Source organism: Qipengyuania sp. 902, from assembly GCF_051195295.1.
In the GTDB taxonomy this organism is placed as follows: Bacteria; Pseudomonadota; Alphaproteobacteria; order Sphingomonadales; family Sphingomonadaceae; genus Qipengyuania.
The window spans coordinates 113,215-156,239 of sequence record NZ_JBNJLJ010000001.1 but is presented as its reverse complement, the minus strand read 5'-3'; the positions used below and the strand labels follow the sequence as shown (position 1 = coordinate 156,239).

Below are 43,025 nucleotides of genomic sequence, written 5' to 3'. Positions count from 1 at the left end.
TGTTTGATGATCACGAATTAGCGCCTAACGTGTTTCATAATCACGGAGTGAATTAAAACGCATCCTTGCCTTCCGCGATATTGAGCAACTCCGAGAATGCGAGCGTCGCGGGCCGTCTGCCAGAAGCAGGCCGAACCTCTCTCAGCATTCCGTTCTCACGCAAAACACGCACAATGCGACGAGCTGTAGGCGCTGGAATTTCAGCATCATCGATAAAATCAGGTGGCTGGAAAATAGGGCGAACAAACATCCAATCTAGCGCTCTAACCCCATACTGAGAGTGGGTTGCGTCAACGATCCAATCACGAAGCCGCGCGTGCAATTTCAGTATCAAGTCGGCCTTAATCAAATTCGATTCAGCCTGAGCTGTCACCGCACGCAGAAAAAACGAAACCCAGCCAGTCCAATCCCCATTCTCCGAAATGGCCAGCAATCTATCGTAATACTCGCCCCGGTGCTCCTCAAGGAACTCTGAAAGATAGAAGCTGGGGCGCGATAAAAGGCCATGTGAGTGCAGAAAAAGCGGGATAATAAGCCTTCCCAAGCGCCCATTTCCATCGAGGAAAGGGTGAATCGCTTCAAACTCAGCATGGACAATCGCTAACTGAATAAGGCGATCTGGCGCATCAGCGTGGATATAAGTTTCCCAATCGGCCATGCATTGAGGGAGTTGATCCGCCGCACACGGTACAAATCTGGCGCTTTCGATCGGACTGCCCTCAGGACCAATCCAATTCGGAATCTTCCTATATTCACCCGGAGATTTGTTCCGTCCTCGCACCCCATCCATCAAAACAGCATGAACACGTTTGATAAGGCGTTGAGACAAGGGCAACCCCTCAGCCATGAGCCGGACGGCCTCATTCAACGCGCGTCGATAGTTAAGTACCTCGCGAATATCCGCCTTTTTAGCCGTACTCTCGTCATCGCCTCCCTTGGAGGCTTCAAATTCCAGCACTTCTCCGAGGGTAGCTTGAGTACCTTCAATACGGCTCGAAAGAACCGCCTCTTGAGCGGTAAGAGGCGAAAGCAAAACTCCAGCGTTCGGAATGCCTGACAGCACGCCCTCATACTTCGCCACTGCGGCATTCGCCGGTCCAATCAGCGGAAACAGAACCGCCAAATCTAGATCACGAGGGGGGAAGTCTCCGAGATGATACTGAACTGCCATTAAATTCCCCTAACGGGTCATGACTCGCTTGAGAAGCGGGCGAACATCGAATCTGCTGCGATGGAGACGGGCGGCCTTCCCGAAGATTGGGACTTCACAGGCCTTCTTTGCAATCGCGCAGTCCTCAAGCAAGCTCACATCGGAAAGGTAACACACACGGCTACTAAAATCGCTCGCCGGTATATCGCTCTAGCGACGCGCTTTTCGGGGAACGTTTATGGGAACTTCCCCCTAGAAACGAAAAAAATCCAAAAAAACAAAGGTTAATGGCGGAGCAGGAGGGATTCGAACCCTCGATACGGGGTTACCGTATACACACTTTCCAGGCGTGCGCCTTCGACCACTCGGCCACTGCTCCGCATTCCCGTGCGCGCTGCCGTTTCGCTGCTTGCGCGCGGCAGGTCGTCCGGGAAGGCGCGCGTCTAGCGGTGACGGGTGGGAATCGCAAGCCGAAGTGGCGGCGGCCTATTCCGCTTTGCGAAATTAATGGTAGAGTGCTGGTCAGCGACGGTGCTGCGCGGATCAGGCATCCCCTGCGAACACCGTCTCGAAACCCCTTTCCGCCCTCGAAAACGCGCGGGAAGGGGTTTTCGATTCCCGAGGCCAGCGAAACCGAGCGCTCTTGCCTTTCGGCAGGGTCGTGGCATCGTCAATGCCATGACCAGACAGTCCATAGCTCTCGCCGCAGCCGTCGCGCTCGCTTTCCCGGTTTCGGCGCAAGAACCGTCGGGGGGCGCGGCTTCACCGAACGAGATCGTCGCCGAGGCTTCCGCGGAGGAATGGGTAACGATCGCCGCTGACGACCTGCTCGTGATGACGCTTGCCCCGGATGCCGATGGCAACGAGCGCAAGGTGACCATCCAGATGATGCCCGCGCCCTTCTCGCAAGGCTGGATGGAGAACATCCGCACGCTGGCTCGGGCGGGCTGGTACGACGGGAACAGCATAAACCGCGTGCAGGACAATTACGTCGTCCAGTGGGGCGATCCGAATTACGACAATCCCGAGGCCGACGGTGCCGCGAAGCCGCTTCCGGACTCGCTGAACGCAGTGCCGGAAACCGCCTATACCGTGGATGGCGACGCGATCGCCCTGTCGGTAAAGCTGGCGGACAGCGAGCGCGATCTCGCGCTGGAGCGCGGAGAGGCTCTGGCGGGCACGGACGAGACGACTGGCATCATCCTGGCGAACGGGTTGGTCGATTCCTATTCGCAGGCGGCGCTGTTCGACAATGGTTGGCCGCTGGCAACCAACGCCGGCGATGCGGCGGAGGGCGAACCCGCGACCATCTGGCCCGTCCATTGCTACGGCATGGTCGGTGTCGGCAGAAATTACTCCCCGGACACCGGTTCGGGCGCCGAGCTTTACACCGTGATCGGTCATGCGCCGCGCCATCTCGACCGGAACATCGCGCTCGTCGGGCGGATCGTGGAAGGGATGGAGCACCTCTCTTCGCTACCACGCGGAACGGGCGACCTCGGCTTTTATACGGCCGACGAGGCGAACATGCGAACGCCGATCCTGTCAATCCGCGTCGCCAGCGATCTGCCGCAAGCCGAGCAGCCGGCCTTCGAATACCTCTCCACCGAGGGCGAGACCTTCGCCCGCTACGCAGATGCGCGCGCCAACCGCCGCGATCCGTTCTTCATCGTGCCCGCGGGCGGGGCGGATATCTGCAATATCCCGGTGCCGGTGCGGCGCGTGGGCGGGTGAGCGAGACACTCGCCTGCACTGCCGAGATCTGGCGCTGGGTAGGCGAAAAGACAGTCTATCACATGGTCACAATCGGCGGCGACATGGCGGAGCAGATTACTATTCACGAGCGGCTGCGCCGTTTGGAACTCGGGGGCAGGCGCGGCTTCGGATCGGTCAAGGTTATGGCAGCGATCGGCAATACGCGGTGGAAGACTTCGGTGTTTCCGTCGAAGACCGGCGAGTGGTGGCTACTGGTGGGAAAGAAGGTCCTTAAGGCCGAGGATCTGCTGGCGGGCGACACGGCCGAAGTCGCGCTGGAATTGCTGTGAGGCGCGGGCAGCATCATCCGAAACTAGCATGGGCCGTCGGCGGAGGCTTGCTGGTCGCGGGCATTGCCGCGCTCGCGAGCGCAACAATACCGCATAATGAAACGCTCTGGCACTTGATCGCGGCACCGCAGGAAGACGGCCTGTGGCGCTTCGAGCGGATCGACGGGCGCGACGTGTCGGGCGTCGGTTATTCGGTTCGCGTCCACTGGGGCGAAGTGTCCGGGTGGTACAATGGCTGCAATTATTGCGGGACCAGCGGTGAGGGCATGACGATCTGCACCTTGCAGGCGTGTGTCGAACAGCCCTCCGACCGGCTCTATTTCCGCTTTTCCCGCGAAAGTCCGCAAATGCGCGTCGACGGCGACCGAATGGTTCTGACCTTACCCGGTCACCGCGCCGAATTGGTCCGCTTCACCGAACGCGTAATCTAGACCCGCTGCATCAGCTCGATGCGGTTGCCGAACGGGTCGGCGGTGTCGCCGCGGATGAAGCCGTCGAGTTTCTTGCCCTGCTTGAACGGAATGCCAGCCAGTTCCAGCCGGGCGATGAGGGCCCGCAGATCCTTCACCAGCAATGCCGGATGCGCGCGGCGGGCGGGCAGGAAACCGTCCTCCACCCCGCAATGGATCGCGACGCCGCCGCCTTCGAACCAGCAGCCGCCATTGACCGCGAGGTGTGCAGGCTTGGCGATTTCGTCCAGCTCCATGATCTCGCTCCAGAACATGCGGGCGTGAGCTTCGCCGCCATGGGGCATGGCAAGCTGGATGTGGTCGATCCCGGCAAGCTGCGTCACACGCGCTCCGCCTGGGCGATGGAGTCGCTGGCCCGCAGCGCGCTGAGGATGCGCGTGAGGTGGGCGAGATCCTGCACTTCGAGATCGATCTCGTAGGTGGTGAACGGATGGTCGAGCTGCGTCTGCTCGAGGCTTTTCACATTGACGTGGTTCTTGGCGAAGATGCCCGCCATCTCGGCCAGCGTGCCGGGCCGGTCGTACAGCGTCACCCGCATCCGCCCGACCGCCCCGCGCGAGCGCTTGTTCCACGAGAGGTCCAGCCAGTCGGTATCGATCCCGCTGGCAAGCTGCGCGCAGTCGATCGCGTGGACCTCCACGCCTTCGCCCGGTTTGCGGATGCCGACGATGCGGTCGCCGGGGACGGGGTGGCAGCATTCGGCCAGCTGGAAGCCGACGCCGGGAGTCAGCCCGCGGATCGACAGCGCCTTACCCTCGCGCGCCCAATCGGGTTCCTCTTTCATGCCCTCGGTGCAGCCGGGCACCAGCGCTTCCATCACCGCGCGATCCTCGATCTTGGCGGCGCCGATGGCGTAGAAGAGGTCTTCCTCTTCCTCCAGTTCCAAACGCTTGAGCGCATCGCGCGTGGCCTTTTTGCCGATCTTGGCAGGCACCCGAAGGGCGATCTCGTCGAACAGTTTCTTGCCGATCTCTGCGACTTCGGCGCGTTCTTTCAGGCGCACCGCGCGGCGGATCGAGGCGCGCGCCTTGCCGGTGACGACGAAGCCCAGCCAGCTCATCTGCGGATCGGCCTGATCGCTCTTGATGATCTCCACCACGTCGCCATTGTTGAGCTGTGTGCGCAGCGGCATGTGCCGCCCGTTGATCTTCGCGCCGACGGTCTGCGCGCCGAGATCGGTATGCACGGCGAAGGCGAAATCGACCGGGGTCGAGCCCTTGGGCAGCTGGAACAGCGCGCCTTTGGGGGTGAAGGCGAAGATGCGATCCTGATAGATCGCCATGCGCGTATGCTCGAGAAGCTCCTCGGCATCGTGACTGGCATCGACGATCTCGATCAAATCGCGCAGCCAGCCGACCTGCCCGTCCGGCCGGTCGCCCTGCTTGTAGGCCCAGTGCGCGGCATAGCCGAACTCGTTGAGCTTGTGCATCTCGCGCGTGCGGATCTGCACTTCCACGCGCATCGACTTGCCGTAGATCAGCGAAGTGTGGAGGCTGCGATAGCCATTGGTCTTGGGCGTTGAGATGTAGTCCTTGAACTTGCCCGGCAAGAACTGCCAGGTCGTGTGCAGGACGCCAAGCGCGCGATAGCAATCGGCGACATCCTCGCAGATGACGCGGAAGGCCATGATGTCGGTCACCTGCTCGAAACTGACGTGGCGCTCGGCCATCTTGCGCCAGATCGAATAGGGGTGCTTCTCGCGGCCCGAGACTTCGGTAACGATGCCGGCTTCCGAGAGCGCATGCTTCATGTCGAGCGCGATGGCATCGACCTGTCCGCCGTCCTCGCTGCGGATCTGGTCGAGGCGCTGGGTGATCGTCTCGAAGGCTTCGGGCTCGAGCTGCTCGAAGGCAAGCATCTGCATCTCGCGCATATATTCGTACATGCCCACACGCTCGGCCAGCGGGGCATAGATATCCATCGTCTCGCGCGCGATGCGCTGGCGCTTCTCCGGCTTCTTGATGAAGTGCAGCGTGCGCATGTTGTGCAGCCGGTCGCCGAGCTTCACCAGCAGCACGCGAATATCTTCGCTCATGGCGAGCAGGAACTTGCGCAGGTTCTCCGCCGCACGCTCGTTCTCGGGCATCTGCTCGATCTTGGAGAGTTTGGTGACGCCATCGACCAGCCGCGCGACGTCGGGTCCGAAATTCGCCTCGATATCGTCGATCGTCGCCAGCGTGTCCTCCACCGTATCGTGGAGCAGGGCGGTCATGATCGTTTCCTGATCGAGCTTCAGGTCGGTCATCAGCCCGGCGACTTCGACCGGATGGCTGAAATAGGGATCGCCGCTGGCGCGGGTCTGCGTGCCGTGCTTCTGCACCGTATAGACATAGGCGCGGTTCAGCAGCGCCTCGTCGGCGTCGGGGTCGTATTCTTGGACCCGTTCCACAAGTTCGTACTGGCGCAGCATCGTGGACAGGATGTGCGGATTCGCTCGCCTATTGCAACGCAAAAAAGCTGTGCGGTGTGATCGGGTTGCTCGGTGCGACCCGCATAGCTTGTTCTCGATCTATGTATGCCTAGAGTGAGCAAATGGACAATGATGAGATTTCCGCTTCAGGCTGGCGCTTTGCGATTGATCGCGGCGGTACTTTCACGGACGTCGTAGCGACGACGCCTGGCGGCAAGCTCGTCACGGACAAGCTCTTGTCAGAGAACCCCGGCTTCTATTCCGATGCAGCGAGCGAGGCGGTGCGGCGGCTCATGGCGGAGCACGGCCAAGGACCGATCGCGGAAGTCCGCATCGGCACGACGGTCGCCACCAACGCGCTTCTGGAGCGAAAGGGCGAGCGGCTCGCGCTCGCGATCACGCGCGGCTTCGGCGATGCCCTGCGCATCGGCACGCAGGCGCGGCCCGATATTTTCGCGCGGCACATCGTGCTGCCCGAGCAATTGCCCGCGCAGGTCGTGGAGATCGAAGAGCGGGTAGCTGCGACTGGCGAAGTGCTGCTCCCTCTGGACGAGGCACAGGCACGCGCGCAATTCGCAGCGCTGCGCGAGGACGGTTTCGACGCCATCGCCATAGTGCTGATGCATGGCTGGCAGCACCGCGATCATGAGGCGCGACTTGCCGCGATCGCTCGCGAGCTCGGCTTCGCGCACATCAGCGTCAGCCATGAGGTCGCGCCGCTGATCCGGCTGATCCCGCGCGGCGATACGACGGTCGTCAATGCCTATCTCTCGCCGGTCCTGCGCCGCTATACCGACAATCTCCAGGCGAGCCTCCCCGAAACCCGCACATTGCGCTTCATGCAGTCGAATGGCGGATTGGCGGAGGTCGGCGCGTTTCGCGGCAAGGATGCGATCCTTTCGGGTCCGGCCGGCGGCGTGGTCGGCATGGTCGCAGCGGGCAAGGCGCTGGGCAACGGCAAGCTGATCGGCTTCGACATGGGCGGGACCAGCACCGACGTCGCGCATTACGCGGGCGATTACGAGCTGACCGGCGACAGCGTGGTCGCGGGCGTGCGTGTCGCAGCGCCGATGATGCAGATCCATACGGTCGCGGCGGGCGGCGGCTCGGTCTGCCAGTTCGACGGTGCGCGCTTTCGCATCGGGCCGGATAGCGCGGGCGCCGATCCCGGCCCCGCCTGCTATCGCAAGGGCGGCCCGCTGACGGTGACCGACTGCAACCTGTTCCTCGGGCGGATCGACCCGGTTTTTTTTCCGAGCGTCTTCGGTCCGCGCGGTGACGAACCGCTCGATCCCGCCGCCTCGCGGGCGCGGTTGGAGGAGGTGGCAGCCGCCATGCCGGACCCGCAGCCGCTGGAGGACATCGCCGGAGGTTTCCTCGCCATCGCGGTCGACAGTATGGCCAATGCCATCCGCAAGATCAGCGTTGCGCGCGGGCACGATGTAACCGGCTATGCGCTGGCCTGTTTCGGCGGTGCGGGCGGCCAGCACGCCTGCAAGGTCGCCGATGCGCTGGGCATGGAGACGGTGCTGGTGCATCCGCTCGCCGGCATTCTGTCTGCCTATGGCATCGGCCTAGCGCCGGTGAAGGCTATTCACGAGGTCAGCCTGGTGCGGCCATTGGTCGAGAGTTTCGATGCCGAACTCGCAGCGCTGCAAGACGAAGCGCGCAACGCGCTAGTGCAGCAGGGGATCGCACCGGACGCGATTGCGCTCGAAAGCCGCGCCCGGCTGCGCTTCGAAGGGAGCGACAGCCTGCTCGCGGTCGAGTGCGAGGATCGCGATGCAATGGACACGGCCTTCCGCGCCCTGCACCGCCAGCGCTTCGGCTATTCCGATGCCTCAGCTCCCATCATTGTGGAAGCGCTAAGCGTCGAGGCAAGCGGACATGCCGGCGGCCTCGGCGAAGCGCAGGCTGCTCCTGAGGCTGTCGGCGTCCCGGCTTCGGGGACCTGGCGGACCATCGAACGCGCTTCGATGGACGAAGGCGAAGCGGTCGAGGGTCCGGTCCTGATCATCGACCCCGGATCGACCACGGTTGTCGAAGAGGAATGGCGCGCACGCCTCGCTGACGAGGGTAGCCTGGTCCTGACGCGCGCGCAGCCGATTGCGCGAGACCGGGCGGCGGGGACAGAGGCGGATCCGGTCCGGCTCGAAATCTTCAACAACCACTTCATGGCGATCGCCGAGGAAATGGGTGTCGTGCTGCAATCGACTGCGACATCGGTCAATATCAAGGAGCGGCTCGATTTTTCCTGCGCGCTGTTCGACCGGCATGGTGCGTTGATCGCCAATGCGCCGCACATCCCGGTGCACCTCGGCAGCATGGGCGACAGTATCGCCCGGGTGATCGAGACGCGCGGCGAAAAGCGCGACGGGCGCGGTTTCCGGCGCGGCGATGCCTATGTGCTGAACGATCCCTTCCGCGGCGGCACGCATTTGCCGGACATCACGGTAATCGTCCCCGTATTCTACGATGAGGGTGGCGCCGACGAACCGGACGCTTTCGTCGCCGCGCGCGGGCATCATTCCGATATTGGCGGTATCGCACCCGGTTCGATGCCGCCCGAGAGCCGCACCATCGAGCAGGAAGGCGTGCTGATCGACAATCTGCTGATGGTCGACGAGGAAAATTTTCGCGAAGCGGCGGTGCGTGAAGCTCTGGCCGATGCAAAATACCCCGCGCGCAATCCGGACCGCAATTTGTCGGACCTGCGTGCGCAGCTCGCCGCCTGTACGCGCGGTGCCGAGCTATTGCACGCGGCTGCGAAGGATCACGGGGCCGAAGTCCTGTCGGCTTACATGGGCCATGTCCTCGCCAACGCCGAAGAGAGCGTGCGGCGGCTGCTCGACCGGCTCGACGATGGCGAATTCGCCTATCCGATGGACAATGGCGCGGTGGTGAAGGTGGCGATCCGCATCGACCGCGAAGCGCGTTCGGCGGTATTCGATTTCACCGGTACCAGCGCGCAACTGCCGAACAATTTCAACGCGCCGAAGTCGATTACCCGGGCAGCGGCGCTCTATGTCGTGCGTACGCTGATCGACGATGCGATCCCGATGAACGACGGGTGCCTGCGACCGGTCGAGCTGATCGTGCCCGAAGGCTCGATGCTCAATCCGAGGCCGGGCGCAGCAGTCGTCGCCGGCAATGTGGAGACGAGCCAGGTCGTCACCGATGCGCTGTTTGCCGCAACGGGCCGCCTCGCGCCGAGCCAGGGGACCATGAACAACTTCACCTTCGGCAACGAGCGGCACCAATACTACGAGACCATCTGCGGCGGTTCCGGAGCGGGGCCGGACCATGACGGCACCAGCGCAGTGCAGACGCATATGACGAATTCGCGTCTCACGGACCCGGAAATCTTCGAAACGCGACTGCCGGTGCGGCTGGAGCGCTTTGCAATCCGTCACGGGTCGGGAGGCGACGGCGCGCATCGCGGTGGCGACGGCGTCGAGCGCTGCGTCGCGTTCCTTGAGCCGATCCGCGCGAATATCCTCGCCAATCGCAGGTCTGTGCCGCCGAATGGTATCCGTGGCGGTGGCGATGCCAAGCCCGGTGCGAACTGGGTGGACCGCGTGGACGGCACTCGGGAGTCCCTCGGAGCGACGGGAGCAGCCGACATGCAGCCGGGCGACCGGTTCACGATTCTCACGCCGGGCGGCGGTGGATTCGGAGCGGCGGCCATTCCCGACCCGACCGAGAAGCCCTAGCTGTTGGCAGCTCCCTTCAGCGGCAAGGTCGTTGCTTTGCCTGCACCGTTCATCGCATCGGCGACCGGCTGCGGCAGCGCGATTTCGCCCACCCGGACCCGGGCCGTGCTGAAGCCCAGCCGGACTTCGTAATCGCCCGCTTCCACCTTGAAACGCGCTTGCGCATCATAGTGCGCGAGAGCCTCGGCAGCGAGTTCGAAGGTCATTTGCGTGCTCCGGCCCGGTTCGAGCGCGATCCTCTGGAACCCGCGGAGAACGGCGTCCCGCGATGCAGCAGGACCGTCGAGCCTGCGAAGGTAGAGCTGCAGCATCTCTTCGCCGCGCCGCTCGCCGATATTGCGGAGGCGGGCGCTGGCAAGGATGCGATCGGCGCCCAGCTCAAGCGACAGATCGCCAAGCGTGAATTCGCCATACGACAAGCCATGGCCGAAGGGTAGGCGGACTTCTCCGCTGCGCGTCCTGATCGCATAGGGCAGACGTGCGGACGGCTCGCTTTGTCCGCTCAGTATCTCGGCGATCGCATCACCCGAATGCGTGCCCAGCGTCCCGGCATGGAGAATGCAGGGCAGCGGCTCGCCGCCGATGTCGGGATCGCAGGGCCGCGAGCCGAGCGTAACGAGGACGGTTCTCGGATTGGCGGCGCGCAAGGTCTCGAGCAGCACTGTCTGCGCTTCGCCCAGCGGCTCGCCCGGTCGCTCGCTGCCCTGCCCAAGCACGGCCACCACTACTCCCGCACGGCGCGCGGCTTCGCCGGCCATGCCTATGGCCATGCGATCGGCGTGGATCATCCTGTCGATGACCGACTGACCTTCGCGCAGGGCAAGGCCGGCCACGAACTTGTGTGCGATGCCGAGCGCCTCGAGACCATCGATGACGCTAGTCGCGTCGCCCCGGTTTCCGCCGGAAGCAAGCGAACGGTCGCGAGCTGCGCTGCCGACCACGAGGACGTCTTCGCCGCCGGGCGACAACGGGAGCAGTCCGCCCTGGTTGCGGAGCAAAACGATCGACTTGCTCGCCAGATCGTGTGCCGGGTCTCGAAGGTCATTGGGCCTTGGCGGTGCAGCGGGCGCCACATCCTCCGACGGACGGAACAGCCCGAGATCGAATTTCGCCGCGAGTACCCGGCGCACGGCTTCGTCGAGCTCGCTGGCACCGATGCGCCCGTCCTCGACGGCCGCGACCAGGCGCTCTACCGACAGGCCGACGAAGGCCGGTCCGTCGGCGTCGTGTCCGGATTTCTCTGCCAGTTGCGCCCAATCTGCCAGCAGGATGCCATCGAACCCGCCGGCGCGGCGCAAGTTTTTCAAAGCGTCGTTCGCGATCCGGGAGACGTTGCGCCGGCCTTGGCCTCTCGTATCGAGACCGATGGTCGCGGGAGCAGCCTGTTCGACCGTCTTGAGAATGGCGCGAAATTGTTCGCGCTCTCGCAGGCTGCCTTCTCCGCGGCGCCCGACCCTGTCGTTGAAAGCGAAATCGAGCGTGGCCAGAACCTGCCGCCGAAAGTCGCTGCGTTGCGCCTGCAATCCGCGCACGCGGCCAGCAGCGATCTGCTCTGCGAGCCAGGCGCTTTCGCCGTAAGACTGCTCGAAGCCGACATCGGTGAGATAGTTTGTCGTCGCGAGGACCGGTGAAAAGGCCCAGTTCAGACCAAGTGCGAGGTATTCTTCAGCAAGCGCCTCTTCGGCAGCAGCTACTGCCTCGGGGTTCCAGCTGGCGGCCATACCGACCGGGGCGGGCAAGCGACCGGGCAGCACCTGCGCCGGGTCGGCAGCGAAGAATAGCGGTATGCCGAGACGCGTTTCCTCGATCGCGATCTGTTGCAATTGGTGGGTGCGCATGGCGCCGACCGGATCGATGAACCCGCTCACCAGCCCGCGCCGCAACTGATCTATGCGCGTCGGATCGCTGCTCGCCGATCCATCCGGCAAGAGCACCAGTTGCCCCGCTTTTTCTTCCAGCGTCATGTAGTCGAGCAGGTCCTCGACGAACCTGACGCGCTCGGGAGCGGGAGTGAAGGGCGTTTGCGACATTGCCCGCCGGTGATCGCGGGGAATGGTAAATATCCGGTTTGCAATTGCCGCTTGCTGCGACAGGCCGTGCTTCGGCAGCGACCCTTCTGCAGTGATTTACAGATATAAAAATATCTTTATATCCCCTGCAGGAATGCACACCGAAACCCTCTTCCGCGCGCTGGCCGACCCTACGCGCCTCAGGATCCTGCGGCTGCTGGGGTCGATGGAACTTGCCGTGGGGGAGGTGGCGCAGGTGCTCGGCCAGAGCCAGCCGCGGGTTTCGCGCCATATCGGCATCTTGTGCGACGCCGGTCTTGCCGAGCGACGGCGGGAGGGGAGCTGGACGTTCGTCCGCGCCGGATCGGTGACGACTGCAGAGCCATCGCTTGCCGGAGGTACCATCCGATTGCTCGACGTTGCGGAACGCGCGGACAGCGAGTTTGCCGAACTATGCGCCTCCGATCGGCGCAAGCTCGCCGAAATCCGCGAAACCCGCGAAGCCGAGGCGCAGGCGTATTTTGCCCGCCATGCGCACGATTGGGATGAATTGCGCCGTCTGCACAGTTCGGACGAAGCGATCGAAAGCGCGCTGGACGCAGCCTTGGGCAATGCCCCGCTCGGGCGTTTGCTCGATATCGGTACCGGAACTGGACGCATGGCCGAAATCTTTGCCGAGCGCGCCGAGCACATCGTGGCGCTCGACAAGAGCCTTGCGATGTTGCGTGTGGCGCGAGCGAAGCTGCAGAATCTGCCTGCCCAGCGGGTCGAGCTCGTTCAGGGCGACTTCGGATCGCTTCCCTTTGCCGCGGCGAGCTTCGACACGGTGCTGTTCCATCAGGTGCTTCATTTCGCTCAGGCTCCGCGCGCCGCCCTGGCTGAGGCTGCGCGGGTCACGTCTGTGGGCGGGCGCATCGCGATCGTCGATTTCGCCGCCCACCAGCGCGAGGAGCTGCGTGAGCGCTACGCTCATGCCCGGCTCGGCTTCGGCGACGCGCAGATGCGCGGCCTGCTGCAAGACGCCGGCTTCGTTCCCGGGGAGACCGCCGCTTTGGAGGATGGCGAGCTGGTCGTGAAAATTTGGATCGCAGAGCGCGATGCCGAAGCAAGAAAGGCCGTATCGTGAGCCCAACCCTCAACCAGATGCGCGAAGCGCAGCGCGCGCTGGAAGCGCCGCTGTTCTCTGGCCTGCCCGGCGATATCGAGGTGAGCTTCGAATTCTTCCCGCCCAAGTCGGAGAAGATGGCGCAAACGCTGTGGCGGAGCGTGGAGACCCTCGCCCCGCTAGACCCGCGTTTCGTGTCGGTGACTTATGGCGCAGGCGGCTCGACTCGCGAACGCACACATGCGGCCGTGCGGCGTATCGTGAGCGAGACCGATATTCCCGCCGCTGCGCACCTCACCTGCGTGCAAGCGACCCGCGAGGAGGTGGACCAGGTCGCGCGCGAATACTGGGAAGAGGGCGTGCGACATATCGTCGCCCTGCGCGGCGATGCTCCCGACGGTGGCGGCAGTTACGCTCCGCATCCCGGCGGTTATGAAAATGCCGCAGACCTGATCGCAGGCCTCAAGCAGATCGCGGATTTCGAGATTTCGGTCGCGGCCTATCCCGAAGTCCATCCGGATTCGCCCGATCGCCAAGCCGACCTCGACAATCTGAAGCGCAAGTTCGATGCCGGGGCGACCCGCGCGATCACGCAGTTCTTCTTCGATCCCGAATGCTTTTTCGAATTTCGCGACAAGGCCGAAGCTGCCGGGATCGAGGGCGAGATCGTGCCGGGCGTCATGCCGGTGATGAGTTTCGCCGCCGTCCAGCGGATGAGCGGATTGTGCGGGACCGCCATCCCCGACTGGATGGAGGGTCTGTTCGAGGGGCTCGACGAGCGGCCCGAAGCCCGCCAGCTGGTCAGCGCCACGATCGCTGCCGAAATGTGCCGCCGCCTCTATGCCGGCGGCGTGCGCCAGTTCCACTTCTATACTCTCAACCGCGCCGAGCTGAGCTATGCAATCTGCCACATGCTCGGCCTGCGACCGAAGGCCTGACATGTCCAAGCGTACCGAGTTCGCCGAAGCCGCCAGCCAGCGCATCCTGATCAAGGATGGCCCCTACGGTACCGAGATCCAGCGCGCCAAGCTGGCACCGGAGGACTATGCGGGCGACACCGGCCTGACGGCCGACCAGAAGGGCAATAACGATCTCGTCAATCTGACGCAGCCGCAGGTGATCCGGAAAATCTGCGACAGCTATATCGATGCTGGCGCGCATATTCTTGCGACCAACACGTTCAACGCCAATCGCATCAGCCAGGCGGATTACGACGCCGAGCATCTGGTGCACGAGATCAACGTCTCCGCCGCCCGGATCATTCGCGAAGCGGTGGACGAGGCAACGGCGAAGGACGGCATCCCCCGTTTCGTCGCAGGGGCCATGGGGCCGACGAACAAGACGCTCTCGCTCTCGCCCGATGTCGAGGACCCGGGCTTTCGTGAAGTCACCTATGACGAGATCGTGGCCGTCTATGTCGAACAGGCGCGCGCCCTGATCGAGGGCGGGGCGGATTTCATCCTGATCGAGACCGTTTTCGACACGCTCAACTGCAAGGCCGCGATCATGGCGGTCAAGCAACTGGAGCGCGAGCTCGGGCAGGACATCCCGATCATGATCTCGCTCACGCTGACCGATCTGTCTGGCCGCAATCTGTCGGGCCACACGGTCGAAGCCTTCTGGTATACTGTGCGCCACGCCAAGCCGCTGACGATGGGCCTCAACTGCAGCTTCGGTGCCGAGCAGCTGCGCCCGCATGTCCAGATCCTGTCCGACATCGCCGAAACCTATCTGATGGTCTATCCCAATGCGGGCCTGCCGAACGACCTTGGCGAATATGACGAACTGCCGGAGACCACGGCGACGCTGACCAAGGTCTGGGCCGAGAATGGCCGTGTCAACGCGCTGGGCGGCTGCTGCGGTTCGACCCCCGCCCACATCGCGGCGATGGCCAAAGCGGTCGACGGCATCGCGCCGCGCAAGCTGCCCACTGTCGACCCGGACATGCGCTTGGCCGGCCTAGAACCCTTTACGATTGCTGCCTGACCCATGAGTGACCTTACGACTGCCCGCTTCGTCAATATCGGCGAACGCACGAATGTGACCGGCTCCGCCCGGTTCAAGAAACTGATCCTGGCGGACGATTACGATGCCGCCGTCGAAGTCGCGCGCCAGCAGGTCGAGAACGGCGCGCAGGTTATCGACGTCAATATGGACGAAGGCCTGCTCGACGCCGAGAAGGCGATGACCACCTTCCTCAAGCTGATCGCCGCCGAACCCGATATCGCGCGCGTGCCGGTGATGGTCGACAGTTCCAAATGGGATGTGATCGAGGCCGGTATCAAATGCGTATCCGGCAAGCCGATCGTGAATTCGATCAGCATGAAAGAGGGCGAAGACCAGTTCCTCGAGCAGGCGCGCAAGTGCATGGACTATGGCGCTGCCGTGGTGGTCATGGCCTTCGACGAGACCGGCCAGGCCGATACGAAAGACCGCAAGGTCGAAATCTGCACGCGCGCCTATGACTTGCTGACGGGAATCGATTTCCCGGCGGAAGACATCATCTTCGATCCCAATATCTTCGCCGTGGCGACGGGGATCGAGGAGCATGACCGCTACGGGCTCGACTTCATCGAAGCGGTGGCGGAGATCAAGGCGGCCTGTCCGCACGCCAAGACCAGCGGCGGCCTCTCCAACCTCTCCTTCAGTTTCCGCGGCAACGAGACCGTGCGCCGCGCGATGCATTCGGTCTTCCTCTATCACGCAATCCCCGCCGGGCTGGACATGGCGATCGTCAATGCCGGCCAGCTCGACGTCTACGATCAGATCGACCCGACCTTGCGCGAGGCCTGCGAGGACGTGATCCTCATGCGCCGTCCGGATGCTACCGAGCGGCTGATCGACCTTGCCGAAAGCTACAAGGGCAAGTCCGCCGCCGACGAGAAGGCGGCCGAGGAATGGCGCGGATGGGAGGTGAAGAAGCGGCTGGAGCACGCGCTGGTGAAGGGCATCGATGCGCATGTCGTCGCCGATACCGAGGAGGCCCGCGAGCTGGTTGCAGCGTCCGGCGGTCGCCCGATCGAGGTGATCGAAGGTCCATTGATGGACGGCATGAATGTGGTTGGCGACCTGTTCGGCAGCGGTAAGATGTTCCTGCCGCAGGTCGTGAAATCGGCCCGCGTGATGAAGAAGGCGGTCGCGCACCTCATTCCCTTCATCGAGGCGGAGAAGGATTTGCTTCCCGAAGCCGAGCGCAAGGCCAAGGGCAAGATCGTGATGGCGACCGTGAAGGGCGACGTCCACGATATCGGCAAGAACATCGTCGGCGTGGTGCTGCAGTGCAATGGCTATGAGGTGATCGACCTCGGCGTAATGGTCCCCTGGTCGAAAATCCTCCAGACGGCGCGCGAGGAAAAAGCCGATATGATCGGGCTGTCCGGGCTCATTACGCCTTCGCTCGACGAGATGGTGACAGTGGCCGAGGAGATGCAGACGGCGGGCATGGACATGCCGCTGCTGATCGGCGGGGCGACGACCAGCAAGGTGCACACCGCGCTGCGCATCGATCCGGCCTATGAGGGGCCGGTGATCCACGTCCTCGATGCCAGCCGCGCGGTCGGCGTCGCCAGCCGCCTATTGTCGGACACGCAGCGCGACGAGTTCGTGGAAACCACGGCCAGCGAATATGGCCATGTCCGCGATGCCCGGGCGGGGAAGGGGCAGAGCGTGCTGCTGAGCCTCGAGGACGCCCGCGCCAATTTTTACGATGCCTTCCTGTCGGACAAGGCCGCCCCGCCGCTGAAACCGGGCGTACATGTGTTCGAAGACTGGTCGCTCGCCGATCTGCGCGACTATATCGACTGGACGCCGTTCTTCCGCGCCTGGGAGTTGCACGGCAACTACCCGGCGATCCTCGAGGATGACGTCGTGGGCGAAACGGCGACGCAGCTGTTCGCCGACGCTAATGCCATGCTCGACCGGATCGTGGGGGAAAAGTGGCTCACCGCGAAGGGTGTCGCCGGCTTGTGGCCCTGCGCGCGCGACGGCGACGACGTGACGCTGCATCTGGACGATCGCGACGACGTCGTGCTGCCGTTCCTGCGCCAGCAGGTGAAGAAGAGCCGCGACCGGGCGAATATGTGCCTCGCCGATTTCATCGATCCGGCGGGCGACTGGATGGGCGGTTTCGCAGTCGGCATTCACGGGATCGACGAGCATTCGAAGCGCTTCCTCGAGGACAAGGACGATTATTCGGACATCCTCCTGAAAGCGCTGGCGGACCGCTTTGCCGAAGCCTTCGCCGAACGCCTGCACCAGCACGTCCGCACCGACCTTTGGGGCTATGCGCCTCACGAGCAGCTGACCAACGAGGCGCTGATCAAGGAAGAGTATCGGGGTATTCGGCCCGCCCCGGGCTATCCAGCCTGTCCCGATCACAGTCTGAAGCCGATCCTGTTCGACCTGCTCGATGTGCCCAGCAACGCCGGCCTGACGCTGACCGAGAATTTCGCCATGTGGCCGACGGCGGCGGTCAGCGGGTTCTACTTCGGGCACCCGGAAGCGCAATATTTCGGCGTCGCCCGGATTGGTCGGGACCAGCTGGAAGACTATGCGCAGCGGCGCGGGGTCGATATGGCGACGGCCGAACGATGGCTGAGGCCCAATCTCGATTGAGCACCCTGCCGAAGGGGAGGCTGGTTTGGATCGGCGGCGGCATTCTGCTGCTCGCCTTCGGCGCGCTGTTGTTCTTGGCCCCCTACGATACGCGACTTGTCTCTCGCCTATGGTTCCTCCCCGGGATCGGGGTCATCGGAGCGATCATCGCCAATACGTCCGGTACCGGCGGCGGGGTGGTCTTCGTGCCCGTCTTCAACGCCTTGCGCGAATGGCAGGTTATGGACCTCCAGCCACTGCAAGTGGTGGGGGTTTCCATGTGTATTCAGAGTTTCGGCATGACAATGGGGGCCCTGCGCTGGACCGACCGATTGTATCACCAGCCGCAACCCGAACCCTTGCACGCCGAGGTCCGTCCGAGGGATTTCTTCACCGTGGCCGGGGCGGTCCTGGCGCTGTCGCTGCCTGTCATGCTTGCAACCCAGCGCCTGACGGCTTTCGACCAGCACGCAGTCTTGATGGGCTACAAGACTTTTTCCATACTGCTCGGCATTGCGTTGATCGCCTCGACCTGGACGGTCAATCTGGAGCGTGCGGAAAAGGCTCGGCTCGAGCGTCTCGACCTCGCTGTCTTGCTGATGCTCGCAATACCGGGTGGCATGCTGACGGCTTTGTTCTCCGTCGGCATCGGCGAACTTGTCGCGCTATACTTGTTCATCCGGCGTTACCCAGTCCTGCTCTGCACAGGGGCAGCCTGCCTGATCTCCTCGGTCAGCGTGATCGTAGGCGCTCTCTGGCATGTCGAGGCGGGCACGATCCAGTGGGAGGTGGTACTGCTGGCCGGGCCTGCGGCGGCGCTGGTTGGGTTCCTTGCGCGATTGCACTCTGGCTTGGGGCGAGGCGCCTCAAAACGCTCGACGGCAGTTGGATCGTCCTGTCCGCGCTTTATCTACTATGGCTCAATTGGAGCTGATCGACATGATTTAGCTCGGCGCGGTAACTACGGGACAGGCGTGCGCACGCTCTCTCCGGCATTTGATGGTTGTGCCGACGATCTCTTCGCGGACAGTGTACGCCGTGATGGCCATGCGGGCGAAGCGTATGGCTTGCGCTCGGGCCTGTGGATCGCGGAGGACGACAGCGAATGCCTCGCCTACTTCGCCACCGCCGTGCCCGATCGCACATCGCGGGACGAAGGCGGTTCGCGCCCGCGGAAATCGACCTGGTCCGCCATGCGCTCGAGGCCGGGGAATAAGGCTTTTCGCGATTGACGCTGCGCGGGGATTGCCGCAGTGCAATAGCCGTCGGCTGCGGGAGCGATTCTGTAGCGGGCGCGCACGGGAGAGCGTGCGGGGCGGCGTCCCCGTACCGCCGAAGGAGCAACCGCCCCGGAAACTCTCAGGCCACCGGACCGTGCGGGCCATCGACACTCTGGAAAGCGCCGGTCGCCATCGCGGCCAGCCACCGAAGGGGTAAGCACGCCCATCCGCGTGTCAGTCTCTCAGGTTTCCCGACAGAGGGGGCATGGGTTGTTTTCCCGCGCCGGGATCGGCGCGCCCATGCTTTGAAGGACGGGATTTGAGCGAGACTGAAGAAAACGAACAGCAGGAAACCGGCACGCTGCCGCTAGATGCATGGCATCGCGGCAAGGGCGCTCGCATGGTCGAGTTCGCCGGTTACTGGATGCCGATCCAGTACAACAAGGAAAGCGGCGGCGGGATCGTCGCCGAACACGAATGGACGCGCAGCAGTGCCGGCCTGTTCGATGTGAGCCATATGGGCCAGCTGATGGTCACCGGCGAGAAGGCGGCTGAGGAGCTCGAGAAGCTGCTCCCCGGTGCGATCGGGACGTTGAAGCCCGGGCGGGTCCGCTATTCGCTGTTGCTCAACGACGAGGGCGGCATTCTCGACGATCTCATGGTCACCAATGCCACGCCGTGGATCGAGGGCGACGAGGAAGCGGGCACCGAAGGGCATTGGGGCGAGCCGGCCTATTACATCGTCGTCAATGGCGCGATGAAGTGGGACGACATTGCCCATTTGCGCGAACATCTCGACGACGATGTCACGCTGACCCACATGGACGATTATGCGCTGGTCGCGCTGCAGGGGCCTAATGCCGCGACTGCGCTCAACCGCATCATGCGCGGCGTGCCCGAACAGCTCGTCTTCATGCAGTCGCTGGAACATGATTTCGGCGAATGGCCGCTGCGCATCACCCGCGCCGGATACACTGGAGAAGACGGGTTCGAGATATCGGTGCCCGCCGAATTCGCGGAATCGCTGTGCGACCGGCTCTGTGCGGAGATCGAAGTGCGTCCTGCGGGACTTGGCGCGCGCGACAGCCTGCGGCTGGAGGCGGGCCTGCCGCTCTACGGCCACGACATGACCGAAACGGTCGATCCGGTCAGCGCCGATCTTGCCTTCGCGCTCACCAAGAAGCGCCGCGAGACTGGCGGCTGGATGGGCTTCGACGCGGTGAGGACGCTGATGGAGTCCGGCCCGAAGGAACGCCGCGTGGGCCTTGCCCTCGAAGGGCGCCTGCCGGCCCGCGAAGGTGCGGAAATCTACGTCGGCGACGACAAGGTCGGCCGCGTCACCAGCGGCGGTTTCTCGCCCACGCTCGGCCACCCGATCGCCATGGGCTATGTCGATGTCGCCCATGCCGAAGCGGGAACCGATCTCGAGATCATGGTTCGTAACAAGAGACTTGCGGCGAAGGTGGTGACGCTCCCCTTCGTCTCCCACAACTATTACCGAGGGAGCTGACCCGATGGCCCGTTACTTCACAGAAGAGCATGAATGGATCGACGTGGAGGGCGATAGCGCCACCGTCGGCATTACCGATTACGCGCAGGGCCAGCTGGGCGATATCGTCTTCGTCGAGCTGCCCGAAGTCGGCAGCGTGATCGACAAGGGCAAGGACGCTGCCGTGGTCGAAAGCGTGAAGGCCGCCAGCGACGTCTATGCCCCGATCAGCGGCGAAGTGATGGAATCGAACGAGGCGCTGGAGGAAGACCCGGCGCTGGTGAACACCTCGCCGGAGGAAACCGGCTGGTTCTTCAAGATGACCATCGGCGACAAGAGCGAGCTCGAAGGCCTGATGGATGCGAAAGCCTACAAGAGTTTTTGCGATTCTCTCTAGTCGTCACCCCAGCGAAGGCTGGGGTCGATTTCAGCAACGTCCGGCCTCGCGGACAGCGATCCCAGCTTTGGCTGGGATGACGGGAAATTGAAATGCGCTACCTACCCCTGACCGATACCGACCGTTCGGCGATGCTCGCCAAGATCGGCGCGAGCGACATCGATGCCCTGTTCGTCGATGTGCCGGAAGAGGCGCGGCTGAGCGGCCCGATCGAGGGGCTGCCGATGCACGCCAGCGAGATGGCGGTCGAAAAGCATATGCGGCGGCTCAGCAAGAAGAACCTCGCGGCGGCAGATGCGGCCTTCTTCCTTGGGGCGGGAGCCTACAAGCATCATGTCCCCGCCAGCGTCGATCACATCATCCAGCGCGGCGAGTTCCTCACCGCCTATACGCCCTACCAGCCGGAAATCGCGCAGGGCACCCTGCAGATGCTGTTCGAGTTCCAGACGCAGGTCGCGCGGCTCTATGGCTGCGCTGTGGCCAATGCGTCGATGTACGATGGCTCGACTGCGTGCTGGGAAGCGGTTGCCATGGCCAGCCGCATCGCCCGCGGCAAGAAGCGCAAGGTCGTGCTCTCGGGCGCGCTGCACCCGCATTACGCCGAGGTGGTGCGGACGATGGCCAAGTTCACCGACGACGAGATCGCCGGCGCTCTGCCCAGTCTGACGGCAAAGCCCGATGACGACGGCCTGATTGCGCGGATCGACGGCGATACAAGCTGCGTCGTGGTGCAATATCCCGACATCCTCGGTCGCCTCCCCGATATCGCGAAGATTGCCGAGGCAGCGCATGAGCAGGGCGCGCTGGTCATCGCAGTTAACACCGAGCCCGTGGCGCTCGGCGCGGTGAAATCGCCCGGCGAGCTGGGCGCGGACATCGTCGTTGGCGAGGGCCAGTCGATCGGCGTCGGCCTGCAGTTCGGCGGACCGTATCTCGGCCTCTTCGCCGTGCGTGACGAAAAATATGTCCGCATGATGCCGGGCCGCCTGTGCGGGGAAACGGTCGATGCGGAGGGCAAGCGCGGTTTCGTGCTTACGCTGTCGACGCGCGAGCAGCACATCCGCCGCGAAAAGGCGACCTCGAACATCTGCACCAATTCCGGCCTCTGCGCGCTGGCTTTCAGCGTTCACATGACCTTGCTGGGCGAGAAGGGATTGCGGCAGCTGGCGATGGAGAACCATCGCCTCGCCTGCATCGCTGCCGACCGGCTGGCCAAGGTGTCCGGTGTCGAGGTGCTCAACGATTCATTCTTCAACGAATTTACCGTGCTGCTGGGTGGCGATGCCCGCCAGATCGTGCGCAAGCTGACCAAGCAGGATGTCCTGGCGGGGGTGTCCCTCGGCCGCCTGTTCCCCGGCAATGAGGCGCTTGCCAATGGGCTGCTGGTCGCCGTGACCGAAACCACAACGGAGGAGGATATCGAAACCCTTGCCTCCGCGCTCGAGGAGGTGCTGGCATGAATGCGCCGACGAAAACTCCGAACGCTTCGGGCTGGAAGCCCGGCACCCCGGTCGAGGGCGACAAGGCCATGAGCGGTCCAGATACCGCAACCGGCAATCGCGCACTGATGCTCGAAGAGCCGCTGCTGTTCGAGATCGGTCACAGCGAGACCACCGGCGTCGATTTCGATTTCGCTGCCAAGCCGGACCTTGCCGGAGTGGAGCAGCCAAGCCCGCCGACGCCTGCGCCCACCAGTCGCCTGGGCAGTTTCGAACGGAGCGAGCCGATCGGGCTCGTCGGCCTGACCGAGCCGGAAACCGTGCGTCACTACACGCGCCTCAGCCGCCAGAACTATGCCATCGATCTCGGCCTGTTCCCGCTCGGCAGCTGCACGATGAAACACAACCCGCGGCTCAACGAGAAGGTCGCACGAATGCCCGGCTTTGCCGATGTCCATCCGCTGCAGCCGGTCGATACGGTGCGCGGCGCGCTGGAGGTGATCAACGAGCTCGCTTTCTGGCTGATCCACCTCACCGGCATGCACGGAGTGGCGATGAGCCCCAAGGCGGGCGCGCATGGCGAACTGTGCGGCATCCTCTGCATCCGCGCCGCACTGGAAGCGCGCGGCGATGCGCGGAAGGTCATCCTCGTGCCCGAAAGCGCGCATGGCACCAATCCCGCCACCGCCGCCTTCGCCGGTTACGAGATCGAGGACATTCCGGCCAATTCGGACGGCCGCGTCGATCTCGATGCGCTCAAGAGCCGCCTCGGCCCGGACGTGGCTGGCGTGATGATCACCAATCCCTCGACCCTCGGCCTGTTCGAGCGTGACCTGAAGGCGATCTCCGACGCAGTCCACGAGGTGGGCGGCTTCGTCTATTGCGACGGCGCAAACTTTAACGCCATCGTTGGCAAGGTCCGCCCCGGCGATCTCGGCGTCGATGCGATGCATATCAATCTGCACAAGACCTTCTCTACCCCGCATGGCGGCGGCGGCCCCGGCTCCGGCCCGGTGGTGCTTTCCGAAGCGCTCAGCCCCTTCGCACCGCTGCCCTACACCTCGCGGACAAAGGACGGCGTCGTTCACCTCGTCGAGGAAGAGGACGCCGACAGCTTCTCCGAAGAGCATTTCGGCGGGCGCATGCAGCATTTCGGGCGCATGACCGCGTTCCACGGCCAGATGGGCATGTTCACCCGCGCGCTGTCCTATATCCTCAGCCATGGGGCGGACGGCTTGCGGCAGGTGGCCGAGGATGCCGTGCTCAATGCGAATTACATCCTGCGCAGCCTGGAAGACGTGCTCGACGCGCCCTTCGCGCACAGCGGGCCCTGCATGCACGAGGCGCTGTTCAGCGACAAAGGCTTTGCCGAGGGGATGTCGACGCTCGATCTCGCCAAGGGGCTGATCGACGAAGGCTATCATCCGATGACCATGTACTTCCCGCTGGTCGTACATGGAGCCATGCTGGTCGAGCCGACCGAGACGGAAAGCAAGGCGGCGCTGGACCAGTTCATCCTGGCTCTGCGCAGCGTGGCGGAACGGGCCAAGGCTGGTGACGAGACGCTCAAGACTGCGCCCTTCTATGCCCCGCGGCGCCGCCTCGACGAAACGCAGGCCGCAAGGAAGCCGGTGCTCGCTTACAAGGAGCAAAGCGCTCCGGCCGGAACGCCGGTCGCCAGCGAAGTCGGCGGTCGCTAGTCGCGGCTGTCGGTTTTCGGTTCCACGGTGATGGTGATCTGGCTGAGCGAGATCACCGCCACCCAGAACCCGATGACGGACAGCGCGCTGGCGCCGAGGACGGTGAAGGCTGCGCCCTTCAGTCCGTTCCAGTCCATCGCGACCTGCAGCAGCGACAGGCCGATGATAGTGGGCACCGCGCGCATGATGAAGGCGGTGCCGGCCCGTCCGGCGCTGACCAGTAGCGATTCAAGGCTGGCACCGACCAGTTCGATCGCCCCGGCAATGGCGAGAATAACCATCGCCCAGTAGACGACGCGAAATTCGGGCCCGGCGATCAGGACCAGTCCCGGCCGCCCGAGGAAGATTGCGACCAGCACGGCCAGCGCGCCGCCAACGAGCGCTATGTTGGCCATGCGGCGCGCCATATCGTGGGCATTGTCGCGGGCGTGCACCAGCTCGGGATAGATCGCCTTGGAAACGGTCTGCGCCAGGCTCACCAGCGCCTGGCCGAGCTGGCTGGCGACGCGGAAGCCGCCCGCGAACGCCTCTCCGCCGATCGCGCCGACAAGCAGGATGAGCACCTGTTTGGAGCCGACGTTTAGGCTGCCGGTGAGGTTGGTCGACCAGACGAATTTCCACGCCCCGGCATGCTCGCGCGGGAGGCGGAACAGGCTGATCTGCGAGAAGTCGATCCTCTCCGTCCGGCCGGCAGCAAACCAGAGCGCGGCAGCCACGCAGACTTCGGCAGCGGCCCAGGCCAGGATGAAGCCGGTGACGTTCGGCATGAAGATCGCGGCGAGGATTGCGCCCAATGCGCGGATTATAGGCTGTACCGCCTCGGCTGCCGTCGCTCGCCCGTATTCGAACCGCAGCCGCAACAGCCCGGTCGGTGTGGTCCTGATCGCCAGCAGCGAAACCATGCAAAAGCCGAAGGCGAGCCACAGCAGGTCGGGCGGCAGCGGGAGCCAGAACTGCGCCGACCAGCACAGTGCCGCCGCCAGCACGGTCCCGAGCACGATGGACAGCAAATCGAGCGCGATGGCGAAGCCGGTCGCTTCGGCGGGGCCATCCTCGCTCGCACCCCAGCGCACGACGAATTGCCAGGTCTGGAAGTTCGCGAGGCCCGTGACGGTCTGCCCGAGCGCGACGATGAGCGCGAAATAGCCGAACCCGTCGAGGCCCAGCGTCCGCGTGGCGAGCGCCAGATAGACGAGGCTCAACACGGCATTGACGCCGCGGCCGCTGAGCAGCCAGCCGATATTGCGGAGCAGCCGTTTCATCGCCGGACTATCGCTGCCTCAGGCGGCGGAGGCGTTACGGTTGGCCAGCAGGCGTTCGGTAACTCCTAAGCTGCGCTCTTCATCGACATCGATCGCGCAATAGCCATTGCTCATCTCGATCGGGACCAGCTTGAAGCCGAAGCGGCGCGAGACCTGCGCGAACAGCTTCTCCTTCGTCCCCCAGCCGAGAAAGAAGCGGATCAGGTTCACCACGCCGAAAGCCTTGGCGATGCGGCTGGGGAATTTCACGAACTGCCCGCCGCCGCGCATGATCTCCGCTGCGCCGAGCGCCTGCTCGCTGCCGATCCAGTAGGTGTTGCAGTTGGAATAGCCGCCGTCGGAAAACTCGTAGAACTTCTTCTGGCCTACCGGGTCGGCTGCGATTACACCTTCTTTTCGCGCGAGCGCAGCGGCCGCGCCTGCCTGGTTGGCGATCGCCTTGTCGATGAATTCGGCGTAATCATGCGGCAGCCACAGGCAGTTGTCTGCCGTGGTGATCATGATCGGATAGCTTGCCCCTTCCGCGCCCGAAAAGACGCTGTCGACGAGGTTGAGCGCGCCGGGGCGGAACACCAGTCGGCCTTCCTCCATCAGCGCCTTGATCGAAGGGATCGCCGCGATCTCGTCCGGTTCATGCGCGACCACGCGGATTTCGCCCACACGGTCGCAGGCGGCGACGTTCGCAATCACCCGCTCAATCATCGGCATGCCGCCGACCGGCACGACGCATTTCTGCGCGACACCGGCACGCTCGGCCAGCGGGTCGAGGACGCCGGAGCGCTTTCCGGCCATGACGAGGGCGGTGGTCTTTGCGTGTGTCTGCGTAGCCATGCGCGCGCATTTAGGCCCGAAGTGCGGGGTTGTCACCTTGCAGCGCAGCGGGCAGCGAGTGCGCCATGCGGATTATCTTCAGTCGCAAGGGCTTCGACAGCGCATCGGGGGGCGGACCGTCGCCGATCGTCGACGGGCGTCCGGTCAGCCTGCCGATCCCGGCGGGAGCAGCATCGCGCACGAGCTATGGCGATCTCGGGCTGGGAGAATTGGCGCATGCGGCCAGCCGGGGCAAGCATGGTGCCGACGACCTCTGCCATCACGATCCGATGTTCACCGACGAGGGCACCTGCCTGTTCGGCCAGGTCGGCGCAGCGCAAACGCATCTCGCCAATCGCAGGGTCGGGGTGGGCGACGTGTTCCTGTTCTTCGGTCTCTTCCGCGCGGACGGCTGCGATCCGCATCATTGCATCTTCGGCTATCTCGAGGTGGAGGAGGTCATCGCGCTGGCCAATGGTGTGCCGGAGTGGCTCGTCGACCACCGCCACCCGCATGCGCTCGCAATGCATGGCAAAAACGACACGATTTATGCGGGGCCGGGGAGGGTGGCTGCGCGTGCAAGCGATGCCCTGCGGCTGACGGTGCCCGAAGGCCCGCCGAGCCTGTGGGGTCGCCCGGACTGGCTGCGCAAGGGCGGCCTCAGCTATCACGACCGCGCGGACCGCTGGCTGCGCGGCGGCAGGTTGCGGAGCGTGGCGCGCGGACAGGAATTCGTCGCCGAAATCGGCAAACGCAAGGCGCCACGCGACTGGCTGGCGCGGATGATCGCCGAGATCAGAGCGTCTTGATGACCGAGGAGAAGTCGAGCGCGCCGTGCTCTTCGGCCAGCTTCTCGTAGATTTCCGCCGCCTTCGCACCAAGCACGGTGGTGGCGTCGACGTCCTGCGCCGCGTCCATGGCCAACCGCAGGTCCTTGAGCATTAGCGCAGTGGCGAAACCGCCCTTGTATTCGTTGTCCGCCGGGCTCTCGACCCCCACACCGGGCAGGGGCGTGTAGGCGTTGAGCGACCAGCAGTAGCCCGATGACTGGCTGGAGATCTCGTAAAATTTCTGCGGATCGAGACCGAGCTTCTCGGCCATTTTCATCGCTTCCGCCGTGCCGATCATCGAGATCGCAAGCAGCATGTTGTTGCAGATCTTTGCGGTCTGGCCCGCACCCGCATCGCCTGCGCGGATCACCGCCTTGCCCATCGCTCGCAGCACCACTTCGGCGCGCTTGAATGCCTTCTCAGTCCCGCCAACCATAAAGGTCAGCGTGCCGCCGGTCGCCGCCGCGATTCCGCCGGAAACGGGTGCGTCGACCATGTCGTAGCCGGCAGCTTCGGCCTTGGCGATGACGTCCTTCGCGGTGGCGACATCGATGGTCGAGCAGTCGAGCAGGACCGCGCCCGCCGGAGCCTTGCCGATCACGCTGCCTTCGTAGACCGACTTCACGATCGCGCCATTGGGCAGCATCGTCACCACGCCATCGACACCCTGAGTGGCTTCGCTGGCATCAGTGAAGGTTGCACAGCCATTGTCCTTGGCCGTCGCAAGCGCCTCTTCGCTGAGGTCGAAGGCATTCACCTCGTGCCCCGCCTTTACAAGGTTCGCGGCCATTCCGCCGCCCATATTGCCGAGGCCGATAAAGGCGATTTTCATGTTTGCATCCTCTCTCGGACAGGCTGTGTCGGGTTACATCTGGGCGACAAAGGCGACAGTGCGTCGCCTTTGCGGTCTCCGACAAGCCCTTGTTAAGTCTATCATTCTTATCGGACCGGGTGACACATTCCGAAATTCAGTGCCCCCCCGGTGGCTTTCACAATGCCGGACGGGAAGGGTTCCTAGCGTCGCTTGGACCCTGTAGGAAAGCCTGCGCGGCAAGGGGCGTCAACGCCCCTTCCACTTGCCCTCGCGCTTTTCGACGAAGGCGGCCATGCCTTCCTGCTTGTCCTCGCTCGCGGTGAGAATCTGGAAGATGCGGCGCTCGATGGTCAGGCCCTGGTCGAGGCAGGTCTCGAAAGCAGCGTTGACCATTTCCTTGTTCGCGATGGCGGCCATAGGCGGCATGCTCGCGATTTGCGCGGCGGTCTTCATCGCTTCGTCCAGCAGGCTGTCATGCGGCACCACGCGCGCGACGAGATTGCTACGCTCGGCTTCCTCGGCGTCCATCATGCGGCCCGTCAGGCACATTTCCATGGCCTTGGACTTGCCGACCGCCTTGGTCAGGCGCTGCGATCCGCCCATGCCGGGCGCAACACCGAGCTTGATTTCGGGCTGGCCGAACTTGGCGTTTTCCGAAGCGATGATGAAATCCGCCATCATCGCAAGCTCGCACCCGCCGCCCAGCGCAAAGCCGTTCACGGCTGCGATCCAGGGCTTGCGGGTCTTTTTCACGATCTCGCTGGTCCAGGGCGCGAAGAAATCGTCGAGATAGAAGTCTGCCGCGTCCTTCTCGCTCATTTCCTTGATGTCGGCGCCGGCGGCGAAGGCTTTGTCGCCCGAGCCGGTTAGCACCGCGCACAGCTGGCTGCTGTCGGCCTGATAGGCGGCGAAAGCCTCGATCAGCTCTTCCAGCACCTTGCTGTTCAGCGCATTGAGCGCCTTGGGGCGGTTGAGCGTGATCAGCGTGACGGCATCGCGCTGTTCGACGGTGATGGTTTCGTAGGTCATTCTATTCTCCGTCATCCCAGCGAAAGCTGGGATCGGTCTCAGTTAAGTCCGGCCAAGCGGACAGCGATCCCAGCTATCGGGCACCCATCAAAGTAATACTTTGATGGGACCCTCGCTGGGATGACAATTACTGCAACGGCTCCCACTCCTCGCCTTCGGGAAGCGGGGCGAAGATGCTGTCGAGCAGGTCCTCGCTCACGCCCTCTGGCGTTGCCGGATCCCATTGGGGGTCGCCCGTCTTGTCGACGATCACGGCGCGCACGCCCTCGGCGAAATCGGGGCGGGTCAGGACGCGCGAGGCGATGCGATATTCCATCCGCATGTTGTCGGCGAAGCTATCCAGCTTCTCGCTTTCCTCCAATTGGCGCAGAGCGACCTTGCAGGTCTGCGGGCTCTTGGTGCGCAGCGTGGCGAGTTCCTTGGCCGCCCAGTCGCTGTCGTCGGCCTCAAGGCTGGCGAGGATGTCTTCGTAGCGGTCGGAGGCGAAGTGCCTGTTGATGCGCTCGCAATTGGCCTCGATCCGGGGTTCGGGCGGGGTGACCGACAGCTCGGACAGAATGCCCGCAATGCGGCCGGGATGCTCGGTGATCCGCGCCTTGGCCTCGGCCAGCTTCTCGGCCGGGATGTAATGCGTCGCAATCCCGGCGAAGTGGCATTCGGCCCCGTCCAGCCGCGCGCCGGTCAGCGCCAGGAACTGTCCCAGCCGTCCGCCGAGCCGCGAGAGGTGCCAGCCGCCGCCGACGTCGGGAAACAGGCCGATGCCCGTTTCTGGCATGGCGAAGCGCGTGTTCTCGGTCGCGACGCGATATTTGCAGGGCAGGGCAATGCCTACGCCGCCACCCATGGTGATGCCGTCCATGAAGGCCACGATGGGCTTCTCATAGGTCATCATGTGGTGGTTGAGCTGGTACTCGTCGTGAAAGAACTCGCGACCGCTCTTGCCGCCATCGTTCAGCGCGGAATGGCGCAGCAGATTGATGTCGCCGCCTGCGCAGAACCCGCGACCTTCGGCGTGGTCGAGGATGACTGCTTCGACCTCGTCGTCATCGGCCCACCCGGACAGTGCCGCGCTCATCGCGTGGCACATGTCGAGCGTCAGCGCATGCAGCGCCTTGGGCCGATTGAGCGAGATGTGGCCGGTGCGACCGTGGGTGTGGATGTTCACTTCGTCGGTCACTTGCGACCCCGCATTTCCTTGAGAATATTGTGACCGTAAAACACGACACTGCCGATCAGTATGAGCAAAAGAGCTGACGTTAGATCCAAAGCTGCCTCCTACTGCCTCAGCAAATCCCGGCCGACGATCATGCGCATGACCTGGTTGGTGCCTTCGAGGATCGAGTGCACCCGCAGATCGCGCCAGAAGCGCTCGATCGGATAGTCCTTGAGATAACCATAGCCACCGAACAGCTGCAGCGCGTCGTTGACGACCCTGCTGCCATTGTCGGTCGCCAGCCGCTTCGCCATGGCCGAAAAGCGCGACTTGTCCGGCGCGTTGTCGGTGACCTTGGCGGCGGCGAGGTACAGGAGGGCGCGTGCGGCCTCCAGATCGGTTGCCATATCAGCCAGCATGAACTGCGTATTCTGGAACTCCGCGATCGGCGTGTCGAACTGCTGGCGATCTTTGGTGTAGGCCACTGCCTCGTCTAGGCAGCGCTGCGCGCCGCCGAGCGAGCAGGCGCCGATGTTGAGGCGTCCCCCGTCGAGACCCATCATGGCGAAGCGGAAGCCCTCGCCTTCGTCGCCGACCCGGTTCTCCACCGGCACGCGGGCATCCTCGAAGATGACCTGCGCGGTGGGGGAAGCATTCCAGCCGAGCTTCTTTTCCGGTGCGCCGAAGGAAACGCCCGGCGTGTCCTTGTCGATCACGAGGCAGGTGATGCCCTTGGTCTTGTGGTCGGAGGTGCGGACCATGGTGACATAGACATCGTTCACGCCGCCGCCGGAGATGAACTGCTTGGTGCCGTTCAGCACATAATGGTCGCCATCCAGCACCGCGCTGGTCTTGAGGCCCGCGGCATCCGATCCGCTGCCCGGTTCGGTCAGGCAGTAGCTGGCGATCTTTTCCATGGTGACGAGGTCGGAAAGGTATTTTTCCTTCACGCCTTCGCCGCCGAAGCGGTCGATCATCCAGCTGGCCATGTTGTGGATCGAGATGAAGGCACTGGTGGTCGGGCAGCCATAGGCCATGGCTTCCATGATCAGCGCCGCCTCGAGCCGGCCGAGGCCGATGCCGCCGCTTTCTTCCGAGACGTAGATCGCGCCGAAACCGAGTTCGGCGGTCTGCTTGATCACCTCGCGCGGGAAGTGGCTTTTCTCGTCCCACTCGCCCGCATGCGGCGTGATGTTGTCGGCGGTAAAACGCTGGGCCATTTCCTGGATGGCCAGCTGGTCGTCGGTAAGCTGGAATTGTCCTGTCATGCGGTGCGCTCTAGCCCTCTGGCGGGGGCAAGGGAAGGGGCGAGGCCGGTCAGTCGCGAACGATTGCCTCGGCCTCGATTTCGACTTTCCATTCCGGTCGGCAAAGCCATGCGCAGCCTACCATTGTTGCGGCGGCGCGCGCCTCGCCGAAGTAGCGGGCGTGGACCTCCCCCACTGCGTCCTGATCGGCCGGGTCGGTCAGGAACATGCGCGTGCGGATCACGTCGCTTGCCGACCCGCCGAATTCCTCGATCGCGCGAAGGATCAGGGTGCAGCAGCGCTCCGCCTGTTCGGCAGCACCGCCTTGCGTGCTCGAACCGTCGTCTTCCACCGGGCCGGTGCCGGCAACGATGATCCGGTTGCCGTCGCGAACCGCGCGAGCGAAGCCGAACTGCGCTTCGAACGGAGAGCCGGTGAAGGCGTGGCGGCGATAGTTCACCCGCAGGTGATCTCGATGATCTTGCGGCTTTCGTCATAGCGCACGTTTACGCGATCGGTCCGGTAGTCCATCGTCCACGCAGAGTTCGGCGGGCCCCAGCGCAGCGTTTGCGCGCCACTCTCTCGCAGTATGGTGGCACCCATTTCGGTGCTCGCCTCGTGCCCGATATGATACTGGACCGGCTGGGCATCGCATTCGCCGCCGGCTTCGTTTGCCGGGACTGAGCCCGGTGCTTCTCCGTATGTTCCTGCGCACGCAGCGAGAGGCAGTGCCACAACACCTAGAAACAGACTACGCATTTCGTCCTCCTCAGTTATCGCAGCGCTTGCGCGGCAAATCGCGGCCGGCACTCGAGTCGGCCGGGTCCAGGACAAGCAGCCGCGCTCCGCCGTCTTCAAGTACCAGCTCGCGGCGCTCTTCCCACGTTTCACCTTCGCCTTCCATGGCGAGCGTGACGATCACGCTCCCGGTCCCGCTGTCCTCGATACCGGTCAACTGACCCGCGGATTCATAGAAGGTGATCGAGTCCTCGCCAACCTCGAGCCGCAGGTCGGACGCCGGGGCGCAGCTTCCTTCGACATAATCCCACACCCCGCGAAAGCGTGGCGGGATTGTGCCGATAAGCTCAGGCAAAGGCGGTCCGCCGTCGCCGATGCTGCTATCGGGCTCGACCGGGATGGCGGTCTGCTGCGGGGCGGGATCGTCCGGCGTGGTCTGGCCGGGCGAACAGGCGAGCACCGCGAACACGGCAAGCGATGCGAGGGCTAAGCGGGTCATGTATCAGCCCATGGTCGGGATAACGAAGGCGTTGGTGCCGTCGCCGCCGCCGTCGGGCCAGCGCTGGGTGACCTTCTTGGCCTTGGTCCAGAACTTCAGGCCTTCCATGCCGTACTGGTCGATGTCCCCGAAACCGGAGCGCTTCCAGCCGCCGAAGCTGTGGTAGCTGACCGGCACGGGGATCGGCACGTTGATGCCGACCATGCCCACATTCACGCGGTTCGCGAATTCGCGCGCCGCGTGGCCGTTGCGGGTGAAGATGGCGACGCCGTTGCCGTACTGGTGCTCGCTCGGCAGCTTGACCGCTTCCTCGAAATCCTTCGCGCGCACGATCTGGAGGACGGGGCCGAAGATCTCTTCCTTGTAGCTTTCCATGTCGGGCGTGACGCGATCAAGCAACGTCGGGCCGACGAAAAAGCCGTCCTCATGGCCCTGAAGGCTGAAGCCACGTCCGTCGATGACGACTTCCGCGCCTTCCTTCTCGGCCGTGTCGATCCAGCCTTCGACGCGCGCCTTGTGCTCGGGCGTGACGACGGGGCCGTAATGCGCGTCGGGATCGTTCGAGACGCCGACACGCAGACCGTTGATCGCGGGGATCAGTTTCTCGCGCAGCTTGTCGGCCGTGTCTTCGCCCACGGGGACGACGACGGGCAGCGCCATGCAGCGCTCGCCCGCCGAACCGAAGGCGGCACCGGCAAGGTCGTTCACCACTTGGTCGAGATCGGCGTCGGGCATGACGATGCCGTGGTTCTTCGCGCCGCCGAAAGCCTGAACGCGCTTCGCATTCGCCGTGCCGCGCGAGTAGATATACTGCGCGATGTCGGAGGAGCCGACGAAGCTGATCGCCGGAATGTCGGGATGGTCGAGGATCGCATCGACCATTTCCTTGTCGCCATGGACGACCTGCAGCAGCCCCTCGGGCGCGCCCGCCTCGAGGAAGAGTTCGGCGAGCCGCACCGGAACGCTCGGATCGCGTTCCGACGGCTTGAGGATGAAGGCATTGCCCGCCGCGATCGCCATGCCGAACATCCACATCGGGATCATGGCGGGGAAGTTGAACGGGGTGATGCCTGCACCGATGCCGAGCGGCTGGCGCATCGAATAGACATCGATGCCGGGGCCTGCCCCTTGCGTGTATTCGCCCTTCAGCGCCTGCGGAATGCCGCAGGCGAATTCGATCACTTCGAGCCCGCGCTGCACGTCGCCATGCGCATCCTCGACGACCTTGCCATGTTCGCTGGAGAGCAGCTCGGCCAGCTCCTGCTTGTTCGCTTCGACCAGTTGCTTGAACTCGAACATGACGCGCGCACGTCGCTGCGGATTGGTCGCCGCCCATTCGGGCTGGACCTTTTTCGCGGCAACGACGGCCTTCTGCAGCAGCGCGACATCGCCCAGCGCGACTTCGGCCTGGATCTCGCCCGTCGACGGGTTCCAGATCTTGTGCTTGCGAGTGGCGGCGGGGCTATCCCCGGCGATGAAATGGTCGACTTGGCGCATAAAAGATTCCTCTCTTTTCGTGCCAACGGCTCTGGCAAGCCAAGGTTGCGAAATCAACCGGTATCAAATGAAACCGGCATCGCTTGCGGCTAACCGACTGCCGCCATCATCTGCGCGCAAAGGATCGCGCCATAGGTGCCGAGAGCATAGCCGAGCACGGCGAGCAGCACGCCGACCGGGGCAAGCGCCGGATGAAAGGCGGCCGCCACCACCGGCGCGCTCGCCGCCCCGCCGACATTGGCCTTGCTGCCGACCGCGACGAAGAAAAACGGCGCCTTGATGATCTTGGCGACCACCAGCAGCAATACGATGTGAAACAGCATCCAGATCGCGCCGATGGCCATGAAGGCGGGGGCGTCCATGATCTTGGTCACGTCCATCCGCGTGCCGATGATCGCCACCAGCAGGAAGATGAAGAGGACACCGAACTTGCTCGCGCCGATGCCCTCCAGTTCGCGGGCGCGGGTGAAGCTGGCGGCGAGGCCGGCGGTGGTGGAGATGACGACCACCCAGAAGAACTCGCTCGCCAGCGTCGCGTCCTCGCCCTGGACGCTGGCAAACCGGCCTCCGATCCATCCGCCGAGCAGGTGCGACGCGCCGACGACGGCCATGGTTGCGCCGAACAGCAGCACGTAGTCATTGGCCTTGGCCACGCGCTCGATGCGTTCGGAATAATCCGCCATGCTGTCGCGCAGCCGGGCGATGGAGGAACTGTCCGCGCCCAGCCAGCGGTCGACTCGCTCGGTCGCTCCGGCGCCGTAGAGCAGGAAGATCATCCAGATTTCCGCGACGATGATGTCGACCGCCAGCAGCGCCGCAAAGCCCTCCAGCGGATAGCCATAGACTTCGAGCATGGCGGTCTGGTTCGCGCCGCCGCCGATCCAGCTGCCCGCCAGCGTCGCCAGCCCGCGCCAGGCCGCAGTGTCGCCCGATCCGATCACCGAAGGCTCGAACTGCGCGACGATCCATAGCGCCAGCGGCCCGCCCAGGATGATCCCGACCGTAGCAGTCAGGAACATGATGATCGCCTTGTTGCCGAGGCCGAGGATGCCCTTGATGTCGATGCTCAGCGTCATCAGGAACAAGGCGGCGGGCAGGAAGTAGTCCTTTGCGACCGGCCAGAGCTGGCTTTCGCTCGTGTCGATCAGCCCGGTGGTCACGAACAGCGACGGGACGAGGTAGCAGACGAGAATGATCGGCACGAAGACGTAAAACCGCTGCCAGCCCGGCCGGTCGCGCGTCGCGAAAACGAAGGCGAGCAAGGCGCCCAGCAGGCCGAGGATGATGCGATCGTCGCTGATCATGATGCGTTTTGTGTCCCGTCTGTTATCTTGCGCGCCTGCCTAGCGTCTTCCGCCTGCGGACGCCAAGCCGTCAGTCCGCAAGCTCCACACCGATATGATGAACGCGTTTTCTCGCGTTGACCTTGGACTCGCGCTGCGGCAAATGCCGCCGTCCGGCGCGCGGGTGTAGCTCAATGGTAGAGCAGCAGCTTCCCAAGCTATTGACTTTGTTGGGACCACGTGGGTTTGGCTGTAAAACCCCGTCAGACTGACACTCCTGAAATCAATAACTTAATTGATTGCTGTAAAATTCTCCGGACTGGATTGGCGAAAGACGGGGGTCAACCAAACGATTGTCTGATTCAGACCGTTTGGATCGGCTGACAGGTCTGCTTTGCGCCCTTATTCTGTTGAAAAACTCCCCCTTGCGGCGGGGCTAAACTATTGATTGTGCTCTGCACGCCTTCGGCTCCAGTGTTTCTGCAACCACGCGGAGACGGACTGATGATGGGCGAGCGGACGGTGATGCAGGAGGCGCTGTTTTACAGCTTCCGCATTGAGGATCATGTGCCGCAGGATCACTTGCTGCGCTCGGTTGACCGGTTCGTCGATCTGACGGAGATCCGAGAGCAGCTGAAGCCGTTCTACAGCTCGACTGGGCGACCTTCGGTTGATCCTGAACTGATGATCCGGAGGCTCCTCATTGGCTATTGCATGGGCATACGCTCGGAGCGCCGCTTGTGCGAGGAGGTGCACCTCAACCTTGCCTATCGCTGGTTCTGCCGGCTCGATCTCGAGGGGTCGGTGCCCGATCACTCCGCCTTCTCCAAGAACCGGCACGGCCGGTTCCGTGACAGCGACCTGCTGCGCAAGCTGTTCGAGATGACCGTCGAGCGCTGCATGGCCGAGGGACTGGTGGGAGCAGAAGGCTTCGCTGTCGACGCGAGCCTGATCCGCGCCGATGTTCACCGCCAGCGTTCGGTTCCGGGGGAAGAAGGTCTCCCGCCCGAAGCTGCCGGTCGTGCAGTCGCTGAGTATCTCGAGGTGCTTGATGATGCAGCCTTTGGCGGAGCCACGCCTGTCGAGCCGAAGCGGATCAACCTCACCGATCCAGCTGCGCGCTGGACTGCGGCGACGCGCGAGGCGGCCTTCTACTCCTACTCCACCAACTATCTGATCGACCTTGATCACGCGGTGATCGTCGATGTGGAGGCGACGACATCGGTGCGGCAGGCTGAGGTGCTTGCGCAGCGAAGGATGATCGAGCGAACGCAGGAACGCTTCGGCTTGTGGCCCGAGAAGCTCGTGGCCGACACTGCTTATGGCTCGGCGCCGAACCTTGCATGGCTGGTCGAGGACAAGGGTATCGAGCCCCATATCCCCGTGTTCGACAACTCTGCACGCAGCGACGGCACCCTCGCGCGGTCCGACTTTACCTATGACGCCGAGGACGACAGTTACCTCTGCCCTGGCGGAAAGCAGCTGAGACCATCCAACCGCAACTTCAAGACACGGCGCCCGCTGGCCAATGCCGATGGCTTCATCCGCTACCGTGCGAGCCAGAAGGACTGTCAGGCATGCAATCTCAAGCAGCGCTGCGCACCCCGCACGGCGACCCGCAAGATCGTGCGCTCGGTCCACGAAGGCGCACGCGATCTGGCACGCGATATCTCCAAAAGTGACGCCTATCTCGTCTCACGTCGCCAGCGAAAGAAGGTCGAGATGCTCTTTGCGCACCTCAAGAGGATCCTGAAGCTGGACCGCTTGCGTCTGCGTGGTCCCAACGGAGCAAAAGACGAGTTCCACCTCGCCGCCGCAGCCCAGAACCTACGGAAACTGGCCAAGATGCGGCCCATGCCGGGCCTCGCCACCGCCTGAGAGAGGCAGCGACCTCACTCGCTCTCGATCCAGAACCTTCCCGCGCAGCTATCGGCGACTTTTTCAACGGAATACGCCCTCATTGCGGACGTTTGGGCCCTCTTAGAGGATGCCTGAAAGCGGACTACCAGCTTTGCCTTGGTTATGGGCTTCGCCAATTTCCATGATGGATTGAATCTAGTCGATACTACTGTCGATCCAATAATGAGGAGGCATTGCGTTGATCCTGACCTAACCGGCGCTATTTATCCGGGATGAGACAAAAGTCGACGAAGCCAACGTCAAATTGGCGTCCTTGGATAGTGATCTTGACCATAATGAACGGCCTCCTTTTAGCTGCAACAGTATCGTTACTCTTCAACCAGTCGGCTCCGATGGCCGAGCCACGGATGGTCACTCCGCGTGGAGACCTAGCTGCAGATGAACGCGCCAATATCGACCTTTTCCGCAATGCCCGAGAGTCCGTCGTCTTCATATCGACACGGCAGAGAGTTGCCGATTTCTGGACACGTAATGTCTATAGCGTCCCGCGCGGGTCGGGTTCGGGCCTCGTATGGGATGAGGCGGGTCATATCCTCACCAATTATCATGTCATCGAGGGTGCATCAGAAGCGCAAATACAGCTTGCTGACGGTCGCCAGTTTTCCGCCACACTGGTGGGTACTAGCCCACAGCACGACCTTGCTGTTTTAAAGATCGGAGGTGCAGGTTTCACAGCGCCCGCTCGGGTCCCCATAGGCACGAGCAATGATCTGCAAGTCGGGCAGAATGTCTTCGCGATTGGAAACCCGTTCGGCCTAGACTGGACCCTGACTAAAGGAATCGTCTCGGCACTGGATCGCTCGCTGCCTAATGAGAACGGCCCCGACATTCGCAACCTTATCCAGACCGATGCGGCCATCAACCCAGGCAATTCGGGCGGTCCGCTGCTCGATTCAGCGGGCAGACTGATCGGGATCAATACCGCAATCTACAGTCCTTCTGGGGCATCGGCAGGCATCGGTTTTGCTGTACCGGTCGACACGGTCATGCGTGTCGTACCGCAGCTCATTTCGGAGGGACGCTATACGCGGCCCAGCATTGGCATCGAGAGTGATGATGGTATCAACGACCGGCTCAAGCGTGCTTCGGGGATCGAGGGGGTTTTCGTCCTGCGGGTTGACCCCGGCTCGGCAGCGGAGCGCGCCGGTTTGGTCGCAGCGCAGCGTACAAGCCGCGGCGTGGCTCCTGGTGACATCGTTACAGCGCTGAATGGAAAACCCGTTTCCAGAGTGGGCGACCTGCTCGGCCGACTTGACGACTTTCGCGTCGGACAAAGCGTAGAACTCACGCTGATGCGCGGCGGCGAAGAGCGAACGCTTAGGCTCAAACTCGAACCGGGAAGCTAATGCATGAAGACTGGCCGGTCCCACCGGTGAGACCAGCCGTCTCGGCCGCCATCAAACCGCCTTGATGGGGATCGTCCTTCGCCTCTTACCCACTTGGCAAACCCCATCAAGCGGGGCAGGCGCGATTGCACCCACCCCGCCGAGAATGTGCCCGGTTATTGAGGCTCAGGCCGCCTTGTCCTCAGTCAGCTGCGGCGTGTCGTCGTTGACATGCTTGCTGCTTCCGATGGCGATCTTGCGCGGCTTGAGCGATTCAGGGACGATCCGCTGGAGCGAGATCGTCAGCATGCCGTGCTCATAGTCCGCATCGCGCACTTCGACATAGTCGGCCAGCTGGAATCGACGCTCGAATGCGCGGGCAGCGATACCGCGATGCACGAAATCCACACCGTCGTCGTCTTTCTCATCTTTCTGACCGGAGATGACGAGCTGGTTCTGCTGTGCAGTGATATCTATTTCGTCCGGACGGAAGCCGGCCACCGCCAGAGTGATCCGGTAACTGTCCTCGCCGGTGCGGACGATGTCGAAGGGTGGGTAGCCATCCTGCGTCTCCGCGCGGAAGCTGTTCTCGAGCGCATCGAAAAGCCGATCGAAGCCGACCGTCGAGCGGCGATAGGGGGTCAAATCAAATGCAGTTCTCATTTCCAAATCCTCCTTGTTGAGCAATCTGGGCATGAGAGGCGCCGGGAACCAAGAGCCGACGCCCTCTGTCCAACCGGATCCGTTATGGCATCCGGTACTGAAAAAATTGGGAATCGCGCAATTGGTTTCAAGGCCCGATAAAAATTTTTTCTGAGTTTGTTGTCAGTGCTTTGCAAGAGAAAACCAGGCACACCGATAGAGGTGCGCCTGGCCTTCTTCCAGGAGAGAATATGATTGGATGCAGTCCGTCTACGCGGTCAGCCGATCGCTGCTCGCGTGATCGGAAGTCCAGCTTTGCATCTGGTCCTTGAGCGCCAGTTTGAGCTTCTTCAGGCGGGCAATCAGAATTTCGTCAGGCCGGGGTCGCCTGCTTTCCAGCCGGATTTCGTCCTCCAGCCGCGCATGTTCGCGTGCAAGATAGTCCAGAAACCTGTCGGTCATTATCTCCTCCTCTCTCATTCGACCGATTTTCCGATGTCGCCGTGTTGGGAGCCTGCCGGGTTTCGAACAGCGTGTGCAGGCATCCAAGGGGCACTGCCGTGCACGGGCGGATGGGAGAGCGCAGCTTGATGCCGCGCTCTCCACACCGGATTAGAAGTCCATCGCCGGCATCGGTGCGGGCGTGTCTTCCTTGGGCAGTTCGGCTACCAGCGCCTCGGTGGTGATCAGCAGCGAGGCGACCGAAGCCGCATCCTGCAGCGCCGTGCGCACCACCTTCGCCGGATCGATGACACCCGACTTCACCAGGTCTTCATATTCGCCGGTCGCGGCGTTGAAGCCATGGTTGTAGTCGTCGCCTTCGAGCAGCTTGCCGACGATATAAGCACCGTCCTCGCCCGCGTTTTCGGCGATCTGGCGAGCCGGGGCGCGCAGCGCGCGGCGAACGATGTCGATACCCGACTGCTGGTCGTCATTGGCGGCCTTGAGGCCCTCCAGCGACTTGAGCGCGCGCAGCAGGGCGATACCGCCACCTGGCAGGATGCCTTCCTCGACAGCAGCACGGGTTGCGTGCAGCGCGTCGTCGACACGGTCCTTGCGCTCCTTGACCTCGACTTCGGTCGCACCGCCGACGCGGATGACGGCAACGCCGCCAGCCAACTTAGCCACGCGTTCCTGCAGCTTTTCACGGTCGTAGTCGCTGGTCGTGGTCTCGATCTGGGCGCGGATCTGGTTGACCCGGGCGTCGATGTCGGCCTTGTTACCGGCACCATCGACGATGGTGGTGTTGTCCTTGTCGATGATGACCTTCTTGGCCCGGCCGAGCATGCCGATTGTGACATTTTCCAGCTTGGTGCCGAGTTCCTCGCTGACCACATTGCCGGCGGTGAGGATGGCAATATCCTCCAGCATGGCCTTGCGGCGATCGCCGAAGCCGGGTGCCTTGACCGCCGCGACCTTGAGGCCGCCGCGCAGCTTGTTGACCACTAGGGTAGCCAGGGCTTCGCCTTCGACATCCTCCGCGATGATCAGCAACGGCTTGCCCGACTGCACGACCTGTTCGAGCAGCGGGATCAGCGCCTGCAGGTTCGACAGCTTCTTCTCATGGATGAGGATGTAGGGATCCTCGAGTTCCACCTTCAGCTTTTCGGCGTTGGTCACGAAGTAGGGCGAGAGATAGCCGCGATCGAACTGCATGCCTTCGACCGTTTCGAGCTCGGTTTCGAGGCTCTTGGCTTCCTCGACCGTGATCACGCCTTCGTTGCCGACTTTGTCCATGGCTTCAGCAAGGATGCGACCGACGGTTTCGTCGCCATTGGCGGAAATGGTCGCGACCTGTGCAATTTCGCTGTTGGCGGACACCTTCTTGGCATGGCTTTCGAGGTCCTTGACCACGGTGCCGACGGCGAGGTCGATACCGCGCTTCAGGTCCATCGGATTCATGCCGGCAGCAACCGCCTTGGCACCTTCGCGCACGATGGCCTGGGCAAGAACGGTGGCGGTGGTGGTGCCATCACCCGCCTTGTCGTTCTGCTTGCTGGCGACTTCGCGCAGCATCTGTGCGCCCATGTTTTCGAACTTGTCCTTGAGTTCGATTTCCTTGGCGACAGTGACGCCATCCTTGGTGATACGAGGAGCACCGAAGCTCTTCTCGATCACCACGTTGCGGCCCTTGGGGCCGAGAGTTACCTTGACCGCATTTGCAAGCGTATCCACGCCGCGGAGCATGCGATCACGCGCATCCGACGCAAACTTTACTTCTTTCGCAGCCATCTGGCCTGCTCCTTTCTCTTCTTTCGATTGAACCGAAGATCGGGTTGGTTGCTTACGCCGCCTTTTTGAGCTCGGCGGCAGTTTCGATGATGCCGAGGATGTCGCTCTCCTTCATGATGAGCAGGTCCTCGCCGTCGATCCGCACTTCGGTGCCGGACCACTTGCCGAACAGGATGCGGTCGCCCGCCTTGACGGCGAGTTCCACCAGCTTCCCTGCATCGTCACGCGCCCCCGGGCCAATGGCGACGACTTCGCCTTCCATCGGCTTTTCCTTGGCGGTGTCAGGGATGATAATGCCGCCGGCCGTCTTTTCTTCGGCCTCGATACGGCGAACCAGCACGCGATCGTGCAAAGGTCGGAAATGCATGCATAACCTCCATTACAAAGCGAAATGACTTACAGCGCCTCCCCCGGATGATCGGCAGGAGGCATTTCGCGATCTAGTTTTGGCGAAAACGGCTTCAAGAGGTCCAAATCAAATTTTTTGGCACTCACCGATTGCGACTGCCAATGGGCGCTTTCCGGAGGCCTTATCAGGGTCTTGACGGTCTGAAATCGACTCACAAAATACGCCGAGCGGAGCAATCCGCTGTTAGTGACCAGCGGCAAGGCAGAAAGGAGGATGTTCCCATGTCGCAACCATTCGCACGATATTTGCATCCCTTCGATGTAGCGCATCATCCCTCGCTTGAGCCCGAAGTGAAGCGAGCCATCCTGGCTTCCTGGGCGTCCGATCGGCATACCGTCGAAAACCCGCCGGCGATGCGCCAGCCCCCCGAACTCAAAGGTCCGGTTTGCGTTGACGACGTATTCGCGGCGCTGCGCTCGCTCGACGGCCCGGACAGCCAGCCCACGCTGCAATGACCGATCGCGCTTTCCTGGTTCAGCTGGACGGATATGGGCTGACCACGGCAGAAATCTGCTATTTCATGCCGGATCACCCTTCGCTCCTGCAGATCTATGCTTGGCAGGAATACGATGCAGCACCGGATTTCCCGGTGCTGTTCGATTTCCTCGCACATTGGCGGCGAGAGATCGAGGCGGAGATCAGGTCAGTCCGTATCGCACACGAAAAGATGATCCGGCCAGCGCGCTGGCGTTCGGCGGATGGCGTGATCTCGTGGGACTAGCAGAGCCGTGTGATTGAGCTTGGTAACCCGGACGCGCGCCAATGGAAGCAAGCTGCTGACTGGTAAAATCTGAAACCCTTCGACCAATTGATAGGCAGCTTTTCGAGTTTCCCCCACTGAAAGCTGCCAGTCGGTTTGCGGCCCCAATCCTGCCATTCCGCAAAGCGCCCCAATTCCGGCCGTTCCGACGGCCTCGAGAATCGCCCGAGAGCGGCCGCCTACTCAGCGTCGCGTTCTGTCAGCTAGTCTCGCTAATTTGACTGACTAGCTAACGCGATAAATCTCAGAAATGGCAATCTGCGGAATAGAACGTCGCCGAGCTGATCCCATGACGACGGCATACCTCCGCCGTCGGCATGCCAGCCTCCTGCTCCTTCAAAACCGCGATGATCTGCTCTTCGTTAAACCTACTTCGCTTCATTGTCGTCCGACTCTTTTGCGTCGGACTCTACCTCTGAATGGTAACAATCAGGGGAGCACGTCAACAGGCCTGAACGACCGCTTCTAGGTTGTCTCACATAAGCGCGGATCTTCCGTGATTGGGTGGGAAGCGGACGCGCCAAATACGCTGAATTAACTTATGTGGGAAATAAAGCAGGGTTGAAGCGTCCTTTTGTCACTGGCGGGTGAAACACTCCGCGTCGATCAAGGGTCGAAGATTTGTCACAGTTTGGAGGTCGGAAAGGCTCGCATGAGGAACATCGCTATACGAACCTGCGCCCGGCAAAGGTGTTCGGGCTTGCCGCAGTAGCCGCAGGAAGCGCGCTTGCCGTCGTGTGGGGGGCGTGGTCGGCACTGGATTTCGCAACCAAAAACGAGCGGGTTGCCGATCCGCCCGATCTCAAGCGTGTTGTCGATGAGATTACCGAAAGTG

38 protein-coding genes, 1 tRNA gene, 1 pseudogene and 1 riboswitch (1 of these 41 running past the window's edge) are annotated in these 43,025 nt (G+C 63.1%); of the genes and pseudogenes, 19 read left to right on the top strand and 21 right to left on the bottom strand.

Features of this window, described 5'->3' with window-relative positions:
* Nucleotides 1–52: 52 nt before the first annotated feature.
* Nucleotides 53–1,171, bottom strand: coding sequence for a Fic family protein (locus ACSH0F_RS00705; RefSeq protein WP_435198950.1), 1,119 nt, complete (start codon nucleotides 1,169–1,171; stop codon nucleotides 53–55).
* Nucleotides 1,172–1,438: 267 nt separating this feature from the next.
* Nucleotides 1,439–1,529, bottom strand: a tRNA-Ser gene (locus ACSH0F_RS00700).
* Nucleotides 1,530–1,828: 299 nt separating this feature from the next.
* On the opposite strand from ACSH0F_RS00700, the gene ACSH0F_RS00695 reads away from it, so the two are divergent.
* From ACSH0F_RS00695 to ACSH0F_RS00685, 3 genes are all read left to right on the top strand, one after another.
* Nucleotides 1,829–2,884, top strand: a complete 1,056-nt coding sequence (locus ACSH0F_RS00695; RefSeq protein WP_435198948.1) for a peptidylprolyl isomerase — start codon at nucleotides 1,829–1,831, stop codon at nucleotides 2,882–2,884.
* The gene (locus ACSH0F_RS00690) at nucleotides 2,881–3,195 is read left to right on the top strand and encodes a DUF1905 domain-containing protein (RefSeq protein ID WP_435198946.1); all 315 of its coding nucleotides are present in this window, start codon (nucleotides 2,881–2,883) and stop codon (nucleotides 3,193–3,195) included. Before ACSH0F_RS00695 ends, ACSH0F_RS00690 begins: the two co-directional genes overlap by 4 nt.
* A gap of 113 nt (nucleotides 3,196–3,308) precedes the next feature.
* The gene (locus tag ACSH0F_RS00685) at nucleotides 3,309–3,626 is read left to right on the top strand and encodes a hypothetical protein (RefSeq protein WP_435198945.1); all 318 of its coding nucleotides are present in this window, start codon (nucleotides 3,309–3,311) and stop codon (nucleotides 3,624–3,626) included.
* On the opposite strand, the gene ACSH0F_RS00680 is transcribed toward ACSH0F_RS00685, so the two are convergent.
* Nucleotides 3,623–3,988 carry a glyoxalase gene (locus ACSH0F_RS00680; protein WP_435198943.1) on the bottom strand — a complete coding sequence of 122 codons (366 nt, stop codon included), beginning with the start codon at nucleotides 3,986–3,988 and terminating at the stop codon, nucleotides 3,623–3,625. The genes ACSH0F_RS00685 and ACSH0F_RS00680 overlap by 4 nt on opposite strands.
* Entirely contained in the window at nucleotides 3,985–6,075 is a 2,091-nt protein-coding gene (locus ACSH0F_RS00675; RefSeq protein WP_435198942.1) for a RelA/SpoT family protein, read from the bottom strand. Before ACSH0F_RS00675 ends, ACSH0F_RS00680 begins: the two co-directional genes overlap by 4 nt.
* Before the next feature lie 122 nt (nucleotides 6,076–6,197).
* On the opposite strand from ACSH0F_RS00675, the gene ACSH0F_RS00670 reads away from it, so the two are divergent.
* On the top strand, nucleotides 6,198–9,788 hold the full coding sequence (locus tag ACSH0F_RS00670) for a hydantoinase B/oxoprolinase family protein (RefSeq protein ID WP_435198941.1): 3,591 nt from the start codon (nucleotides 6,198–6,200) through the stop codon (nucleotides 9,786–9,788).
* On the opposite strand, the gene ACSH0F_RS00665 is transcribed toward ACSH0F_RS00670, so the two are convergent.
* The gene (locus ACSH0F_RS00665; RefSeq protein ID WP_435198939.1) at nucleotides 9,785–11,818 is read right to left on the bottom strand and encodes a glycoside hydrolase family 3 C-terminal domain-containing protein; all 2,034 of its coding nucleotides are present in this window, start codon (nucleotides 11,816–11,818) and stop codon (nucleotides 9,785–9,787) included. The genes ACSH0F_RS00670 and ACSH0F_RS00665 overlap by 4 nt on opposite strands.
* 133 nt (nucleotides 11,819–11,951) lie before the next feature.
* Here ACSH0F_RS00665 and ACSH0F_RS00660 point away from each other — a divergent pair, with 133 nt between their 5' ends.
* The 9 genes from ACSH0F_RS00660 (at nucleotide 11,952) to gcvPB (ending at nucleotide 23,740) form a co-directional block, all read left to right on the top strand.
* Nucleotides 11,952–12,923 (top strand): ArsR/SmtB family transcription factor, encoded by a 972-nt coding sequence (locus ACSH0F_RS00660; protein ID WP_435198937.1) that lies wholly within the window; start codon nucleotides 11,952–11,954, stop codon nucleotides 12,921–12,923.
* A 17-nt stretch (nucleotides 12,924–12,940) separates the two neighbouring features.
* Nucleotides 12,941–13,840, top strand: a complete 900-nt coding sequence (gene metF / locus ACSH0F_RS00655; protein WP_435200497.1) for a methylenetetrahydrofolate reductase — start codon at nucleotides 12,941–12,943, stop codon at nucleotides 13,838–13,840.
* 1 nt (nucleotide 13,841) lies between these two features.
* Nucleotides 13,842–14,888 (top strand): homocysteine S-methyltransferase family protein, encoded by a 1,047-nt coding sequence (locus ACSH0F_RS00650; protein WP_435198935.1) that lies wholly within the window; start codon nucleotides 13,842–13,844, stop codon nucleotides 14,886–14,888.
* A gap of 3 nt (nucleotides 14,889–14,891) precedes the next feature.
* Nucleotides 14,892–17,516, top strand: coding sequence for a methionine synthase (gene metH, locus ACSH0F_RS00645; RefSeq protein ID WP_435198933.1), 2,625 nt, complete (start codon nucleotides 14,892–14,894; stop codon nucleotides 17,514–17,516).
* Nucleotides 17,513–18,727 (top strand): sulfite exporter TauE/SafE family protein, encoded by a 1,215-nt coding sequence (locus tag ACSH0F_RS00640; protein ID WP_435198931.1) that lies wholly within the window; start codon nucleotides 17,513–17,515, stop codon nucleotides 18,725–18,727. The genes metH and ACSH0F_RS00640 overlap by 4 nt, the downstream gene beginning before the upstream one ends.
* 57 nt (nucleotides 18,728–18,784) lie before the next feature.
* Nucleotides 18,785–18,880: riboswitch (glycine riboswitch) on the top strand.
* A 154-nt stretch (nucleotides 18,881–19,034) separates the two neighbouring features.
* Nucleotides 19,035–20,225, top strand: a complete 1,191-nt coding sequence (gene gcvT / locus ACSH0F_RS00635) for a glycine cleavage system aminomethyltransferase GcvT (protein WP_435198929.1) — start codon at nucleotides 19,035–19,037, stop codon at nucleotides 20,223–20,225.
* A 4-nt stretch (nucleotides 20,226–20,229) separates the two neighbouring features.
* The gene (gene gcvH, locus ACSH0F_RS00630; protein WP_305931707.1) at nucleotides 20,230–20,601 is read left to right on the top strand and encodes a glycine cleavage system protein GcvH; all 372 of its coding nucleotides are present in this window, start codon (nucleotides 20,230–20,232) and stop codon (nucleotides 20,599–20,601) included.
* A gap of 92 nt (nucleotides 20,602–20,693) precedes the next feature.
* Nucleotides 20,694–22,061 carry an aminomethyl-transferring glycine dehydrogenase subunit GcvPA gene (gene gcvPA / locus ACSH0F_RS00625; RefSeq protein ID WP_435198927.1) on the top strand — a complete coding sequence of 456 codons (1,368 nt, stop codon included), beginning with the start codon at nucleotides 20,694–20,696 and terminating at the stop codon, nucleotides 22,059–22,061.
* On the top strand, nucleotides 22,058–23,740 hold the full coding sequence (gene gcvPB, locus ACSH0F_RS00620; RefSeq protein WP_435198925.1) for an aminomethyl-transferring glycine dehydrogenase subunit GcvPB: 1,683 nt from the start codon (nucleotides 22,058–22,060) through the stop codon (nucleotides 23,738–23,740). The genes gcvPA and gcvPB overlap by 4 nt, the downstream gene beginning before the upstream one ends.
* Here gcvPB and ACSH0F_RS00615 read toward each other — a convergent pair.
* The gene (locus tag ACSH0F_RS00615; protein WP_435198923.1) at nucleotides 23,737–25,002 is read right to left on the bottom strand and encodes a lipopolysaccharide biosynthesis protein; all 1,266 of its coding nucleotides are present in this window, start codon (nucleotides 25,000–25,002) and stop codon (nucleotides 23,737–23,739) included. The two genes, gcvPB and ACSH0F_RS00615, sit on opposite strands and share 4 nt — an antisense overlap.
* Before the next feature lie 18 nt (nucleotides 25,003–25,020).
* Nucleotides 25,021–25,833 carry an NTP transferase domain-containing protein gene (locus ACSH0F_RS00610; RefSeq protein WP_435198921.1) on the bottom strand — a complete coding sequence of 271 codons (813 nt, stop codon included), beginning with the start codon at nucleotides 25,831–25,833 and terminating at the stop codon, nucleotides 25,021–25,023.
* A 65-nt stretch (nucleotides 25,834–25,898) separates the two neighbouring features.
* Here ACSH0F_RS00610 and ACSH0F_RS00605 point away from each other — a divergent pair, with 65 nt between their 5' ends.
* Nucleotides 25,899–26,621, top strand: coding sequence for a hypothetical protein (locus ACSH0F_RS00605; protein WP_435198919.1), 723 nt, complete (start codon nucleotides 25,899–25,901; stop codon nucleotides 26,619–26,621).
* On the opposite strand, the gene mmsB is transcribed toward ACSH0F_RS00605, so the two are convergent.
* The 9 genes from mmsB to ACSH0F_RS00560 all read right to left on the bottom strand — a co-directional run bounded on the left by mmsB (nucleotide 26,608) and on the right by ACSH0F_RS00560 (nucleotide 34,923).
* On the bottom strand, nucleotides 26,608–27,474 hold the full coding sequence (gene mmsB, locus ACSH0F_RS00600; protein ID WP_435198917.1) for a 3-hydroxyisobutyrate dehydrogenase: 867 nt from the start codon (nucleotides 27,472–27,474) through the stop codon (nucleotides 26,608–26,610). The two genes, ACSH0F_RS00605 and mmsB, sit on opposite strands and share 14 nt — an antisense overlap.
* Nucleotides 27,475–27,702: 228 nt before the next feature.
* Complete coding sequence (locus ACSH0F_RS00595; RefSeq protein WP_435198915.1) at nucleotides 27,703–28,485, bottom strand: enoyl-CoA hydratase-related protein; 783 nt, start codon at nucleotides 28,483–28,485, stop codon at nucleotides 27,703–27,705.
* 127 nt (nucleotides 28,486–28,612) lie between these two features.
* Nucleotides 28,613–29,662, bottom strand: a complete 1,050-nt coding sequence (locus ACSH0F_RS00590) for an enoyl-CoA hydratase/isomerase family protein (RefSeq protein ID WP_435198913.1) — start codon at nucleotides 29,660–29,662, stop codon at nucleotides 28,613–28,615.
* A gap of 98 nt (nucleotides 29,663–29,760) precedes the next feature.
* Entirely contained in the window at nucleotides 29,761–30,906 is a 1,146-nt protein-coding gene (locus tag ACSH0F_RS00585; protein WP_435198911.1) for an acyl-CoA dehydrogenase family protein, read from the bottom strand.
* A gap of 49 nt (nucleotides 30,907–30,955) precedes the next feature.
* Entirely contained in the window at nucleotides 30,956–31,345 is a 390-nt protein-coding gene (locus ACSH0F_RS00580) for a RidA family protein (RefSeq protein WP_435198909.1), read from the bottom strand.
* The gene (locus ACSH0F_RS00575) at nucleotides 31,342–31,644 is read right to left on the bottom strand and encodes an I78 family peptidase inhibitor (RefSeq protein ID WP_435198907.1); all 303 of its coding nucleotides are present in this window, start codon (nucleotides 31,642–31,644) and stop codon (nucleotides 31,342–31,344) included. The genes ACSH0F_RS00580 and ACSH0F_RS00575 overlap by 4 nt, the downstream gene beginning before the upstream one ends.
* A gap of 10 nt (nucleotides 31,645–31,654) precedes the next feature.
* Nucleotides 31,655–32,122 carry a hypothetical protein gene (locus ACSH0F_RS00570; RefSeq protein WP_435198905.1) on the bottom strand — a complete coding sequence of 156 codons (468 nt, stop codon included), beginning with the start codon at nucleotides 32,120–32,122 and terminating at the stop codon, nucleotides 31,655–31,657.
* Nucleotides 32,123–32,125: 3 nt separating this feature from the next.
* Nucleotides 32,126–33,619 carry a CoA-acylating methylmalonate-semialdehyde dehydrogenase gene (locus tag ACSH0F_RS00565; RefSeq protein ID WP_435198903.1) on the bottom strand — a complete coding sequence of 498 codons (1,494 nt, stop codon included), beginning with the start codon at nucleotides 33,617–33,619 and terminating at the stop codon, nucleotides 32,126–32,128.
* Nucleotides 33,620–33,708: 89 nt separating this feature from the next.
* Entirely contained in the window at nucleotides 33,709–34,923 is a 1,215-nt protein-coding gene (locus ACSH0F_RS00560) for a DUF819 domain-containing protein (RefSeq protein ID WP_435198901.1), read from the bottom strand.
* A 483-nt stretch (nucleotides 34,924–35,406) separates the two neighbouring features.
* On the opposite strand from ACSH0F_RS00560, the gene ACSH0F_RS00555 reads away from it, so the two are divergent.
* On the top strand, nucleotides 35,407–36,780 hold the full coding sequence (locus ACSH0F_RS00555) for a transposase (protein ID WP_435200495.1): 1,374 nt from the start codon (nucleotides 35,407–35,409) through the stop codon (nucleotides 36,778–36,780).
* A gap of 317 nt (nucleotides 36,781–37,097) precedes the next feature.
* Nucleotides 37,098–38,168 (top strand): S1C family serine protease, encoded by a 1,071-nt coding sequence (locus tag ACSH0F_RS00550; RefSeq protein WP_435200493.1) that lies wholly within the window; start codon nucleotides 37,098–37,100, stop codon nucleotides 38,166–38,168.
* 165 nt (nucleotides 38,169–38,333) lie between these two features.
* On the opposite strand, the gene ACSH0F_RS00545 is transcribed toward ACSH0F_RS00550, so the two are convergent.
* The 4 genes from ACSH0F_RS00545 to groES form a co-directional block, all read right to left on the bottom strand.
* Nucleotides 38,334–38,810, bottom strand: a complete 477-nt coding sequence (locus ACSH0F_RS00545) for an Hsp20 family protein (RefSeq protein ID WP_435198899.1) — start codon at nucleotides 38,808–38,810, stop codon at nucleotides 38,334–38,336.
* Between the two features lie 249 nt (nucleotides 38,811–39,059).
* The gene (locus ACSH0F_RS00540; protein WP_435198897.1) at nucleotides 39,060–39,251 is read right to left on the bottom strand and encodes a DUF465 domain-containing protein; all 192 of its coding nucleotides are present in this window, start codon (nucleotides 39,249–39,251) and stop codon (nucleotides 39,060–39,062) included.
* A 150-nt stretch (nucleotides 39,252–39,401) separates the two neighbouring features.
* Entirely contained in the window at nucleotides 39,402–41,021 is a 1,620-nt protein-coding gene (gene groL, locus ACSH0F_RS00535) for a chaperonin GroEL (RefSeq protein ID WP_160607421.1), read from the bottom strand.
* Nucleotides 41,022–41,073: 52 nt separating this feature from the next.
* Nucleotides 41,074–41,388 (bottom strand): co-chaperone GroES, encoded by a 315-nt coding sequence (gene groES, locus ACSH0F_RS00530; RefSeq protein ID WP_435198895.1) that lies wholly within the window; start codon nucleotides 41,386–41,388, stop codon nucleotides 41,074–41,076.
* A 263-nt stretch (nucleotides 41,389–41,651) separates the two neighbouring features.
* Between groES and ACSH0F_RS00525 the strand changes: the two genes are divergently transcribed.
* Nucleotides 41,652–41,885 carry a hypothetical protein gene (locus ACSH0F_RS00525; RefSeq protein ID WP_435198893.1) on the top strand — a complete coding sequence of 78 codons (234 nt, stop codon included), beginning with the start codon at nucleotides 41,652–41,654 and terminating at the stop codon, nucleotides 41,883–41,885.
* Nucleotides 41,882–42,151, top strand: coding sequence for an usg protein (locus tag ACSH0F_RS00520; RefSeq protein WP_435198891.1), 270 nt, complete (start codon nucleotides 41,882–41,884; stop codon nucleotides 42,149–42,151). The genes ACSH0F_RS00525 and ACSH0F_RS00520 overlap by 4 nt, the downstream gene beginning before the upstream one ends.
* A gap of 304 nt (nucleotides 42,152–42,455) precedes the next feature.
* On the opposite strand, the pseudogene ACSH0F_RS00515 reads toward ACSH0F_RS00520, so the two are convergent.
* Nucleotides 42,456–42,572: pseudogene (locus ACSH0F_RS00515) on the bottom strand (transposase); the annotation flags it as partial.
* A gap of 239 nt (nucleotides 42,573–42,811) precedes the next feature.
* Here ACSH0F_RS00515 and ACSH0F_RS00510 point away from each other — a divergent pair.
* A protein-coding gene (locus ACSH0F_RS00510) for a hypothetical protein (RefSeq protein ID WP_435198889.1) crosses the window boundary here: on the top strand, nucleotides 42,812–43,025 show its 5' portion. Its footprint extends 113 nt past the window's final position; only the first 214 of its 327 coding nucleotides appear in the window; it begins with the start codon at nucleotides 42,812–42,814; the stop codon falls past the right edge of the window.

Coding starts and splice junctions, on each gene's coding strand:
- ACSH0F_RS00705 (WP_435198950.1), bottom strand. CDS start 1,171: ATGGCAGTTCAGTATCATCTCGGAGACTTCCCCCCTCGTGATCTAGAT.
- ACSH0F_RS00695 (WP_435198948.1), top strand. CDS start 1,829: ATGACCAGACAGTCCATAGCTCTCGCCGCAGCCGTCGCGCTCGCTTTC.
- ACSH0F_RS00675 (WP_435198942.1), bottom strand. CDS start 6,075: ATGCTGCGCCAGTACGAACTTGTGGAACGGGTCCAAGAATACGACCCC.
- ACSH0F_RS00670 (WP_435198941.1), top strand. CDS start 6,198: ATGGACAATGATGAGATTTCCGCTTCAGGCTGGCGCTTTGCGATTGAT.
- ACSH0F_RS00665 (WP_435198939.1), bottom strand. CDS start 11,818: ATGTCGCAAACGCCCTTCACTCCCGCTCCCGAGCGCGTCAGGTTCGTC.
- ACSH0F_RS00660 (WP_435198937.1), top strand. CDS start 11,952: ATGCACACCGAAACCCTCTTCCGCGCGCTGGCCGACCCTACGCGCCTC.
- metF (WP_435200497.1), top strand. CDS start 12,941: ATGCGCGAAGCGCAGCGCGCGCTGGAAGCGCCGCTGTTCTCTGGCCTG.
- ACSH0F_RS00650 (WP_435198935.1), top strand. CDS start 13,842: ATGTCCAAGCGTACCGAGTTCGCCGAAGCCGCCAGCCAGCGCATCCTG.
- metH (WP_435198933.1), top strand. CDS start 14,892: ATGAGTGACCTTACGACTGCCCGCTTCGTCAATATCGGCGAACGCACG.
- gcvH (WP_305931707.1), top strand. CDS start 20,230: ATGGCCCGTTACTTCACAGAAGAGCATGAATGGATCGACGTGGAGGGC.
- gcvPA (WP_435198927.1), top strand. CDS start 20,694: ATGCGCTACCTACCCCTGACCGATACCGACCGTTCGGCGATGCTCGCC.
- gcvPB (WP_435198925.1), top strand. CDS start 22,058: ATGAATGCGCCGACGAAAACTCCGAACGCTTCGGGCTGGAAGCCCGGC.
- ACSH0F_RS00615 (WP_435198923.1), bottom strand. CDS start 25,002: ATGAAACGGCTGCTCCGCAATATCGGCTGGCTGCTCAGCGGCCGCGGC.
- ACSH0F_RS00610 (WP_435198921.1), bottom strand. CDS start 25,833: ATGGCTACGCAGACACACGCAAAGACCACCGCCCTCGTCATGGCCGGA.
- ACSH0F_RS00605 (WP_435198919.1), top strand. CDS start 25,899: ATGCGGATTATCTTCAGTCGCAAGGGCTTCGACAGCGCATCGGGGGGC.
- mmsB (WP_435198917.1), bottom strand. CDS start 27,474: ATGAAAATCGCCTTTATCGGCCTCGGCAATATGGGCGGCGGAATGGCC.
- ACSH0F_RS00595 (WP_435198915.1), bottom strand. CDS start 28,485: ATGACCTACGAAACCATCACCGTCGAACAGCGCGATGCCGTCACGCTG.
- ACSH0F_RS00585 (WP_435198911.1), bottom strand. CDS start 30,906: ATGACAGGACAATTCCAGCTTACCGACGACCAGCTGGCCATCCAGGAA.
- ACSH0F_RS00575 (WP_435198907.1), bottom strand. CDS start 31,644: ATGCGTAGTCTGTTTCTAGGTGTTGTGGCACTGCCTCTCGCTGCGTGC.
- ACSH0F_RS00570 (WP_435198905.1), bottom strand. CDS start 32,122: ATGACCCGCTTAGCCCTCGCATCGCTTGCCGTGTTCGCGGTGCTCGCC.
- ACSH0F_RS00565 (WP_435198903.1), bottom strand. CDS start 33,619: ATGCGCCAAGTCGACCATTTCATCGCCGGGGATAGCCCCGCCGCCACT.
- ACSH0F_RS00560 (WP_435198901.1), bottom strand. CDS start 34,923: ATGATCAGCGACGATCGCATCATCCTCGGCCTGCTGGGCGCCTTGCTC.
- ACSH0F_RS00555 (WP_435200495.1), top strand. CDS start 35,407: ATGATGGGCGAGCGGACGGTGATGCAGGAGGCGCTGTTTTACAGCTTC.
- ACSH0F_RS00550 (WP_435200493.1), top strand. CDS start 37,098: ATGAACGGCCTCCTTTTAGCTGCAACAGTATCGTTACTCTTCAACCAG.
- ACSH0F_RS00545 (WP_435198899.1), bottom strand. CDS start 38,810: ATGAGAACTGCATTTGATTTGACCCCCTATCGCCGCTCGACGGTCGGC.
- ACSH0F_RS00540 (WP_435198897.1), bottom strand. CDS start 39,251: ATGACCGACAGGTTTCTGGACTATCTTGCACGCGAACATGCGCGGCTG.
- groL (WP_160607421.1), bottom strand. CDS start 41,021: ATGGCTGCGAAAGAAGTAAAGTTTGCGTCGGATGCGCGTGATCGCATG.
- groES (WP_435198895.1), bottom strand. CDS start 41,388: ATGCATTTCCGACCTTTGCACGATCGCGTGCTGGTTCGCCGTATCGAG.
- ACSH0F_RS00525 (WP_435198893.1), top strand. CDS start 41,652: ATGTCGCAACCATTCGCACGATATTTGCATCCCTTCGATGTAGCGCAT.
- ACSH0F_RS00520 (WP_435198891.1), top strand. CDS start 41,882: ATGACCGATCGCGCTTTCCTGGTTCAGCTGGACGGATATGGGCTGACC.